The following is a 57,671-nucleotide window of genomic DNA, read 5'->3' as shown; positions in this document are numbered from 1 at the left end:
TGTAGCCGGTTGCGTCGATGTCGGTGCCGAGCGCGTAATTGCCGGCGAGGTCCTCGCGGATGTTCTGCAGGTCGTTCACGTTGTTGACGAGCTTGTACGCGGTGAACTGCGTGAGCTGGCCGCTGCCGGCGGCTGGCGTCCAGCCCGGATTGGCGCTCAACGTGCCGGCGCTATAGGTGCCGTTCATGTCGTACAGCGCATTGACGATGCCGGTGCTGCGCGACCAGTCGAGCGTGCCGTTGTTCGCGATCGAGCCGCCGTTGTCGACGCTCGCCGCATCCGCGCGCAACGTCAGATTGCCGCTGCCCTGATTCGCGATCGACGCGTTCTGCCCAACCGTCAGCGAGCGATACGCGGCGAGCGTCAGCGACGCCCCGCCCTGCCAGTTGATGCTCGACGCGACGTTGAGGTCGCCGGCGTTGTTGTCCAGTCCGGTGGTCCGCACGTTCACCGAGGTGCCCGCGTTCAGCCCCTGCATCAACGCGTTCGCGGTCGCGTCGTCGATGGTCAGGCCCGGCGTCGCGAGGTTCCATTGACGCGCGTCGATGGTCGTGCCGTGCTTCGGAAACCTGAACGTCGCCGCGCTCATGTCGACGGTGCCGCCCGGCGCGGCGATGACGCCGCCCGCTTGCAGATGACCCTGATCGGCGACCAGCCACACGTGCCCGTCGCGGGTGGCGGTGCCGGTCGCGCGCAGCGCTTCGTTTTTGCCGGCCAGCGCGTAGATATTGCCGTCGACCGTTTGCAGGCTGATCTGCGCGGCCTCGATCGTGCCGCGATTGGTCAGCGTGCCGCCGTCGCCCGCCTGCACGAATACCTGCTTGCCCGTTGACGAGTCCTGCAACAGAACCTGTTGGCCGACCGCGAGTTCGGCGGTGCCGTTGGGCGCGCTGATCGTGCCGCGGTTCTCGACCGCCTGGCCGGCGATCAGAAACACATCGCCGCCGCTCGACGCGATCTTGCCGAGATTGACGACGCTCGCCGTCGAATTGCCGCTGAGCGCCAACGGTTGACCGTTCATGAAGGCGGCCGGGTCCGCGTCGAGCGTGGACGCAACGAAGCGGCCGTTGGTGGTGACCACGCCGTTGCGGCCGATCACGATCCCTTGCGGGTTGATCAGATACACGCTGCCGGTCGCGGTGAGCGTGCCGAGAATCGCCGACGGCGAGCCGCCGGTCACGCGATTGAGCGTCGCGCCGTTGCCGTTCGCGAACTCGACGCGGTTTTTGTTGCCGATCGAAAAGCTGTCCCAGTTGACGACCGCGTTGCCGCCCGGTTGACTGATCGTCAGCGTCGAGCCGTTGCCGGCGATCGTCCCGCTGCCTGCCACGAACTGTCCGCCGCTCGGTAATGAACCTGCCGGCCCTGCCGCGTGCGCATACGCAGACGCGAAACAGGCACACACGGCTGCGGCAACCGGCAACGCAACGAGCGCGTTGCGTCGCGTGCCGAACCATTGCGGATGCGATACCAGCCAGACGTTTTTCATCTCGGTCCCTGTTATTGGCTATCGGTATCGGCGGCGGTCAAACGTGCGTGGATACCGGTTGGTGGTCGTCGGTTTTACCGATGGCGGATCATCGATGGCACGCGAAAAACCCTTGCGGTCACGCTGTCATTTTGCAGACCGAATGATGGGACGAATAGCGCCGCATGACGTTGCGACCTCAACGTTTTCGGCCTAAATCTCCACGGAATGGGATCGACTCTGGACAAACCCTTAGATCGATCGCGGCGGCCAAACACGCATTGGCCCGCTTTCGTGCGGGCCGTCCGGGCGCCCTCGGATGCGGATGAAAACGCGGATCAGCCGCTGACACAGGCGTAAAACGCTGAGATTGCGAACCGGCGGCTGCCAAACCGACTGCTATTCTTCAGACGCTGCCGCTCGCGCGTGACGATCGCGCGCTCAGGCGGAAAGGAGCAGCTATGACGCGTCCTTACTCACCCCGGTCCATGGGCCGCGCATTGCAGCGCAACGACTCGATTGCGCGCGTGTGGCTCGCGCTCGGTATCTCGCTCACGGGACTGTCGTTGCCGCACATCGCGAGCGCGGCAGGCGTGCTGCCGCAAGGCGGCGGCTACGTCGCCGGCGCCGGCACGATAACGAGCGGCGGCAACGCACTGGTGGTCACGCAACCCGGCTCGACGCGCGGCGTGATCGAATGGAACAGCTTTTCAATCGGACCGGCCAATATCGTCACGTTCAATAACGGCTCGGGCGCGACGCTGAACCGGGTCACCGGCGGCTCGCCTTCGGCCATTTTCGGACGCCTGCGTGCAACCGGCGATCTGTATCTGATCAATCCGCAAGGCGTGGTGGTCGGACCGTCGGGCGTGGTGAGCACCGGGGGCCGTTTTGTCGCGTCCACGCTCGACGTCTGCAACTGCGCGTTCATGAAGGGCGGCGCGCTGACGCTGTCGGGCGACTCGAACGCCAGCGTGATCAACCTGGGCAAGACCGGTTCGAGCGGCGGCGACGTGTTCCTTATCGCGCGCGGCATGGTCGTCAACGCGGGCTCGGTGAGCGCGCCGAACGGCACGGCCGAACTGGCCGCCGGCGCCACGGTGCTGTTGCAGGACTCGGCCGCCAGCAGACAGGTGTTCGTGCAAACGGGCAGCAAAGGCAGCGTCGTCGCCAGTGGACGGATCGACGCCGCGCAAGCGAGCCTGCAGGCCGCCGATGGGAACGTCTATGCGCTCGCCGGCGCGGGCGCGCGGATTCGCGCGACCGGCACCGCGAGCCGCGCCGGCCATGTGTGGCTGGTCGCCGACGGCGGCGCGGTCACTCAGACCGGCACGATCGTCGCGAGCAACGCGGACGGCAGCGGCGGGACGGTCGATACGCAAGCGGCGCAACTCACGTTCGGCCGCGATGCGGCGGTCCGGGCCGGCCAATGGAACCTGACGACGCCTGCTTTCACGATCGACGCTCCCGCCGCGCGCGCTTTGCAGCGCAGCCTGAACGCGGGCACGTCGGTCGATGTCGCGACAACCGGCGCGAACGGTTCGAGCGGCGATCTGGGTGTCGCTGCGAATCTGCGCTGGCGGGGCCCGGCAACGCTGACGCTCGCCGCGTATCACGACGTGTCGATCGGCAACGGCGCGACGATCGCGAACCGGGGCGCCGGCAATCTGAACCTGCGCGCCGATGCATCCGCGCTCGGCAACGGCGGCAGTGTCGTCAACCACGGCACGCTCGACTGGTCCGCGAGCACGGGCACGGTCAGCGCGTTCTACGACATGAACGGCAGCTATACGGCCGGTACGCAACTGGGCAATCCGGCATGGGCGCCGCTCGCGTACAGCGGGCTCGTTACTCAGTTCACCGCTTACCGGCTGATCAATTCGTTGACCGACCTGCAAAGCGTTGCGCAGGATCCGGGCGGCAACTATGCGCTGGGCAAGGACATCGATGCGAGCGCAACGAGCAGCGCCGCATGGATGCCGCTCGGCAATTCGGTCACGCCGTTTACCGGTCAGTTCGATGGCCAGGGCAAGACCATCGGTCCGCTGACGCTGCAGCCATGGCCGTCCGGCAGCATGTACATCCCGCAACTGATGGGGCTGTTCGGTCAGATCGGCAACACGGGCGTGGTGCGCAATCTGAGCGTCAGCGGCCGTGGTTCGCTCGGCGGCAACACGTATGCGTACATGGGCATGCTGGCCGGCGTGAACAACGGCACGGTGCTGCGGGTCGACGCGGCCGGCACGCTGACCAGCGGGGGCAGCGGTTCCTCGATCGATTACACGGTCGCCGGCGGACTGCTGGGCGTCAATACGGGCAGCGTATTGCGTTCCTCCAGCGGCGTCGCGCTGACGACCGGCAATACGCTGGGCGGTCTGATCGGCGCGAACACTGGACTTGTTTCGCAGTCCTTCGCCACCGGCGCGCTCGTCTCGCTCGGCTATATCAATGAAGGCGCGGGCGGCCTCGTCGGCAACAACGGCGGGACGATCACGCAGTCGTATGCGACCGGCTCGACGCTGCTCAGCGGCTACTGCCGCGGCGCTGCCGGCACGCCATGCGGGGGCGCGGGGCTCGTCGTATACAACACCGGCACGATCACCCAGTCGTTCGCGACGGGGCTGGTCACGCAGCCGCTTTATCAACCGATCGGCATCGCACGCAGCAATACCGGCACGATCTCGGACGACGTGTACTGGAACAAGGAGACGACAAGCGCGACGGTCGGCGTTCTGTACGGCACGCCGCTACCGGCGGCTAACGGATTGACGACCACGCAGATGAGTACGCCGGCGTCGTTCGTGTCGTATGACTTCTCTCCGGCCGGCGTGTGGGCGATGCCGGCGGGCGCGACGCATCCGGTGTTGCGGTGGCAGGTTGCGCAGTGATGGGCGTGGGCGGACGCGTCGTTGCGAGCCCACGAACAGTCGTTCACCGCGCCGCCCTTGCCTCCCCACGGCTCACCTTCATCCGCCAGTTCGCCACCGCCCCGAGCGCGAGCAGCACGCTGGTGCCGAGAAACACCGCGCGCATCCCCACATGGCCGCCGACGAAACCGCCCAACAGCGGCCCGGCCACCTGCCCCGCGTATTGCGACGAAACCGAGTAACCAAGAATCGCGCCCGCCACGCCGGCCGGCACATTGTGACGGATCACGCTCGCGATGCACGGCAGCAGGCCGCCCAGCGCGATACCCATCAGAAAGCGCAGCACGATCAGTTGCCAGCTTGCGGTGACGAACGCTTGCGGGATCAGGAGCACCGCCGACACCGCAAGACAACCGATGATCACGTTCCAGTGCCCGACGCGGTCGGCCAGCTTGCCGAGCCGCGACGACGAGATCACGCTGCCGAGCGCGGCGCCCGACATCACGAATCCGGCGACCATCGTCACGTTTTGCGGTTTAGTCAGTTGTGCGACGTAGACCGTAATGATCGGTTCGATCGACATGTTCGCGAGCATCAGCAACAGACCGGTGGCGAGCATCGCGATCGACGGCGCCTTGTCGTGCACCTGGGCCCACGCGCCCTGCTTCGACGCCTGGCCGCCGCGTTTGCGCACCGGCGCTTCGCGGATCAGAAACAACGTCGCGAGAAACGCGACGAAGATCGCCGCGCCCGCCGCCCAGAAGGTTGCGCGGATGCCGATCAGCGGCGGCAGAAATCCGCCCACCAGCGGGCCGACCAGATTGCCGGCCATGATCCCCGACGACAGCACGCCGAGCGCCCAGCCCGAACGCTCCTTCGGCGTTTGCGTCGCGACGAGGATCATCGAGCCGGACGCATAGCCGCCGAGTAAACCCGCGAGCAGCCGCAGCGCGACCAGTTGCCAGGCCGAGTGCGCCATGCCGATCAGCGACATCGCGACCGCCATGCCGAGGCTCGAACGGATCAGCATCAGCTTGCGCCCGTACTGGTCCGCGAGCCTGCCCCACAGCGGCGCGACCAGTGCGGCGCTGAAAAAGGTCGCGCCGAACGCGGCGCCGGACCACTGCACGATCGCCGCGTGATCCTTCACGCCGAGCTGCTCGACGTAGAGCGGCAGGAACGGCAGCAGCAGCGTCATCGCGACGATCGTCGTGAACGAGCCGAACACGCAGACGCACAGATTGCGCTGCCAGTGCGCGGTGGCTTCGTCGTCGGCCGGCGGCGGGACCCGCGGCGCGGGCGGCGCGTGGGGCGGCAGCGGTTCGACCGCTGCGGTATCGAGCTTGCGATTCATCTTCGAGATCTTCTGTGCGGGGACGAATGTCCGTTCGAGCTATCGGACGCATCGTAGCGGCTCGGGGCCCGCTCAGGCAGTCAAGCGCTCATCCCGGTATCGCTACTACCTGCCCGGATTTTTCGGACTTCCAGGCGTCGCCGGCGAGGTACTGTGCGACGTCTGCGGCGCGGCCGCCGCCGCTGACGCCGCGGCCGATACCCCCGCCGCGCCGCCCGGCAGATCGGCCGGCCTCGTCGAACTCACCGCCTCCGGATAGAGCTGCATCAGCACGCGCAGCACCCCGTTGGTCCAGCCGAAGCCGTCCTGCAGCGGGTACTCGCCGCCACCCGCGGATTTGTCGTTCGCGTCCACGTCGTACTTCTCGACCAGCTTGCCGGTCTTCTGGAAGTACGCGACGTTGGTACGAATCCAGCGCGTGGCGATCTCGCGCGCGAGCTCCGGCTCGCTATAGCGACGCAGCCCGATCACCGCAAGGTATTGCAGCGGCGCCCAGCCGTTCGGTTCGTCCCACTGCTGGCCCATGTTGGTCTGCGTGGTCGCGAGACCGCCGGGACGCAGCAGACGGTCGCGAAGCGTCTGCGCGACTTCGCGCGCCTCGTTGCGATTCGCGACGCCGACATACAGCGGATACACGGTCGCGGCGCTGAGCCGGTGCGTGAGCGCGCGATGCACGAAGTCGTAGTCGCCGAACGCGTGCAGTTGCGGATCCCACAGCAGCCGGCGAATCGCATCGGCGCGCACGCGCGCGCGTTGTTCGAGATTCTCCGCGTGGCTCGCATCGCCGGTCACGCGGTACGCCTTCGCGAGCGTGCGTTCGAGGTCATACATGAGGGAGTTGAGATCGACGGGGAGCAGCGACGTTACGTCGATCGTCGCGAGCGTCTTGCCGTCGGCGAACCAGCGCGAGCTGAAATCCCAGCCGGTTTCGCCGCCCGCGCGCAGATTGCGCCACAGGTCCTGCGGGTCGCGTTGCGAGATCTGCTGCGCGGTCAGCACGTCCTCTCGATACGACTCGTCGCGCGGCGTCGCGCGTTCGTCCCAATAGCGGTTGAGCAGCGTGCCGTCGGTAAGCCGCACCGCATGGAGCGCTGCCTCGCCGGGCTTGACGCTACCGCTGCCCGACATCCAGTACGCGTACTCGCGGCGCAGCTCGGGCAGATAGCGCGCGTAGACCTGATCGCCTTCTTTTTGCGCGACCAGTTGCACCATCTGCGCGAAAAACGGCGGCTGCGAGCGGCTCAGATAGTAGGTGCGATTGCCGTTCGGGATGTGGCCATAGCGGTCGATCAACGTCGAGAAATTGTTCAGCTCGTCGTCGACCAGCGCGTGCTGGCCGCTCGCGTCGAGCCCCAGCATGATGAAGTAGGAGTCCCAATAGTAGATTTCGTCGAAGCGGTCGCCCGGCACGATGTACGGCGCGGGCAGCGGCAACAGCGACGAATACGGGCTCGCGCTCGCATCCGGGTCGCGGCGCAGCACGCTCCACAACGTATCGATGTGCGCGGTGACGTTCTGGTCGGGATCGGACACATAGCGCTTCGCGGCGCGCGGCGGCAGCGTGAAATGCCGGTCGACGAACTGCTTCAGATCGAATTGCGGCTGCGTGCGCGCGCTGTTGTAGTCGGCGACGAGCTGGGCCGGCGGCTCGTTCGGCACCATGTCGGCGAACGTCTTGCTGTCCGGATACAGATGCGCGAGTTCGACGTCGCGGTACAGCTCGCCGTACAACTCCGACGGCGGCGTCGGCACGACCGGCGACGGCTGCGCGTGATCCGCGTTGGCGGCGCGCTGCGCGTTCGCGCTGCTGGCGGCGAGCGCATCGATGGTCAAGGCCGGCAGCGTGGCGGCGGGCGCGCCCGGCTGCGGCGGCGCGGAGTTCGGCGCGTACGTCGGAGCGGTTTGCGCGCTTACGCCGGCGCTCGCGCTGAGCGCAAGTGCGGCGGCCGCGGCCGCGCACACAACCGCGCGGCGAAAGCGCCGCATCGCAGGCATTGAAAACGGCACAGCGTAACGGGATGGCATCGGCGGACCAGGTGAGAACGACGCGGACGTCGACGTTGGCAATAGCATCGGCGGGCCCCAGTGCGGATCGCTCACGCAGCGCACTTGATGTGGGCTTCGAAACGCCTTGAAAACGCATTCGGGAGCAATTACGGGACCCGGTCCCGAGCGGGCGGTCATTCGAACGCGTGTTGCCGCATCGCGAGTGATGCAAGCTTCGCTGGAAGTGGAATAAGCGCAAAGGACTTTCCGGGTAATAATTTCCGCGTTAATCGGCAGTGTCTTCAATTTACAAAGGGGGACATATAACGCTTTGATTTTTATGGCAGAATTCGCGTCGGCCGCATGACTTGTCGAACCGCGAAGCGCGGCGCAAAGTCAGTGCGAAATTCCTACGGATTCAGCAGTTCTCTCGTTTAAAGGTGTGATATGGGAAGTCTCAGCATCGGTCATTGGCTCATCGTTCTCGCGATCGTGGCACTCGTTTTCGGTACCAAAAAGCTGCGTACCGCCGGTTCCGACCTCGGTAGCGCGGTCAAGGCATTCAAGGAAGGCATGGGCGATACGCCGACACCGGCTGCGAATGCCAACGCGGCCACGATCGATGTCCAGGCGAAGGACGTGAGCGCGAAGTAGGGACTCCAGCTGGAGGATCCTACTGGAGGATCCTGAGCGACCCAACCGGGCCGATCTCTCGAAGACCGCGAAGCGGTAGCGAGGATCGGCCCGGTTTCCGTTTACGCGCAGTGGCGCGGGCCCGCGCGTCGACGCTCGCCACCAATACCAAAGTATGATGGGCCGCCGTCGCCCGATGGTGCATGCTCGTGTGCCGGCGACCGCCGAGAGAGAAAGCATGAACAACGAATTGAGCGGCGTCGCCGATCTGCTGCCGGGCCTGGTGTGGACCGCGCTTGCCGACGGGCGCATCGATGACGTCAACCACGCGTGGTGCGAATACAGCGGGCAGAGTCGCGGCGAGGCCGTCGCCTGCGGATGGTCCGCGATCGCTCATCCGGACGATCTGCCCCAACTGCTCGCATGCTGGCGGATGGCCGCTGCGGGGGGTACCACGACTGAAACCGTCGCGCGCCTGCGCCGTCGCGATGGCCGCTATCGCCGCTTCGTGTTGCGCGCGCGTGCGGTGGCCGGCGCGAAGGACAGTGCCGTCAAACTGTACGGACTGGGCACCGACATCGACGAACTGGAATCGAGCGTCGAACCGGCGGACCTGCGCCAGATCGATCTGCGCGCGATCGTCGACAGCATTCCCGCCTTTATCGGGCTCGCCGATGTGAGCGGCGGCGCCGAGTACTTCAACCGCTTTTCGCTCGACTATCTCGGCGTCACCCAGGAAGACCTGAAGGGCTACAAGGCGGCCGAAACCGTCCATCCCGACGACCTGCCGGCGGCGATCGCCTGCTGGGCCCGCGCGGTCGAAACCGGCGAGCCGTATGAATTCGTGCACCGGGTGCGGCGCGCGGACGGCGAGTACCGCTGGTTCCATGTGCGCGGCTTGCCGCTCAGGGACAGCGATGGGCGAATCGTGCGCTGGTTTATCGTCGATGCGGATATCGACGAGGCCAAGCGCGCCGAGAGCCTGTTGAACGGCGAAAAGCAGTTGCTCGAACTGGTCGCGCGCGATCGCACCCGCCCGGAAGTTCTCGATGCATTCTGCCGGCTGGTCGAGAACACGATCGGCGGCTGTTGTTGCGGCGCGATGCTGCTCGATACGAGCGGCCGGCGCATCGAACTGGCCGTCGGGCCTTCGCTGCCGTCGCAGTTCGTGGCCGCGCTTTACGAAGAGGCGGACGAGGCCGGCGGCGATGGCTGGCCGACCGCGGTCCGTCTGCGTGAGCCGATCATCGCCGCCGACCTGCGCGCGCCGACGCAAGGGGCGCCGGCCGACTGGCCCGGGAGTGCGGCGTCGTACGGTTTCGGATCGTGCTGGTCGATGCCGGTCGCCGCCGCGTCGGGCGAATTGCTCGGCGCGTTCACGCTGTATTTCGAGCGCTCCCGCGCGCCGGGCACGCAGGACTTCGCGCTGCTCGGTCAACTCACGCAGATCGCCAGCATCACGGTCGAGCGGATGCGCTCGCAGTTGTGGCTCGAACAGGCGCTCGCGGACGTGCGCGCATCCGAGGACCGGATGCGCGACATCATCGACGCGGTGCCGAGCTTCGTATGGAGCACCGCGCCCGATGGCAGTGTCGACTTCCTGAACCAGCGCTGGAGCGAATACACCGGCATGACGCGAGAAGAAGCGAGCGGCTTCGGCTGGACTTCCGCCGTTCATCCGGACGATGCGGCGGGACTCGCGATCTACTGGCAGGCGCTGATCAAGGCAGGAGAGCCAGGTGAATACGAGGCCCGGCTGCGGCGCCACGACGGCGCGTATCGCTGGTTCCTGATTCGCGCGATGCCGCAGCGTGATGCGGCCGGCCAACTGCTGAAGTGGTACGGCGCCAATACCGACATCGAAGACCGCAAGCGAGCCGAAATGCTGCTGGCCGGCGAAAAGCAGCTGCTGAGCATGATGGCCGGCGGCGCGTTGCTCGCGCCGGTTCTCGACGCGGTTTGCCGGCTGATCGAAACGATCCTCGACGGCGCGCTATGCAGCATCGTGCTGATCGACCCGCGCCGCTCGCAACCGTCGGCCGACGGCGCGCCGGTACTGCACCTGCAGGCGGGCGCCGCGCCGAGCGTGCCCGCGGAACTGGTGGAGCGGATCGTCGGCCGCGAGGCGGACGCGCAGGCCGATCCGGTCGCGTTGGCGGCGCTCGCGAACCTGCCGATCATCGCGCCCGATCTGGCGCACGAGCCGCGCTGGCCCGCGTGGCGTTCGCTGGCCGCTGCGCACGGGATCCGCTCGAACTGGTCGACGCCGATCGCCGGCGGCAATGGGACGGCAAGCGGGACGGCAAGCGGGACAACCAACGGGTCGGCCAACGGCACGGTCGCCGGGGTGCTGTCGATCATGCATCGGCAGCCGACCACGCCCGATCATGCACACGAGAATCTGATCGCCCGCTTTACGCATCTGGCCAATATCGCGATCGAATCCGCGCGTTCGGAAGCCGCGCTGAAACAGAGCGAGGCGTTTCTCGCGAAGGCGCAGCGGCTCAGTCTGACCGGCACGTTCTCATGGCGCGTGGATACCGACGAGATCATCTGGTCCGAGGAGATCTACCGGATCGCGGAACTCGACACGGCGCTCGCGCCCGGCTTCGAACTGATCTTCTCGCGCACTCACCCGGAAGATCTGCCGTCGCTCAACGAAGTGCTTAGACGGCAGCGTACCGATGGCCGCGACTTCGAGCACGAATTCCGCCTCGCCACGTCGCCCGAACGGGTCAAGCATGTGCATCTGGTCGCGCATGCGACCAGAAACGAGCACGATCAGCTGGAGTACATCGGCGCGTTGCAGGACATTACGCAGCGCCGGCTGTCGGAGGAAACGCTCGGCAAGGTGCGCTCCGAACTCACGCACGTCGCGCGGGCGGCCAGTCTCGGCGTGTTGACCGCGTCGATCGCGCACGAAGTGAATCAGCCGCTCGCCGGCATCGTCACCAATGCCAGCACCTGCCTGCGGATGCTGGCCGCCGACCCGCCGAATCTCGACGGCGCGCGCGAGACCGCGCGCCGCACGATTCGCGACGGGCACCGTGCGTCCGATGTGATCCAGCGCTTGCGGGCGATGTTCGCGAAGCGAGGCAATTGCGCGGAACCGGTCGACCTCAACGAGGCGGCGCGCGAAGTGATCGCGATGCTGCTGGGCGAACTGCAACGGCACAACGTGGTGCTGCAGCCGGAGTTCGCCGAAAGTCTGCCCGCGGTCAGCGGCGACCGGGTGCAATTGCAGCAGGTGATCGTCAACCTGCTGCTGAATGCCGCCGATGCGATGCACGGGGTGACCGGACGTCCGCATCTGCTGAACGTGCAGACCGGCATCGACGCCGACGGGCGCGTCTATCTCGCGGTGCGCGACAACGGCGCCGGCTTCGACGGTCAGGATACCGATCGGTTGTTCGAAGCGTTTTATACGACCAAGAGTGCCGGGATGGGCATCGGGCTGTCGGTGAGCCGCTCGATTATCGAAAGCCACGGCGGGCAGTTGTGGGCGGTCGCGAACGACGGCCCCGGCGCGTGCTTCGTGTTCGCGATCCCGCCGTGCGCCGATGCGGACCGCGCAGTTTCGGACAATGCGGCGGCCGATGCAGCGGGCCGTGCGGAGCATCACGCACTCGCTGCCGACGCGAAGGAGAGCCGCTGATGAGCGCGCAGTTGCTCGTCGCGGTGATCGATGACGATGAGTCCGTACGCGAATCGCTCCCCGACCTGCTGACCGAGTGCGGTTTTGCGGTGCAGGCATTTTGCTCCGCCGAAGCGTTCCTCGACTCGGGCGATCTGAACGCGACTCGCTGCCTGATTCTCGACATTGCAATGCCGGGCATGGACGGCCCGGCGCTTCATCGGGAATTGCAGCGGCGCGGCTACCCTATTCCGGTGATTTTCATCACCGCGCACGGCGACGGCACCGAGCGTCCGAAGCTGATCGCGCAAGGGGCGGTCGACTGCCTGCGCAAACCGTTCAGCGAGGCCGATCTGCTGCGCGCACTCAGCGCCGCTTTGCGGATCGGATGAAACGTAGTGCTGCACGCGTCGCCGCCGCTAATACACGCCGATACAAACCGGAAATACGCCGGATACGCAGCGATGCTTTGATAGCGGTTCCAGCTATCGACTCTTTTACAGGGGAAGCACGATGACTCAGGCAACGTGGTTTATCACCGGCTGTACCGGCGGTTTGGGGCGCGCGCTCGCGGAAGCGGTTCTCGCGCGCGGCGACAATCTCGGCGCGACGACGCGCGACGCGAGCCGGCTCGCCGACCTCGTCGAACGATATGGCAAGCAGGTGCGCGTGTTCGAACTCGACGTGACCGATCCGCGCGCGGTGCGCGAAACGGTCGACGCGCTGGTCGCGCAATTCGGCCGTCTCGACGTGCTGGTCAACAACGCCGGCTATGCGAACGTCGCGGCGATCGAAGATCTGTCGGATGCCGAACTGCATGCGCAGATCGCGGTGAATTTCTTCGGCGTGTGCAACGTGACGCGCGCGGTGCTGCCGGCGATGCGCCGGCAGCGCTCCGGGCACATCATCCAGGTTTCGTCGGTCGGCGGACGCGTCGCGGGACCGGGTCTCGGCGCTTATCAGGCGGCCAAGTGGGCGGTCGGCGGTTTCTCCGAGGTGCTGGCGAAGGAAGTGCGCGAGTTCGGCATCAAGGTCACGATCGCCGAGCCGGGCGCGATGCGCACCCATTGGGCCGGTACGTCGATGACGGTGCCGGCGATCAGCGCTGCGTACAAACCGGTGATCGAGCCGGTCGTCGCGCGGCTGCGTGCGAGCGACGGCCAGCAGCCTGGGGACCCCGCGCGCGTCGCGGATGTGCTGATCAGTATTGCCGGCTCGGCGACTGCGCCGCTGCGCTTACTGCTCGGCAGCGATGCGGTGGCGGTCGCCGCCGACGCCGCGCGCTTGCGAGCCGCGGAAGATGCGCAGTGGCGGGCGGTCAGCGAGTCGGTCGCGTTTTAGCGGGATGGGGGAGGCTCGCCGTTCGCGATCAGCAGTTGATCCACCATTTCCAGCTTCAACGGCTTATCCGCATCGAGCTTCTTTTTCTCGACCACGTATTTCCACCCGTTGCCCGCGCCCGGGTTCCGGTAGAACGCGACGACGGCCACATACTTCGTGTCGGCTTTCATCGGTTGCGACAGACTGGCGGCCGCGCCCGGATTCAGCGCGGCCGCCATGCTGTCCTGCAGGTCCTGCGCGAGCACGGTGCGGTCGTGCTTCAGAAGATCGTCGTACGATGCGCCGTCGAACAGCTTGCGATCTTTCAACTGGTACACGCGCACCGCGACCGACGTCGCGCGTCCGGCGTCGTCGGGATTCAGTGCTTCACGCGCGGACAGATCGACGTTGAGCACTTTCACCTGTTTGTAGAACACGGCTTGATAGGCGCTCGATGTCGAGTCGGAGACGGTCTGCCACGCGCCGCAGGCGGACAGCAGCACGACAGACGCGACGGTAGCAATGGCGAGACGAATAAACATCAACGGTTCCTCGATTCAGCGCGTTGCGGGCTCAGATAGGGATTGGCGGGCGGTGCCGGAAACGCTTCGCGCACACCGAGTGCAATGGTGATCATGCGTTCGTTTTCGGCGGGCAAGACGGTCGTCCAGCCGAGTCGTGGTGCGGGTTCGGCGGGGGCTGTGCCGATCGTCGGCAGCGGCGCCAGTCGCGACGACACCTCCATCCGAAGGTGGACATCCGCCTTGACGCCGACATACAGCTGCACGAACGCGATCAACTCGCGATGCAGCCACGCTCCCGGCAGCAGGTCGTGCGCATCGCGGGCGTTGTCGGGACGCAGCGTGACGCGCACGGCCCGGCTGCGATAAGCAAGCCGCCGGCCCAGTACATAACCGCCGCCCAGGCCACGCAGTTTTTCGGTCCCCTGCTCCGCGGCCGCGGGACGCGAAGTGAGCGTGCGCGGTTGTCCGACACTCGTGACCGCCGGAAAAAATTCGTCGACGCGCACGTCGACACCCGGCACAGCGAGTGCGATCACCCCCGCGAGACCCTCGGGCGTACGGGTCTTCATGCCGAGCAGACCGAGCAGCGCAAGCATCCGCGAATCGGGCAAGCCCGCGCGCTCAGGCTTGCCGCCCCAGCCGAAGCCGACCAGACACAGCAGGTTGCGCGAATGCGCGTCGCGGCCTGCGGGACGGAAGCTCTCCGGGTAGCGGTACTTTTTCCAAACGCGGTACAGCACGGTGACGAAACGATGATTGAAGCGGTCGAGAAACGCTTCGACGGCCTCGTGCCCTTCTTCGCGCACCACGATGTCGTCGATCAGATGCGGCGGCATTGCGGCATCGACGCCGTACAGGCCCATGAACGTCGTGCGTACGGTCGGCGGCGCGGGTGGTCTGCCGTCGTCGTCGAACGTACTGTCATATTCCACTCTGGCGACTTCGCCGGCGGGAAATCCGACGCGCGGCCACGCGCCGAAACGCACGGGCTCGTGTTCAGGCGTATCGCGCGTGCCGAAGCCGGGACGATCCGGCGCGCGTACTTCGAGCAGACGACACAGCTGCATGAAGCTCATTCGCGGCGCGCGTTCCAGCAGCGCCGCGACGAGCGGCTCGACATTGGGAAGATCGTGCGGTTTCATAGCGGCGCGCGTTGTGCCTTGCTGCGCGGCCAGACCGTGCGCGTTTGCGACGGCAGACTCACGATCGCAAGCTTCGTGAACAGATTGATTTCCGCATAAGCGGCAAAGAAGCGATGCAGCAGTTCGCCGAACAGCATCAGATCGCCGTCGCCGGCGAACGCGTGCGAATCGAGCGTCACTTCGATCAGCACACCCCGCTCGACCGAGCCGCCCGACACTTCTTCGAGCAGTTCTTGCGAAACCCACACAATGCCGGCCAGACGCCGCGCGTTCAGTTCGTCGCCGGTCCAGTCGTACAGTGCGAGCGCGCCGCGCAGCACTTCCGCATCCATCATCGACAGGAAGTTCGGCGCCAGGTGGGACAGCACGCGCCACTGAAAGCGGTCGCCGGTCGGCGGATAAAGCGGCAACGTCGGCGCGACCAGGTTCCGCACGCCGGCCACGTTCGGCGTGCTCGCGGCGAGTTCGCTGAGGTTCGCTTCGCGCAACCCCTTGCGCGCCAGCATGCCGTTGGTGCCGGTCACGCGCAGCGAAAGGCTTTCTTCCGGCAGCGTGTCCCGGCTTTCCCACGCATGGCCGCCGAGAATCACCCACGTTTCGTGCAGCCCCGCGATGCCCGGACGCACGCGTGCATGGAAATAACGCTCCGGCGCCTCGTGACGCAGCATCCCGCCGCGATGCCGGAAGGTGGCAAACGGCACGTATTCGTAGCGCTCGGCGGTGTCGTGATCGAAGGTCCAGATTGCATCGACCGAATAGGTTTCGACGTGCTCGCCCTGATGACCGGCCGGCACGACGCGATACTCGGTGTCGTGATGGTTGATCTCGACCGGCTCCGCGTCGAGTTCGAACAGGTTGATCACCGGGGAGCAGAAGAGCCGCAGATTGTCCCGGCTGAAGTGCTGGTCCGACGGATAAGCGCCCGTCAGAAGCAGCTCGAGTTCGAAACGGGTCGTGCCCGCTGGAAGTTTCGCGACGTCGAGTCCGCACAGGTCGATGAACAGGAACTTCTCGCGAAACGAAAAGTACTCGAGCAGCAACTGGTAACCCGAGAACGCCGCATCCGCCTTCGGCCATAGCCGCTCTTCAGTCGAAAAACCCGCGGGCTCGATCGTGATACCGGAGAGCGGCAGCGCTTCGCCATCCCGAACTTCAGGAATGCGACACAGCACCGAATCGAGCTGGCGGGTGAGCGCGAAATGCATCGCGAACGCGACCGGCAGTTCGGCATTCAGATGCAGGCGCAGCCGTGACAGATCGATTTCCTCGCGCCGTGCCGAATGGTGCAGCTCGAAGCCCACACGAATCACCGAGCGGCCGTCGTGGCGCACGGTGGGTCCCGCGTGTGTGATCGACAGTGGCTGAAGCTGGACGGCCTGGGTGGTACGGTACAGGCATTGGACGGGTTTCGGCGTCGTGCCTTCGGCGCCCGACGGCGGCCCAACGTTGATCGGCGCGGACCGGACCGGCACACCGGCGGGTACGACTTCGGTTCTTTGCAGCTTTTCGCGCAAAGGGATCAGTTCGACAACCGCCAGCGACGGAATCATGCGCAGATAGTGCGGCCACAACAGGCTCACGAGGCCTTCGGTGAGCTCCGGCAATTCGTCGTCGAGTTTCTGTTGCAGGCGGCCGGTCAGGAACGCGAAGCCTTCGTGAAGGCGCTCGACATACGGATCGCGATCGCCGACGCGGTCGAGGTTCAGCATGCGCGCGCGGTCGGGATGCGCCTTCGCGAATTCCTTGCCCGATTCGCGCAGGTAGCGCATCTCGGCTTCGTAGTAGCGCAGGATGGGATCGTCTTTTTCCATTCGGGTTGTTCTTATTGGAGAGTCAATGCGCGCGCCGGATCGAGCACGGTCAGTTCCGCCTGCAATTGGCCGATACGCTGCGCGAGTGCCGGTTTGTCGGCATCCTTGCGATTGCTCATCGCCTTGAATGCCCGGGTCAACTGTTGCTTGACCTCGAAAACCAGTGCCGGCTCCCAGCGCGTGAGCGGCAGCGAGCATGCGGCTGCGTCGAGTTCGCTCAGCAGTGCGAGCGCGGTATCGGGACGGCCGAGCTGATCGGCGACGCGCGCCATCACGAGTCGTTGCAAATAGCGATGGCGATCGGTCTTCATGCCGGGCAGCGCGTCGAGCCACGCGAAGGCGGCCTCGATACCGTCGCGTCCGGCAAGCTCTCGCGCCTGGGCTTCGATCTCGGGCCAGTCGCCGGCACTGCCGTCCTCGCTGCCGGCCGAAACCGGCAGTGGCGCGACGCTCTCGCCGGCCTCCAGATCGCGCACGACCGCGTGCCGGGCAATCCATTCGAGCGTCGAATCGTCGGCGAACGGCGTGCCGTCGTTGAACGCCAGACGTTCGATGCCAGGCAGCCGGTCGAGAAACAGCGCGAAGTCCGTGCGCAGCAATTCGCGCCACGCGCTGTATGGCGCGCCGACGTGATCGAGCGCGACATGCTGGAAGTACTGCAGGTCGAACCAGAGATGATTGACGCCTTCCATGAACGCGCCCTCGACCCGCTCCAGCAGTTCATGCCACTGCTTCTGCAATACGAGTCGTTTCATCTGCGTGCGCAGTTCCGCACGCGGCGCGATCAGCCGGGTATGCGATGCGGCATCCGATGGCGGTACCTCATGCAACGTATCCCAGCGCACGCTGCGCACGATCCGCACCGACGACAGATAGCCGTTCTCCTGATCGCGCAGCCAGGTGGCCATTGCACGGGCCTGATCGAGCAGATTCTGCGTTGAGCTGATGGAACCGGACCCGCCGGATGAAAGAGTCGCCGTGACTGGCGAAGCGGCGTGGACGGGATCCGCTGCACGGTTACCCGTGATGCCGTCGTTGCGCTCGAACCGCGATACCAGTGGCTGCAGGTTCGGACGCGCGGCTTCGGACCAGCCGCTCGTCAGCGTGACAAGGACATCGAGCGCCGCAAGCGCACGTTCGAGGTCCGCCGGCGCGAACTCGCCGCGGCTTTCGAGCAGTTCCAGCACGCGGGTGGTCGCCAGCATTTCGAGCGCGCCTTTTTTCGCTTCGGCACGCGCCGGCAGTGCGGATTCGCCAAAACGGTCGACGAGCGCGGCGAATAATTCCAGCCCGTCGGCAAAACCGGCCGGCCCATCCTGGCGCAGTCGCGCGAATGCGTAGTGGCCGGGAAGACGCAGATCCTTGCCGGTCTCTTTCAGTAGCTGTTCGCACGAACGGACGATCAGCGCATCGTCGATCCCCGAGAGCTTGCCGGCTTCATCCTTGAGCGTGAAGAACGCGTCCTCGTAACCGGGATCGCGACCGACGCCCGCTTCGCCCGGCAGCGGCAGCAGCCACGACGCCCACGTATCGAGGCGCTCTCGCGCGAGTTCACCCGCGTCGTCGCGTGCCGGAAAAATATTTCTGAACAGATCTCCCAGTTTCATTCGACCTCCGGCACAAAACCGCGCGGTAGGGGTACGGCCGCGTGTTTAGCCGCGGCGAGCGCGGCGGGTGGTAACGGCGGCGGATTGCGCGCGGAAGGTTTGGCGCCGGGCTTTGCGCTCCCGGTCACGAAGATGCGCGTAGGCAGTGCGAAGTGCCGAAGCTGTAGTACATCGAGCGGGCCCGCGCCGGCGTCGCTTCGCAATTGCACGTTCAGCGCAATGCCTTGACTCGTGTCGGGCGCCCAGCTCAGCAAATAGCGCGCGTTGTCCTGCTGCGAGACCGTCGCGCGTTCCAGCAAGCGGATCAGCCCGAAACGGTCCTGCGCATCGAGCGCGGAGCGCAGACCGCCCTGCTCCGTCTGCCATTCGATGCGCGACAGGTTCTCGAGCGACTGTCCCGGCCACTCGAACGGCACCCAGTCCTCTTTCTGATTGAAGTAGTCGAGCTGACGCCCGGACAGCACGACTTTCATATCGGTCACGCCTGGTGTCGCGACGCCTCGGAGATCGAAACGGATATGCGCATCGCCGCCCGGGAACATCACCGTCGAGACACGCGTGAGCCGGTTCAGACTGTCGAGAAAGCCCGGCTCGAGCCGCAGCGCATCCTGTTGCGAGCCACCACGGTCCGTGCCTTGTGCGGCGACCCACCGGTCGCCCTGCCGTTCGATGACGCCGGCCAGCTGCGTCGTCACGAACTGTGCGATCACGCCGTTGTCCGGCCGCATGAAGCGCGCCATTTCGGGCAACGAAGCATCGTTTTCCGAATCGGCGAACGGATAGCGGCCGCCGAAACTGCGGTTCCAGTCGGCCACGATCGACGTGCGCCAGATCTCGTTCAGACTCGCGGCCGCCGGTTGCACGACGGCCTGCCAGGTCTGGTCGAGCGGTGTCTGCAGCAACTGGCCGAAGCCGGCCCACTGCTGGCCGAGGCTCGCGGCGACCCGGCTCGCGTAGTCGCGGCTTTCCGCAATATCTGAGGTCTTGCCTTGTAGTACGGATTGCGCCGCGACGCGCGACATTGCGTCGGTATCGGCGCTATTGACCATCTGCTCGATCTTCAGGCGCATCGCGGTGACGCGTTCGAGATAGCGGGCAACGCTCAGGTCGCCGGTGGCGGCAAGTTGGGCCGCGGCGTTGCCGCCGTTGCCGGCGTTGCCGGTTCTGCCGGGCGCGGCGGAAAGCAGGTCGCTGCCGGTCAGTCGCAGGATTGGGGCAAATGCGATCGACAGCGGAGCGGGTTGCGGTTGTGCCTGTTTTGAAGGGTCTTTCTCGTCGGTGCCGACCAGTTGCTGTGCTTTGCTTATCAGCGTGTCCGACAACGATTGAGTGCTTGCGCCGGTACCAGCCTGATAGACGATCGCATTCATCAGCGCGAGCAGCGGCGAGCGCTGCGGGTCGCCCAGCAGCGTGAGCTGGTCTGCTGTGGCTGACAGCGTCGGCGCGCTCTGCCAGCGCAGGCTGTTGAGAAATTGCTCCCACGCGCGCGCGTAGTCGTCGAAATAGCGTTGGCGTAGTTCGTCCTTCAGCCTCGATGGCGGCTGGTCTTTCGTTTTCGTATCGGACAGCACCCAGTCGCCGGCGATGTTGCCCTGCTCGCTGGCGTCGTCGATGGCCTTCGAGATGCGTTCCTCCCAGGCGGCGCGCGTGAAGACGCCCGGGATGGTTTGCGTCGTGTTGAACAGGCCGCGGCCGGTGGTGTCGCCGAGCAGCGTGGTCAGTGTTAGCGGCGGGTACTTCGGTGTTGCGTCATCGAGAATCTGCTGGTAGACCGCATCGGTCGAGTTCTGGATGCCGCGCACACTGATGATGGTCTGACGCGTGGACGCGACGAGGTTGCCGTCGGGGACGATGGCTAGGGATGAACCGTTGGCTGTTATTCGATGGCCCAGGTGGTTTGCGAAGAAGGCGATGGTGTGCTCTCGCAGGTCTTCCCATGTGCCGGATGGGAGTGGTGAATTGGCTGCGCGTGAGGGGGCCGCGGTTGCGATTAGTTGGGGTGTCAGGAATGCGGCGACGGCGCGTTCCGGTTTGGCCAGCATCAGATAGGCTTTAAGCGTGTCGTAGGCAGCTTGTGTTTGGGTGTCGCCGCCGCTTGCGATTTCTTCGTCGGACATCGTGGACAGATGGCGTAGGCGATCCTCCAGGGTCTGGCGGATTGGCGTGACCAATATCCGACTCGCGGCGCTTTCGTAGGTTGGCCAGATCGCGGTGAGCAGCGCGTTGTCGCGGTTCAGGCCGAAACGGGTCGGCCAGGGCGCGCCGTTACGCTGCCGGGTATCCAGTGTGTCGATCTGCTTGCCGAGACTGTCGAGCGTCTGCATCGACAGGGTGGTGTCCTGGGTGCCGGTGAACTTGGCGAGCGTGTCCCGGGCTGAGCCGATAGTCGTGCGGTTCGTGACGCCTGACACCATCGTGCCGGCAATCCAGAGACCGACCGCTGCCGTCGCCATCCATGCGGCGGTGGTCGAAAGTGAAACGCCGACGCGGCGACCGTGGATTCTGCGGCTGTGCCCGGCGACGGTCTGCCAGATCGTTCGATATTGCGGGCCTGACGCCACCTCGTCGCCGTTCGCGTCAACGGGCACCGGCGGCGCCTGTTCCCGCTCCTTGAACAGCGGTGCGAAGAGAAGCCCGTGGACCGCGTGCTGCCAGACACGGGACCGGGCAGTTTGCAGCACCAGTCCCGACAGCGCACCGCGAAGCCTTGAAATATGCTGCGAGAGCTCGGCGGGATATCGGTCGTGTGCGTCCTTCGTCAGGCGTACGACGCCGGCATCCGCGAGGTTGCCGGTGAGATCACGCAGCGACGTGTCGATTTCGGCGGCGCTGACGCGCGCGTCGGACCACGTGAAGCCGATCGCCTCGTCGGGACTCGACGTTTCGCTGCCAAAATCGGTGACGTTGAGCAGATATGCGGGCGCGGCCCAGCGCAGCGCGCGGGCATGGCGCGCGAGCCGCTGGGTGAGCGCGTCAGTGTCGAATGGCGTGGTGGCCAAACTGCGGTTCCGGCTCACCGCCACAATTGCGTCGACCGGGCGACGGCGGCGCAGGCGGCGGATCCGGTCGAGCCATTCGGTTTCGAGTGTGTCGCGGGTTTGCCTTGCGTACAGCAGGACCGTGTCACCCGTGAGCAGATAGCCCGCGTCAACGAGTCCCGGTGCCAGGCGCTTCACCAGCGGTACGTCGCCGGCGACGAGCACCCACCGCTCGCGATACCGCCAGCGCCAACCGTGGCGGTCACGCAAAACATTACGAAGCGCAGTTGCGCGATCGGCTTGTCCTGGTGGCTGGTCCTGATCCTCGTGGTCAGCAGACGCTGCGCGCCTGCCGCCATCGTATCGGGCAAACCACCGGGCAGCTCTCAATGACGCGACCCGGAGCAGCGCCGCTTCGAAGTACTTGACCAGCAGGATTATCACCAGCAGGGCCGAAAACAGGGCAAGCTCGATGATGATCCGCGTTTCGCGGGACCACCCGTGACGCGGCCCCACGGCCCAAACCGCGATACCCAGCGCCAGGAAGACGATGACGGCCGCGATGCCAATGAAAAGGCCAGCCGGTCGAGTCTTATATTCATTCATGTTGTCGTTCATGTCTGCTTTCTGCACATGAGGGCGATCAGTTCCTCACCTTCGCCACAAAGCACTATTTGCGGGTCACCCGTGGTCCGGGCACTTTCTGCGGCAAGGGCGAGGGCCAGCCAGGAACCTGCTCCTGAACAGTCGCCCACGGACGCCTCGAGCACATTCCATTGCGCCCCGTCCACCAGGGGCGCGGCTTGCCGAACCGCACTCACACTGTCAAGGGGCAAGCCATGCGCCCACACCGTGCGCAGGCGCTCGCGCGATGCCTGCCCCCAACGGGCGGCCAGCTCGAGCGTGCGGGCGGCTGCATCCAGCGTGGCTCTCGCAGGACGATGCAACCGTAGCCCGCTGGAACTGGCCGGCGACGCAAGACGCGGGCGCCCAACGAGCAGGGCGACGCCCGCCTCCGCAACGCCGTCAGAGAGGACTGCACTGATTGCATCGCGAAGCTCGATCGCGACCAGCAGATGAGCCATGTTCACGTCGCGGTTGTCCAGCCACGCGTCCGTCCGGAAGAGGGAGCGCGCGCGTTCGCCCGACACCATGTCCACCTTCAACGCAGGCGCCCGTTCAGCGATCAATTCCCGCAGGCGGGTTTCGACTGCTGCGGATTTCAGCCTGGATTGGTGATGAAGCTCGACCTGGAGCCGGGTTCGCGCAGGAAGCACCCTGAGCTGCGGCAGGAGGCGGTTGATCAGGCGTTCGATCAGCCACGTACAGACGGCATGATGGCGGGCATGTTCGGCGAGTTCGTTGCCCGCCTGAAAAGGCATGTCGGGAATGTCGAGCCATCGCGCATTGACGTCCGTATCCGCGACTGCCGCGCTCGGTCGCAGTTTCGCCAGATCAGCCCCCGCCAGTACACCTTCGAGCGAGTTTTCCGGATCGTCGGCGGCGAAACACCAGGCATGGCCCAGTATTGCCAGGGGCGTGCTCGCCAACGCATGGCACGCCTGCTCTGCCTTGTCGCTGACGCGGTTGGTCGCAATCGCCTGATTGCGACGTCCGTAGCCGTATCCGAGCCACGAGACCAGCAGGAGAGCCCAGCCCAGCAAGGAATAACCAACGATGCAGAACCAGAACCCCAGTGTGCCGGTCGGACTCCCCGTTGGCCAGAGCCCGATCGTCAGCGCCGCTCCCGCAGCCATGACGAGTACCAGCAGGACCGTCCAGAGGATCAACGAGATCTGGGGGGCAGGTGGCACGTCCACCCGCGGCGGCACGCGATTGAAATCGACAGGCATTGCTTACCGGACCTGTGCTCCGCGGGCGGAGGCAATTAGGACAGCCCCACACCGCGTGTGATCGCCGTCGCGCGAGAGCGGCGTAGTGCCATCCTTTATCCTGCCGCTACCTTCCACGATCTCGTTGTCGCCGTGAATCGGGCAGGACACCCTGTCGCCGACGCGCGCGGCCCGGCGGCCCTTTACCTTGATGCGATCCGAGCCCGTCAGGATCTTGCCGCCGTGGCTCGTTGCGTCGCCTTCATATGCGAGATTTTTCATTTGGTCTGGTCCCTCTTGAATATCCGAAAATCATCGTGCCATTCAAAACGCGAGAGGCGAAAATATTTTATTTGCCGTACAGATCAAGCTCATCGACTGAGTCTTCCACCCCATATTCCAGTCCATGCCGCGCAGCGCTATCGAACAGCATATACATACTGCCTTTGCAAACCTTATTGAAGACAATCTTCCCATCTTTTGCGACGTATATTTCCCCGGGCACCAGTGCATTCGAAACCACGTAGGTATAACGGCCGCTCGTGAATTTCATATGGCTTCCCAAACCATCGGGCAATCTTGAAACGTCCACAATGGAAATTCGTCCGCGAGGAGGGGTTAGCTCTCTAGGGAATTTATATTCAATTTTGCTGTGCGTGCCAAAGCGGTACTGCACATATCCGTGATCAGGTGAAATGTTATCGGCTGCGCATACAGATGCAATATTGCTGGAATCTTGTAGTTCGCAGCTAAAATACTCAACCTCGCCCTGATGACAGAGACTCATCGCTCCAAGATAACCTGGAGATTTGGCTGACGCTAAATGACTGCCAACTGTGCTCACCAGGATAATCGCCATTTTTACGAATTGTTTCATGCGAGACCTCCCCATTTATGGATCTCGGCGAAGTTTCCTCTTCTGCCATCAATACTTTCCGTTTTCATCTTATTAGGCTTACCTTTGAATAGTCCGAGATTGATCACTTTGCTGACTGAATCGACGATATCTTGCGCGTCGCCGTGGTCAGCGAGGCCGTAGAGACTATGGGCAACCCAAAAGAAGCATGCCGATCGGACCGCGTACCTGACCTGCCCGACGCTTTCCGGATCGGCTTCGAAATCCGTTGTCGCCCGCTGGGGCGACGCATCGGCATTTGCTTTATGCCACGCGGTGAAGCGCTGATACCCGTCTCGATGCGTGAGCTGAATCATGCCCCGGCCGCGATAGCGGTAACCATCACCGCTTTCTGGCTTGATGGCAGACATACATCCCTGCTCTTTCCGTTCAGGTAGGCCTTCGAGTCCGCTGTTTATTGAACGAGTAACCTTCGTAACCCCGTCGGGTCCCACGGTTGTTGAATTATCTGCAATGAAACCGATCCCTCTACCACTCCAGAACCGCAATCCACTCCGCTCGTCACTTGAGGATTGTTTTCGAGAAGCTCTGGCTGACTGTCGCCATTTTTCGCTTACCGAACATCAATTGACTCATATTCCTCCCTAACAATTCCCTGATAGGCTTTTTCGCGTATCGATGCATCGTTATTGCACACCCGATTCGAAATTTTTTTCCTCCCCTTATACACAACAATACCAGCGAAGAACGTGGGGCCCTCTTCGGTTTTAATCGTCTTATCATATAGATAATACGTGTACCCCTGTCGAGAAAATCGAATGTGGGCCTCTCCGCCGCCAGCATATCGCGCATTGGAGAAATAGAATATATCTTTCGTTATTCCGCTGCTGTGGGAAATTTGCAGATTTATATTTCCATCACTGCCATTGCGATAGGTTAGAGCTCCATTTTCTGTCGACTGACAGAGTGATGAGATTGACTTTTCGAGTTCGCAATTAAAAATTGCCGTCTCTTTTGCAGTGCACAGTCCCTCGGCATGCGCTGCCACTGGCGCTACAAGGCTAATTATTGCAGCCAAAACTGCTCTGCAAACGTTCATAATGACACGGTCGGCTATCTCGGGGAATCCGAAACTCATCGCACCATTCACGTCGCGCGATGCGAAAAGGATTTCAAATTTTATTTCTTTGCCTGTGCCTCAACATCGAGCGCACTACACATGAGCCACATTTTTATTGGCCTGGTGCCGCCCAAATAGTTGACCTGACACCATCCAGCTGTAATTTGTTCAACAGCCGCCTGATCTCCCACGATCAAGTATTTTTTCGTCTCACTTCTAACGTTGGGCTCTTCGAACAGGTAGGATTTGGACTTCACCCGAACAGGAATGTTGCCATTATCAATCATAAACAACGCGAAAGGGGACTCTATTGCCTGTTGAACGTCTTTCTTGGACTGGTAAGGAAATTTGTAAATGACCCTCTTCCCGTCGGATAGCCAACTGTAATCCGCTCCAAACCAATCAGAGGCATGATCATCTCGAAGCAAGGTATTCCCGGACGGGTAAAAGACAGAAACAGAGTAGAACTTGCCAGATGAGTTTGGCTCCACGAGGGAGTCTCGCACGTCCATTGAATGAATTACGAAGATCTCTTCGCGGTGATCGCGCCCGACATTCATTGAAAAGGCGTCAACAATTTCACCAGGCGTTTCATCATATAGCAACCCTCGGCCATTCGCCTTCACTGGCACATTTCCGTTAGATATGTAATACAACGAAATTCCATCAAGACCACTCGGCGCGCCGGTTTTATCGTCCGATATCGCTTCCTGAACGAAGCAAACCGCCCCACCTGTTATATTCAGTGGTGGATAACTTTGCTTACCCCGAATGTCAGCACATGGACTTTTTGCGAATGCTGAACTGCTTAGAAGAACAATCAGCAGGAAAATCAAATTCTTAGTCATCGGTGCATCCAGACGAAAAATCTTGATTGAACATGGCGGAAATTTCTCTCTTGAACTGCTGGCGTTCGGGGAGTCCTTTGAGGCCGGGATTTATCGGATGAGTAATTTTTTTTACGCCCTCATCACCAAGATTCGTCGGATTGTCGGCGATCGCGCCAAGTGCTCTGTCCCTCCAGAACCATAATCCACTTTCGTTCACGATTCTGTGGTTATTTTCAACAAGCTCCGGCTGTCTATCGATAGGATAGCCAATGGCCTGCGCACAGCGCTTATATGTTTCGTAATGAGTTAGATGAAGCAGGCCTCGACCACGAAAGTCTTTTCCAGGTTGCTCTTTCGCACCAAAGCAGTGCTCCCCATAAGCAGCATCATTCGCGATCAGATGCTTCTGAATCCATACAATTTTCGTCGACGGGGTGGGAAAAGTCATATTTTTGCGAGCAAATCCGCTATTGATAGCCGTGGGAGCCATGTTATACAAGCTTTGCCCTGTATAGCTGACATAATTGAGCGACTCTCTAAATTCTTTAAAGCGCTTTGTCTCGTGCTTGGCTTGCGCCAAAAGATGCTTTACTTGGCGGCAGGTGTTAACGCCATATTGTGAAAATAGATCAACTGAAGCGCGGGCCATTGCGACAACAAAATCTGAGCTAGCGTCGGGGGCAATTTTTCTCAAAAAGTCGCTGGTCAATGTGATTATTGCGCCGCACTGCTTGCAAACAAGATTCTTATTGACGAAGTTCGACCCTAATGCAATAGGATGAATGTGAAAAATCTCCGGACCGGGGAAGCCGGGCACTGCAGCCTTCACCTCATCCCACCACGCGAGCGTCTCGATCCGCTTCTGTTCTTCCTCGTGCTGCGGCTTGGCCCCCGTCTGCTTCTCCAGTTCGGTAACCAGCTGCTTCCACTTTGATGGATTTGCCCACTCGCTCTCGTGTCTGACGATCAGACGGGACGCCGCCTGCATCAGCCATGGATAGCCGCCACGCTCAGTTTGCGCCAGCGTGCATAGCTCATCAGCCGCCTGTTTGCCGTCGCCTTTCTTGAAGAGTGCGTCGTACACCGTGACCATCAACGGACTGAGATTCGAGCGCGAAGCAGGTTCGGCAACTTCAGCACCGCCCGCGTAATCAACCCACTTCCGGGTCGTCGCAAATATCGTATGCGCCGGATCATGGTCATCCGACAGGCACTCGAAGTCGATCCACTTCTGCGCGAATTCCCGCGTCACCCGCCCGCTTGCGTGATTGAAGTCGCACACCCATCCATCAATCGGTTGACCTTGTGCATTCACGCCCTCGACATGCCACCAGTTCACCGGGTAACCCGGATTGGGATTCGGATGTGGCTCGGTGACCCGGCGATTCGGGTCCCGCGCCAGTTCGGCGAGCGAGTACACCTGAACAGCGTCCGTCTTTCTCGACTGCGGGTCAGCACCGGGCACGAACCTCTTGTCCTGGGTACGTTGATACAGCACCGTGCCCGGTGCGATCCGCAGGATTGTCGGCTCGGGCGACAGGCCCAGTGCCGCCCAGTCCTCCTTGTGCGGACCGTGCTGGTTGACCCACGCGCGACCCTGCTCGAGGAACGACTGGATGCTGTCGTCGCAGAACACCTCGATGTGCGCCATCCGGGTCCCGGACGTGCATTGGTTCAACGAGTCGTAGCGCCCGAGGTGGCCGATCAGGTCTCCTGCCTTGACCGCAATGCCGCCTCCATCGCCTTGCGCGTCGCTCGCCGTGCATGTCCGGTTCGTCGTGACAATCACCCGGTCGAACATCGAGTCCGGGATAACCTCCTCGACGACCGGGCCGCCATTTTCGTGGCCCAGATAAATCCACTTGCCGACGGCATCGGACGGTTCAACGTAGCCGCCGGATTGCGGCGGGTACAGCGAAGCGCCTTGCAGTCCCGTCACCTGGCCCCAGCCCTTCTCCTTCTTGCCGATGGTGACACTCGCGCCTTGCGGCACAACGCCGATGATTTCGCCCGCCGGGTAGCTTTTGCGAACCCGCAAACCCTGCTGCGAGAGATCGGCGGCCTGCCCATTTCCGCCCGGCGAGGGCTTGTCCTGCGCGTGCTGCGTGACCTTCCATTCGCGTGACCAGTACGACGGCTTGTCACGTTTCGGGAAGTTCGCATAGTCTTCCAAGGACATCAGGTGCATGTAGAGGCTATAGAACGTCAGCTTCGTGCCCTGCGGGAACTCCATCGTGTGCCGCGCCAGCGCGAAGCCCGTGCTATACGGCGCCTGAACCGGCGATTCACTACCGGTCGCAGCTATCTCGCTAAGCGGATAGGTCTTGTTGGCGCGATACGCAATGAGCACCCCATCGGCGATGCAGCGCAGTCCCGCCTCAAGATCCAGCGATTGCCCTGCGCCCGCCTCGGTGACATGGATGCCACCATGCCACATGCCCTTGCGGCTCACGAGATACGCGCCTGATGGCTCTCGTTCGGCCAGCAGCCGATAGATCTCGTTCCCGTCGGTGAATTGTGCAGAGGAACCCGACTGGCCCCGTCCTTTTCGAAGAAACGGAAACGCGAAGGACAGTGGCTTCAGCTTGACCGGGGCCGCTGCAGGCGCTTGCCGCGAAGAAGGTTGGTTTGTCATCGTGGTGATTTATTCGGAGAATCCGAAGCTCGTTGCGTCCTTCACCTCGTTGAGCGGCGTCTTGGACCATGTGGGGAATTTGAAGCTGCCACCGTCCGGGGCATCGACTTTCAGGTCGCCTTTGAGTTCGATCTCTCCCGCCGGACTGCCGAGAATGATCTTGCCGCCCGAGAGCTTGATGTAAGCACCGGACCCGTCGCCGATGGTGACGCCTTTGCGACCCGTGATGATGACTTCGCCATCCGATGAACTGGCTGTCAGGTCCTGCATTGACATAAGTTCCATCGTGTCGGATTGCGCCTGAACCTGGACCTTGCCCTTCGCGGCGAAGATCCGGATTCCAAGCCGCACCGCAAAAAACGAGATCGCCTCGCCGGCAGCGACCGCGATACGCTTCATGACGCCGATGTCGAGCCCGTCACCAGCGGTGATGAACATCTGCTTGCGGGCCGCGAATTGCATCTGTGCGCCGCTCAAGAGGCCGACGCCTTCCGGAGCGGTCGCCAGGATAGCCGGCTTCTGCAGACCCTTGAGCTTTTGCTCGATCAGCGCGCGCTGTTGATCGATGTCAGCCTGCAGCGCCTTCGCAGCGTTCGCCGAGTCGTTGAGCGCGCGCAGGATTTCGTGGGCCTGATCGAGCGTCATATCCGCTTCCTGCATTGCGAGTTGCTGGCCCGTGGCGGCAAGTTGCGCTTCGGCAGTAACGAGCACGCCTTTCGCCCCCCGCACCGCCACACGCTCATCCGTACGCAGCTCCGCCCCCCGCCCGCGCTCCTTCCGCTCGCCATCAACCATATGCCCCAAATTAAGCTCACTGGTCTGAAACGGCGTAGTCAGATGGATATGCTCGCCCCCTTCCTTATCCTCCATCCGCAGTTCGTTTTGCGCAGCGGTGCGAATAAGGTTGCGCGTATTGTTGAGATTGGTGACAAGATCAGGATGCAGACTGTCGTGCATCGCACCGATGATGATCGGACGGTTCGGATCGCCAGCGGTAAATTCGAGCGCCACTTCCGCCGAATCGATCAACGGAAAGTGATGCCCATAATTGTCCCCGCTATACGGTTTCGCGAACCGCACAGGCCGGCTCGTCCCACCCGGACTCCATTCATCCAGATCGAACGGCAGCTTGATCACATACCAACCTTCTTCCGTGAGATACGCGTATCTGTAGTCCCCGGGTGAGGTGATCCGCGCCGGCAGAATTCCGGCAATAGTGGGCCGCCGGATCGTATCCATTGAAGTACGCCAGACCCGATCGGACGGAATCCCCTCGAACGTCACCCGATACGACGCGTTACGCGCGCCATGCGAGCGCACCGACGTAATAAAAATGCCATGCTTCGCGTCGACCCGAAATGGGTCCACCTGCATCACCTCACCCGCTTCCAGCCAGAATGGATTGCCGGTACCGATAAACGTGATCTGCTTCGCCAGATGCGCCTGATGTCGCAGCAGCGCGAGATTGCTACCCTCTTCCGGCGTCTTGTAATGCTCGCCCCAGTGATAATCGACAGCGTCGGTAGTCGTATCGCCCTTCGCCGCGTTCTGTTCGACGAGCAGCGACACATCCGCCTGCCGATGGTTATAGTCGTGCAGCCGGACCGACTCGGCGACACGCTTCGTGCGCCGCCGCAGCGTCCTGATCGAATCGGCACCGACACTCTCCAACCCCGAATCCCGGCGATGCGGTACGACGCGCGGCTTGCGCGCGTACGCATCCAGATCGTCGCCGAAGACGATGACCGCGTAATCCTTCTTCTGCTCCCACCGGAACCAGATACCCTCTTGCGCACAGATGCGTTGAATGAACGCGAATGTCGTTTCGTGGTACTGCGTAATGTACTCGTGGCGCTGGTATTTCCCGCGCAGATTGAAGACGAAATCGACGCCAGCCCGATAACCATAGTGGCGCAACGTGTCGGTGACGATCTCCTCCACCGACTGTTTCTGAAACAGCCGGCTCGTCACACCGCGATCGAGATCGGCGAGCTTCGGCTCGACAAGCACTCGGTAGCGTGTCTCATCGGCGGACGTCTCGCACTCGTCGAACTTCGTGACTATCCCGTGGATCGTATGCACAGGCGGTATCGTGCTGTATTTCCCGGCGTTCTCGCCGTACATCCTGCGCAGATTGGCGATGTTCGGATCGATCGGCGCGATGACAAATCTGGCGGGCCGTCCGATTACCTGGTCCATCGGGATGCCTGCCATCGGGCTTGTGAATTCGATCTCGTACCGGTACAACTGGCTGATCCTGTCGACACCGGTGAACTTCAGGATCGAGAACGGCGCGGGGTGCGGCGCCAGCTTCAATTCATAAGCCTGTAGCGGCATGACCATCAACATCGGCTACCTCACGAACACAGGAACACATCGGCATGGCCGGGGTACCAATCCGTACCCCGGCGGATCCATGCTAGAAACCGCGGATCAACTCAACCCAACTCAGCTTTTGGCCTTCGGCATCTGCGACACCAGCGACAGTCCGATGTCCATGCCCTCGACCTGGAAGTGCGGGATGATGAACAGCTTGATGCGGAAGAACCCCGGGTTGTCCTCGATGTCTTCCACCGTCACCTTCGCATCGCGCAGCGGATGCGACGCCTGCAGGTCATCGCCCGGATCCTTCATTTCGGTGACGAGGCCCTTAATCCAGTTGTTCAGTTCGAGTTCGAGCAGACGCCGGTCCTTGGTCGTGCCGATGTTCTCGCGCTGAATCAGCTTCAGGTAGTGCGCAATGCGCGACAGCAGAAAGATGTAGGGAAGCCGTGCGTTGATGCGGCTGTTGGCGGTCGCTTCCTTCGTCTCGTACAACGCGGGCTTCTGCGTCGAATTGGCCGAGAAGAAGCACGCGAAGTCGTGGTTCTTGTAGAACGACAACGGAATGAAGCCGAGATTGGCGAACTCGAACTCACGCGTTTCCGGAATCAGCACTTCGGTCGGAATCTTCGGCTGAACGCCGGTGCCGAGATCGTAAAGATGAAGCGGCAGGTCCTCGATCTTGCCGCCCGCCTGCGGGCCGCGGATCTGCACGCACCAGCCGTTGTTGACGAAGCTGCGCGTCATGTTCGCGGCAAACGCGAACGACGCATTCACCCACAGGTAGCGGTTGTGGTCCGGGCCCTTCACCGCTTCCTCATAGTTGAACGCGCGCACCGGCACCGTGTCCTTGCCGTACGGCAGACGGCCCAGCACGCGCGGCATCGTCAGACCCACGTAGCGCGCGTCGTCGGTGTCGCGGAAGCTCTTCCACTTGATGTACTCCGCGCGGTCGAAGTAGTTGCCGATATCCTGGATGGCCGCCACTTCTTCCATCGACTGCTTGCCGAAAAACGCCGCGCCGACCGAGCCGATAAACGGCATGTGAGCGGCGGCCGCGACCTTCGAGATGTTGCGCAGCAGGGCGATGTCCATCGGCGAGTTCGCGAATTCGAAGTCGCTGATCATCGCGCTGATCGGCTGGCCGCCCGGCGTGTCGTATTCCTCGATGTACGTGAGACGATACAGGCCGCTCTGGATCAGTTCCGGCGTGTCCTCGAAATCGCGCTGCAGCGCGTCTTTCGACACGTCGAGTACTTCGATGCGCGCATTGCGACGGAAGTCCGTGCGCGACACCAGCATCTTCAGGCCGCGCCAGCGTCCTTCGAGCGCCTGGAATTCGGGCGCGTGCATCACCGCGTCGAGCTGACGGCTGATCTGGCGATCGAGCTGCCCGATATGAAAGTCGAGCAACGATTTGTCGAGGCGGTCGACCGGCTGGCTCGATTTCGCCACGAGGTCGAGAAACGCGCTCATGCCGCGCGCAATGCGTTCGTCGGCCGATGCTTCGGAGAGCATGTCGCTGTCGCGAAACGCTTCGAGCGGACGCGCCTCTACGACCGGCTTCAGGTTGATCTTGTCGCACAGCGATGCATAGACGCTGTCGTGTTCGAGCACGACGGTTTCCGTCGTGCCCTGGCGGGATTCGTTCTGGTTCATGGTTGGTCCTGTCTGCGTGGGTCGCGCAACCTGGTTGCGAAAGGCGGTGAAGGCCGTTTTGGGCCGTCGACGCTCAGGCATGCCCTTCCGGTTGGGTCGCGGCCGTGGCGATCTGTCCCAGTTCGCCGCGCAGCTTTTCGGACAGCCGCTTGTCCTTCAGGATCTTCTCGAACTCGCGACGGAACGTGCCGTTGTCGAGCAGATTCGATTTGAGGTCGCGCAGCAGGTTGCGCATTGCCAGCATCGCTTGCAATTCCGGCATCTGGCGCGCGACCTGTTCCGGTTCGAAATCCTTCATGGAACGGAACGACAGGTTCACGGGCAGCGCGGTGCCGTCGCCGGCCAGCGTGTTTTCAGCCGCGAACCTCAGGTCCGGCGCATAGTCGGCCAGCACGGCGTCGAAGTTGTTCTTGTCGATATTGACCTTCTTGCGTTCGGCCAACGGCGCCTGTTCGCGCCCCGCACTGAAGTCACCCGCGACGAGCAGCTTGAGCGGCAGCTCGACCTTTTTTTGCGCGCCGCCCGTATGCAGATCGAGCGTAATTGAGACGCGACTCTTCGGAATTTCCCGCTGAAAACTGTCCACAGTTGTCCTCATTAGGTGAGGTTCACGATCCCGCAGAACTTGTCCGTTGCAATGGAATCTCGCGCTTAGCGCATGGGCGGTCATTCTCTTTATACGTGAGTACGAATAATGCCGACTGCACCCCATTGTCTGGTCTCCATTCATGCGACCTTATCTGTTACGCGCCGTATTAGATCGCATTATCAGTGTGGCGTCAAAGATTATCTGCGATGTTTTTCGTCACCGAAGATCGACGCAATCTTAATATCATGTCGCGGTATGGACTATATCGAGATGTCTTGTGCTTCTTTACGCAAAAAACCGTCAAATCCAAGCCAGTCAACGCCTCCACGGGATTGATATTTATCAAGTATTTGGGCATTTTGCATGAAAAATTATCCAATATGAATAGATCAAATAATCGTACGGACCGTAATTGTCGATTTTTGTTAAATAACGGATGGCGATTATTTTGTTAATTTTGTTAAGCCGTCTCGATAAACGCGAAATTCGCCGTATACAAGATCGCCAATAGCATGATTAAATCTCGCGACCTAAAACAAATGGCGTAGAGACCAAACATGCGGATCGATAAACCGCTTTGGCAGGAAGGGCTGATTCTCACGCAGCAGCACTTCCAGCAGCAGGACCGATGGACCGCATTCGCGCTGCAGCAATTCGCGACCGCGTCGGTCGCCGAGCCGTGGGGCGTGCTCGGCGTCGCAGTCGATGAAGAAGCGCTCGCGGCCGGACGAATGAAGCTCGAACTGCTGAAGGGGCGTTTCCCCGACGGCACGCCGGTCGATACGACGATGGCCGACGCACTGCCGCCCGCGCGTGATCTGACCCAGCTGAGCGCCGACTGCCAGAGCGTCGTCGTGCTCGCCGCCCTCGCGTTGCCCGATGCCAACGGCAACAACTGCCGCTTAGACGACACCACGCTCGCGCGTCCACGGCGTACCTACCGGGAATTTGCAAAGGTCACGGATCTGAATGGCACGAATGAGACCGAGATCGCCGCGGAGCGCTTTGCGATCCGGTTGCTGTTCGACTTTGAGCCGCATGCCGACGACACCGTATGCGCGATTGCCCGGCTCACCCGTGCGAGCACCGGCCAATTCCAGGTCGATCTCCGGTTCGTGCCGCCGTGCCTGACGCTTGCCGCTCACCCGCTCCATCTCGAGCGGATCAACCGCTTGGCCGACATCCTGCACGCGAAGAGTCTGGCGCTCGGCGCGCGCCGCAGCGAGCGCTTCGATCAGGTCGCAGAATACGGTGTCGCCGATGTCCAGCTGTTCTGGCTGTTGCACTGCATCCATACTGCGTGGCCGCAACTGCGGCTTTATGCGTCGCATCCGGCCCGTCCGCCCGAGCAGATGTACGCCACGCTGGCGCAGCTCGCCAGCGCATTGATGACGTTTTCGACGGGCGCGCAGCTCACCGATATTCCGGCTTACGACCATGCGCGCGCCGACGAGGTCCTTGCGAAGCTCGAGTCGACGATCCGCACGTTGCTGGATGCGATTATTCCGTCGCGAGTCGTGTCGATCGGTCTCGCGCGCAAGGGGCCGGCGACATGGACCGGCCAGTTTCTCGACGGACGCATCGTCGAAGGCGCGGCGGACTGGTATCTGTCGGTCAGCGCGCCGATGCCGGTATTCGAACTCGTCGAACAGTTTCCGCGGCTGTGCAAGATCGGCTCGCCGGACGATGTCGAGCACATCGTTAACTCGGCACTGCTGGGCATTCCGCTCAAAGCGGTGCAACGCGTGCCCGCCGCTATTCCGGTGCGACTGGACAACCAGTACTTCGCACTCGATTCCACCAGTGCCGCACACGCGAGGATGCTCGCCGCGCGGGCCTGTCAGGTCTACCTGCCGGCGTCGGTGCCGGACGCCACGCTCGAACTCTATGCGGTGCTGCGCTCATGACGATCCCGAAGTCCATTCGTTCCGGTCATCGCTCGGCTGCACTGACGGGAACCGCGCCGGCCGCCGATCATTCCATTGGCGAAGGCATCCGCGATCTGCTGCGCGATACCGCGCTGCTCGTCACGTCGCTCGCGGCGGGCGGAACGGTGCAGGACGCGACCGCGTTTCGCGAGCGCTGCCGGCAACTGATCACGAGTTTCTCCGAAGCGCTCGCTCGCAGGGGCTATCCCGACGACGTCCGGCTGGAAGCGACGGTGGCGCAGTGCGGATTGCTCGACGAAACGGCGCTGCGCGAGCTGGAGGAACAAGCCCGTTCTGGATGGGAGTTGAAGCCGCTGCAGGTGGAGCTCTTCAAGTTACACGATGCGGGCGAACGCGTTATTGACTGCATCGAGGCGCGACTGCGCGAAGCACCGCCCAACGTCGATCTGCTCGAATGCTATTCGGTCATTCTCGGCATGGGCTTCATCGGCCGTTACGCGCGCGATGGCGACGCCAAGCGCGTCGAGCTGATCGGCACGCTGAACACCCGGCTGCAAAAACTTCATCCCGCTATCGAACGGCCGTTTATCGCAGACCGCCCGGGGCGTCGCCTGTCCGACTGGCTCTATCGATTGTCGCCGTGGGCGATTGCGGCGCTTGCGTGTGTCGTCGCGGTGGCGGTGTGGGGCGTGTGGAACGTCGCGCTGGACGCGCAACTCGCGGATATCACGTCCGCAAAGGTGGGCCGTCAGTGAAGTCCGATCTGCCCGTCCTGACTCCGGCGCCCACCCGCGCTCCGGCTTCCGGCCGCGCGTCATACCTGGGGCTAGGTTATCCGTTCCGGCTGATGGTCACGCTCGCCGCTATGTTGGCGCTCGCGGTGATCTGGCTCGTCGCGCGACCCGGACCCGGGATGGCCTGGCTGCTCACGGGTGTGATCGCGATCGCGGCGCTGCTGCTGATCTACCTGCGCACGTGGATGCTCTGGCGTGCGCGCGGCCGCAGCGCCGACGTGCTGGCAGCGCTCGGCGCGGCCACCGCGGACATCCCGGTCAGGCTGCGCACCCGCATGCCACTCGTGCTGGTCACCGGCGACGACCTCGCCGCGCTCTTCCACCGGCCCGACGGCGAGCGCTTTGCGCATGTCGGCGACGGCGCGATCTGGGTGCGGGCCGACCGGCCGCAGGACCTGCCGCGCCTTGCGGTCGCGCTCAGGCAGTGGCGCGATGGCCGCGCGCCGGATGGGGTCGTTCTATCGGTGGTGCCGGGCCGCTACCCGGACGCCGATGCGCTGGCGCAGTCTCTGCGGATCGCACGTCAGGCGGTGGCGGACGCCGCGCGCAGGCTCGGCTCGCGGCCGTTGCCGGGATATGTCGCGATCTACCAGCGACTGACGAGCGCGCCGGCCGACCTGGCCACGCCGCAGTGGTACGGCGTTTCGTCGGCGCAGCGCATCACCGATGCGCAGCGTTTCGAGTCGATGATCCGCGCGGCCGAAAGCGACGCCCAAGCGGCGCCGAACGCTCCCGTGGCGCTCGCGCGCGTGGCGGCCCTGGCATCGATCGTCGGTTGGACCCAGCGAACCGTGATTCACGCGCTCACGGACCGGCAGCAGCCGGCCACGCCGTGGGCACTCTTCGGCGCCGGCTGGATCGACTGCGGACCGGTGGCCGGGGCCCGCAATCCTTGGACACGCGAAGTCGAAATGCAGACCCGCGTGCAGCGTGCGCAAGCGGCGGCCACGCCGGCGCCCTGGCCACTGCCCGAGCCGCTGATCGAAGCGCTGCCGCAACGGCACTGGATGTCGCCGCGCCGGACCGCCCTCGCCCATGCGCTTGCGTTGCTCGCGTGTGCCGCCGCGTTTGCGTTCTTCTTTTCCGCGAACAACAACAACGCGCTGCTCGCGCGCATCGGTGCGAATCTCGGCCGCTATTCGACGATCCCGGCCGCTCACGACGCGGCACGGCGCGACGCGCTGCAGGCATTGGTGGCCGACCGCGACGAACTCGACCGCTATGCGCGGCTCGGCGTGCCGCTGCATCTGTCGTTCGGGATGTACCGGGGCATCAGTGCAATGCCGCTGCTGAACGACGCAATCGCTTCGTATCTGCCGCCACCCGCGCCGCCGGCCGTCGTCACGCTCGACAGCATGTCGCTGTTCGACAGCGGCAAGGCCAAACTCAAGGACGGCTCGACGCGCGCGATGGTGCACGCGCTCGAAATGATCAAGGCCCGTCCGGACAAACGGATTCTGGTCGCGGGCTATACCGACAACGTCGGTAGTCCGCGGAGCAACCGCGCGCTTTCGACTGCGCGCGCCGAGGCGGTGCGCGACTGGCTGATCGACGCGTCGGGTATCCCTGCCACGCAGTTCGCGATCCAGGGCTACGGCGATACGCGGCCCATCGCGGACAACGACACCGAAGCCGGCCGCGCGAAGAATCGCCGCGTGGAGATCACGCTGGTGCCGGACGCGCCGCAAGCTTGACGCGATTTGGTTTTCGCCCCGGAGCAGCCGCTTCGGGAATTTCAGGGCTCGGGGCTGGCTCCGGGCGATGGTCGCAGTAACAGGAAGGGAGTGAAAAATGGCAATTCCGGCATACATGTGGCTCAAGGACGACGGCGGCGCGGACATCAAGGGCTCGGTGACGGTGCAGGGCCGCGAAGGCAGTGTCGAGATCACCGCGTTCGATCATGGCGTGCATATCCCGACCGACGGCAACACCGGCAAGCTGACCGGCACGCGGGTGCACAAGTCGATCACACTGACCAAGGAAACCGACGCGTCGACGCCGTACCTGTACAAGGCGGTCACGAGCGGTCAGACGCTGAAGTCGGCGGAAGTGAAGTGGTACAAGATCGACGACGCCGGCAAGGAAAAGGAATACTTCAACACGAAGCTCGATAACGTGAAGATCGTCGCCGTGCGTCCGAAGATGCTCGACATCAAGGACCCGGACTACGAAAAGCACAACCACCTCGAAGAAATTGAGCTGCGCTACGAAACGATCACCTGGTCGTACAAGGACGGCAACATCATCCACAAGGACACCTGGAACGAGCGTTCCTGATAGCGCCGTGGCGTGAAGGCCGGTGCGCCATCCGCGCTGATGGTCCCCGGAACAACCGGCCTTCCTTTGCCGGTCCGCGTGAGCAGCTTTTGCGGACTGGCGTTTTTATTGCCGGGAGCCCCCGCGCGCAGCAGGTGCGCCCCCTCTTCAGATCAGCGAACCGCCCGACCATGACCGTGCTCAACGACCGGAACTCCTGCTTTCGCGACGCCAGCCAGCTGCTGCAGCGGCTCAATCCCTATTGCGCGAAAGCGCTCGAAGCCGCGGCCAATCTGTGCCAGACGCGACTCGCCGATGAGATCACAGTCGAGCACTGGCTGCTCAAGCTGATCGAAAGCGGGGATGGCGATATCCCGGCGATCATGAACCATTACGATCTGGACATCGATGCCGTATGGGATGCGCTGCTCAAGGCGATCGATCACACGCCCCGAACGCTGCGCGGCCGCCCGAGCCTGTCGCCGCAACTGGCGGTCGTGCTGCAGGACGCGTGGTTTCTTGCGTCGACCCGTTGCCGCACCGACAGTCCTCTGGTTCGTTCCGGCAACATTCTGCAAGCAATCGTCGAGGCGCCCCATGTGCTGCGCGCGACCAACGCGTGGCAATTGCTGTCGGTGAGCGGGGTACAGATCGAACGTCTGCTGCCGCGCCTTGGGCCGCGCACGAGCGAGAACGAACTGGAAGAGCCGCAAATGCCGCACGAGCAGAGCGCTGCGTCGCCGGGCGCTGTCGCCGTCGAGCAGCCGGCGCAAGCGCAGGCAGCGCAGGCAGCGCAAGCAGCAGAGGCACTGCACGCACCAAAGCGCAATGCCGACGGTAGCGCGCTGGCCCGCTTCACGATCGACATCACCGCCAAGGCGCGCGACGGCGGGATCGACCCGGTGTTCGGCCGCGATCGCGAGATCCAGCAGATGGTCGACGTGCTCGCGCGGCGGCGCAAGAACAACCCCATCCTCGTCGGCGAACCTGGCGTCGGCAAGACCGCGCTCGTCGAAGGGCTCGCGCTGCGCGTGTCCGAGGGCAGCGTGCCGAATGTGGTCCGCGACGTGCGCATCCTCACGCTCGATCTCGGTCTGCTGCAGGCGGGCGCCGGCGTGAAGGGCGAATTCGAGCAACGCCTCAAGAACGTGATCGACGAAGTGCAGGCCTCGCCCGAGCCGGTCCTGCTGTTCATCGACGAAGCGCATACGCTGATCGGCGCCGGCAATGCGGCCGGCGGCGCCGACGCTGCGAATCTGCTGAAGCCGGCGCTCGCGCGCGGCGAGTTGCGCACGATCGCCGCGACCACCTGGTCCGAATATAAGGAGTACTTCGAGCGCGATGCCGCACTCGAGCGCCGTTTCCAGATGATCAAGGTCGACGAACCCGACGACGATAGCGCGTGCCTGATGCTGCGCGGCCTGAAGGAGCGCTATGCGAAGTATCACGACGTGCACATCCGCGACGAGGCGCTGGTCGCCGCGGTCAAGCTGTCGCGCCGCTACATTCCGGCGCGCCAGTTGCCCGACAAGGCGGTCGATCTGATCGACACGGCTGCCGCGCGCGTGCGTATCGGACTCGAATCGCCGCCGGCGGAACTGCAACGGGCATGCGCGGCGGTGTCGGCACTGGAACTCGAACACACGACGCTCGCGGACGACGACCGGGCAGGCGCCGCCAACGTCGCGGCGCGTCGCGTCGCACTCGATGCCGCTCTTGCCGAGGCCGGAGCCGAGCGGCTGAAACTACAGGAGCGCTATCAGCGCGAACTTGAACTGGTGCAGACGCTGCATCGGCAACGCGAGAGCGATCCGGCGACGCGCGATGCTTTGTCGTTGGCCGATGCACGTCGCGCACTCGCGAGCGCGCAAGGTAAAGCGCCGTTGATTTTCGCCGACGTCGACGCGCAGGCGATCGCGCGCGTGGTCGCGGAATGGACCGGTGTGCCGGTGGGCAGCCTCGTGGAAGATGAGTTGCACGGTCTGCTGACCCTCGAAAACCAGCTCGCCGAACGCGTGGTCGCGCAGGATGACGCGCTCGCCGCGCTCGCGCAAAGCCTGCGCACCGCGAAGGCGGGCCTGAAGAACGAACATGCACCGCTTGGCGTGTTCCTGCTGGCCGGTCCTTCCGGCGTCGGCAAGACCGAAACCGCGCTCGCGCTCGCCGAGCTGCTGTTCGGCGGTCAGGCCGCGCTCACGACGATCAATATGTCGGAGTACCAGGAGTCGCACACGGTATCGCAACTGAAGGGCTCGCCGCCGGGCTACGTCGGTTACGGCCGCGGCGGCATCCTGACCGAAGCGGTACGGCAGCGTCCGTACAGCGTCGTGCTGCTCGACGAAGTGGAAAAGGCCCACCGCGACGTGCTCGAAATCTTCTACCAGGTCTTCGACCGCGGCACGATGCGCGACGGCGAAGGACGCGAGATCGACTTCCGCAACTGCGTGATCCTGATGACATCCAATCTCGGCAGCGCCCGGATCGACGAAGCAACCCGTGAGACGCCGGACCTCGCTCAGGCGGCGCTTCTCGATGCGATCCATCCGCAGCTCGTCGCGCATTTCCAGCCTGCGCTGCTCGCCCGCTTCCAGACGCTGGTGTACCGGCCGCTCGATGCGGCGGCGCTGGCGTCGATCGTGCGACTGAAGCTCGCGAAAGTTGCGGCGCGTCTGCGCCAGCAGCATGACGTCGAGCTGGTCTGTGACGATGCGCTGATCGGCGCGCTGGCGCAACGGTGCGTTGCGCGCGAGTCCGGCGCGCGCAACGTCGATGCGTTCCTGAACCAGCGCATTCTCCCGGCGGTCTCGCGCGAATTGTTGGCGCGCATGGCGAGCGGCAACGCGCCAGTGAAGATCGTGCTGTCGGGTTCGGCCGAAGGGCAACTGAAGATCGATTTTTTCGACACCGACACGGTGGCAGGCGCGCATGCCACGTCCGCTGCGTCGTTCGCCTGAGGAAACGAGCCGATGCCCGCCGGACCGTCCCTCTACGACATGCTGCTTGGTCACATCGACGGCGAAGCGCTCGGAGACCATGACGACAACACGCTGGAAATCCTGAGCGTCCAAGCTAACATCAGGCGCATTCTCAACACGCGCGCCGGTGCGCTCAAGCATGTGCCCGACTACGGTCTGCCCGATCTCACCCAGATCTACCGGAACCTGCCGGCGTCGCTCAACGATCTGCGCAATCAGATGGAACGCACGCTGCTGAAGTTCGAGCCGCGCCTTCGCTCGGTCGGGATCGAGATCGATGACAGGCCGGACCCCGGGCTGCTCGTGAGTTTCACGATGGTCTGCACGCTGAAGAAGGCGGGACTGGTCCGCTTTGGAACCTATTTCGAGCCGGCCGGGCGGATGCGGGTCGAGCGGCTGATCAATCCGGGGCGCGCCCGGTAACGGACCGCCCCGCGAAAATTCTCCGCCCTCACCTCACCGCGTCAAACCGCGTCAAACCGCAACCGCTTCGCCCAACACGGTCTGCACTTCATCGAGCAACCCCGGCAGCGCGTTGTAGCTCGCCTGGGTCAACCGGAGTACACCGCCGAGCGTGCAGACCCCGATCACCTGATCGTCGGCGAAACCCGAGCTGACGATCGGCCCCCACAGCGCGTTCAGCGTAAAGCCGTCATAGCTCGACGCGATCGGCTCGCGGCCGAGGTTCGACAGCAGCACGTCGAACGCAAGCACGTGCGACAGAAAACCGGCAGCGTGTTCGATCGACGGATTCGTCGTGATGAAGCCATCGAGCGCTTTGATTTCCTGCGCGACCGATGCCAGCGTTTGCGCCGGTGCGAGTTGCGCCTTCACGTCGCGCGCCGCGTCCCAGAACGGCGCGCCACGCGGGCGCTCGTCGACGGTAATAGTCTGGGTGATGTACACGCCGTTAGCTCGGCCCATCCCGCCGACCGTTGCGCGTACGTCGATCGGCGATACGGTGCGAACTGGCCGCTCACGCCACGTTCGCGAGATACGCCGCCCCGCTTCATGCACCGCCGCCGCGACCGCGCCGTGCACGGTGGTGCGCTCGATCCGCGCGCGTTCCGCGATGGCTTGCGTCAGTTGCGCGCTGAGCGCCAGCGCGGCAACTTCGGCCCGCGCGCCGACGGCGGGCCGGAACGCCTTGGCCTCAGGAGCCGGCGCGGGTGGGCCGGAGACGGCGGCCGAGTCCATCTGCGTTCTCAACAGACTTTCGAGCGGCGGGGCGACGGGCAGCGGCGCCAGCGAGCCGCCGGCAAGCGCGCGCAGCAGATCTTCGAGCAGATACGCGCCGCCCATGCCGTCGAGCACCGCGTGATGCGCGGCGAGCACGATGGTCGACCCGCTCGCGTGCTGCAACAAGGTCACGCGCAGCAGCGGCGCGTTCGACCAGTCGAACGGCCCGCTCAATTCGACCGCGGCTTCCACTTGCCACGCTTGCTGCACATTCTCGACCACGCGCAGCGGAATGCGCGCGGCGGGATCGCGCTGGAACGCCGGCGCGGCCACCCCATCGGCAACGATCCGCGCGCACAGCAATGGATGCCGCTGCTGAAGCGCGAGCAATGCCGCATTCCACGCGCTGCGTGTCAACACGCGGTCGATTTCCGCGACCAGCGTGAAGTGAATCGACCGGTTGCGGTCGATCAGCCAGAACAGATGTTCGGTACTTCCAAGCGGCCGAATTAAATCCGGCGTCTGTCTCGGGGCGATATTGGGGTTGATTTGCGGGTTTTGCATCTGGTTTTCCGTTTTAAAAAAGAAGCAGAAGAGATCGACGCGCGCGGCGTCGTACGCTAAAGCCGGCGGCACGCGTCGTGCCCTCAAGCCAGCTTGCGCATCGGCCTGAAGCCCGCGCGTACTTCCTGCGCAAACAACAACGGTTCTTCCCACGCGGCGAAATGGCCGCCCTTATCGACCGAATTGAAGTACACGAGGTTGTGGTAACTGCGTTCCGCCCAACTGCGCGGCGCCTGATAAATCTCCCCCGGAAAAACGGTAATGGCGGTCGGCAGCGCGATATCCACCGCATTGAAGTTATTCGAATGATCTTCCCAGTAAATCTGCGCGGACGACGTCGCGCTATTGGTCAGCCAATAAAGGGAGATATCGTCGAGAATTTCGTCGCGGCTCAGCGAGCGTTCGCGAATGCCGCCGCTATAGGTCCATTGCGAAATCTTGTCGTACATCCACGCCGCCTGGCCGACCGGCGAATCGGCCAGCGCATAGCCGACCGTCTGCGGGCGCGTGACCATCATCGCCGAATACCCGCAGTTGTCGCGGTAGAACACATTGAGCTTTTCGTACGCGCGCTTTTCGTCCGCCGACAGACCGCCGGGTGCAGGCTCGCCGAGCGCGAGCGACTTCGCGATGTCGGGCGGCACCGTCGCCGGCATGTTCACGTGAATCCCGATCAGCCCTTTCACGTGCTGCATCGCCATCCGGTGCGACACGACCGAACCGCAATCGCCGCCCTGCGATACGAAGCGCGCATAGCCGAGGCGCGCCATCAGTTCGCCCCACGCACGCGCGATATGATCCGAGCCCCATCCCGGCGTGGTCGGCTTGCCCGAGAAGCCGAAGCCCGGCAGCGACGGCACGACCACGTGGAACGCGTCGTCGGCGCTGCCGCCGAACGCGGTGGGATCGGTCAGCGGACGGATCGCCTTGGTCAACTCGAAGATCGAGCCGGGCCAGCCGTGCGTCATGATCATCGGCAGCGCGTTGTCGTGGCGCGAGCGCACGTGAATGAAGTGGATATCGAGCCCATCGATTTCGGTGACGTACATCGGAAATTCATTCAATTTCGCTTCGCCCTTGCGCCAGTCGTAATCGCTGCCCCAGTACTGGATCAATTGCTGCATTCGCGCGAGCGGCACGCCCTGCGATTCGTCGCCGACGGTTTCCTTCGCGGGCCAACGGGTATTGGCGAGCCGCTGCCGTAAATCGATCAATAAAGCGTCCGGGATATTCGCCTTGAATGGGCGGATTTCCGCGCTTTGTGTAGCCGCATAGATGGCTTGCGGAAACAATGCAAATGCGCCGGCCGCGGCGGAAGCGGCAAGCAGATTGCGCCGCATTGGAGAAAAATCGTTTGCAGACATATTGGCATCCTGTTGATGAGCAAGGGGCGAATCGGCCCGGGCGACACGCCAGCGCGGCGCTGCCGCGCCGGCAATCGTTTGTGGCACTGTCGCCGCTCATTTAATACAGGCGGTGTATCCGCAGTTTGTCGGCAATGTAATGTTTCGTATGCCGGGTATCAACATCGACTGGCCGAAGCCTATTCTCTATTGGTAGGGAGTCGCGTTATACGAAGGTATAGGGCGTCTTATCCTTAATCATCTGCCGACTCAATCCACAATCGAATGGCCCAATCGCCCGCTTCCGATTAATCTGCCAACAGCGTATCGACAGCCCTTCTGTCGCGCTTCTGACGATCATGGAAAAAATCGATCACATACTGGTCATCGACGACGACCGCGGCATTCTCGACCTGGTCACCAGCTATCTCGAGCGCAACGGCATGCAGGTGTCGACCGCGTGCAACGGAAGGGAGATGCATCGCTATCTGGGCCGGCATACGCCCGACCTGATCGTGCTCGACCTCGCGCTGGCCGGCGAAGACGGCCTCGCACTGTATCGTGCGCTGCGCGAAACGCATCGCGCGGTGCCGGTCGTGATGCTGACCGCGCGCAGCGATGTCACCGACCGCATCATCGGGCTGGAGATGGGCGCGGACGACTGCATCGCCAAGCCGTTCCAGACTCGCGAACTGCTCGCGCGGATTCGCGCGGTGCTGCGCCGGACCCGGATGTTGCCGCCGGATTTGCAGCCGGTCGACGACACGCCGGTGCTCCGCTTCGGCGAATGGCGTCTCGACACCACCGCGCGCCATCTGCTCGAATCCGACGACACGGTCGTCGCGCTCAGCGGCGCCGAATATCGTTTGCTGCGGGTGTTTCTGAATCACGCGCACCGCGTGTTGACGCGCGACCAGTTGCTCAACCTCACGCAGCGCCGCCACGCCGATCCGTTCGACCGCTCGATCGATCTGCTGGTGAGCCGGCTGCGCCAGAAGCTGAACGACACCGCGCGTGCGGCGCGCTACATCAAGACGTTGCGCAACGAGGGCTACATTCTGGCCGCGTCGGTCAGCGCGGTGCCGCGGCAGGCGCAGGAACGCGTCGAGCAGCCGTACGTGAGACGATCGCGCGCGGCGTTGTCGCTGGCCGGATGTTGAACCATCTCCACTTTCCCAACGACGCGATGGCTCGCCACGATATGATCGCGGCCATCGCGACACCGGCCAACGGCGTGTTCCGCACGCATTTCGGCAAGCAGCAGAACACCAATCCACGATCGCTGGCCTAACCGTCCACCAAAGACATGCAATTTTCCGACTTCTCCTCACCCGCGTTCTTCGCCAATCCCTATCCGCTCTACGAAAAGATTCGTGCCGTCGGACCGATCCTGCCGGTCGGGCCGAATGCGTTCGTGACCGGACGCTTCGCGATCATCGACGCATTGCTGCGCGACCCGCGCATGGGCAAGACCTATCTGCAAAGCGTGGCCGCGCGCTACGGCGCGGACGCGACCGGGCAACCGGTGTTCCAGTCGTTGAACCGCACGTTGCTGATGATGAATCCGCCCGCGCATACGCGGCTGCGTGCGCTGCTGATGAAAACCTTCAACGCGCGTGGCATCGAAAAGCTGACTTCGATCGTCGAGGCGACCACGCACGAGTTGCTCGAACAGATCGGCACGCGCGCCGAGTTCGATCTGGTCGGCGATTTCGCATTGCCGTTGCCAGTGCGGATCATCTGCCGGCTGCTCGACGTGCCGGTGGCCGATGCGACCGCATTGGGCGAGGCGGCCAGCCGGCTGGTGGCCGCCTTCGACCTCGCGCCGCTCGACGCAGCCGGCTTACAGGCGGCCGACGAAGCGGCGCTCACGCTCGAGCGCTACTTCCATGGCGTGATCGAACAGCGCCGCGCGCAACCGGGCGACGATCTGGTCTCCGCGATGCTGAGCGTCGAGGACGAGGGCGCGCGGCTCAGCGACGACGAAGTCGTATCGAACGCGGTGCTGCTGTTTATCGCCGGCCACGAAACGACGTCGAACATGATCGGCAACATGACGATCGCGCTGTTTCGCCATCCCGAGCAGATGGCGGCGTTGCAGCGCGACCCCGCGCTGATGCCGCGCGCGATCGCCGAATGCATGCGCTACGACGGCGCGGTGCAGATGCTGGTGCGCACCGCGTTCGAAGACATTTCACTGGGCGATGTGACGCTCGCGCGCGGCTCGGTCGTATTCATGTTGACCGGGTCGGCGAATCGCGACCCGGCCGCGTTCACCGACCCGGAAACGCTGGACTTCGCGCGCCACGCAAGCACGCCTTCGGTCGCGTTCGGCGCGGGGATTCACTATTGCCTCGGCGCACGGCTCGCCGCGCTCGAACTCGAGGTCGCGATGCGCGCGCTGCTCACGCGCTTCCCGGCGATGAGTCCGGTGGATCTGGAGGGATTGAGCTGGCATCGGCGCAACAACCTGCGCGGCGTGACGTCATTGCGCGTGCGGACCAACGCGGGTTGAGCAAGGTGGCTGAACAACCCGCGCGGACTTGTCAGCCCAACTGCGCGACGATCGCTTTGGCCCGCTCGACGACCGGCCGGTCGACCAGTTTGCCGTCCACCGCGATCGCGCCCGCACTACCCGCAGCGATCGCGTCGAGCACGCGGCGCGCCCATGCGGATTCGGCGTCGGTCGGCAGAAAACCGCGCTTGACCCGGACGACACCGGGTCGCCCGGATTCATCACCGGTTCACGACTGTGCGGCACTGTGCGGGTCGCTTTTGCGACCGGCAGACCGGGCCGCGCGATCCCATCCGCCGCGCGCCGCCCGTTCAGTGCCCCTCAGTGCCCGCTCAGTACCCCTCAGTGCCCCGCATAAATCGACTGCTGCCGCAGCGCGGTAAGCACCGGCGCACCCGCCTGCGAACTGCCCGTCAGCGCGACGCCGCCGACCGCCGCCGCGCCGGCTGCCGTGTTCGTGCCCGCTCCCTGCGCGACGATCGCCTCCGCGTGCTGAATGTCGTTCGGATAGTCGTAAGCGGTGGCCGACGGACGATACCCGGCCTGCTCCAGTCGCACGAAGTCGGCGACCACCTGCGCATGCGTAACGGGTGCGTCGGCGCTCTGAGCGAATGCGGCGACCGGCGCGGCCAATGCGCATGCAACGAGCAAAGTCGAAACGAGTGCTTTCATGTTGTTCACCTATCAGTCAATGGCCGCCGCATCCGGAAGTGATGCCGCCTGAGCCGCCCTTAGCTTCGATCGCGAAGGTTGACTGCAGTCTGGCCTCCGGGCGCTGACCCGAAGCTGACCCGCGGGTTACGACTTTGTTATCTGCGCCGGCCCATCGCACGCGGAGCGCGGCAGCCGCGCGCACAGATGACAAATTCGTAATGTCGAGGTCAGCCGCGGGTAAGCGCGCGCTGCCGATACTGGCGCCATTGCCGCTTCAATCCGGACACGCCCATGTGGATCGTCAAACTGGCCCTCAGACGGCCGTACACGTTCATCGTGCTCGCCGTGCTGCTCTTCATCCTCGGGCCGCTTGCGATCCTGCGCACGCCCACCGACATCTTTCCGAACATCGACATCCCCGTGGTCAGCATCGTCTGGACCTACAACGGCTTTTCCGCCGAGGACATGGCGCACCGCATCACGTCGAGTTACGAGCGCGCACTGACCTCCGACGTCGACGACATCGAGCACATCGAATCGCAATCGCTGAACGGCGTGGCGGTCGTGAAGGTGTTCTTCCATCCGGGCGCGGACATCAACCGCGCGATCGCCGAGGCAGCGTCGAACTCCGCGTCGATTCTGCGCATCCTGCCGCCGGGCACGTTACCGCCGAACATCATCACGTACAACGCGTCGACGGTGCCGGTGCTGCAGTTGGGACTGTCCAGCGCGACGCTTCCCGAGCAGTCGCTTTACGATCTCGGCAACAGCTTCATCCGGACCCAGCTCGCCACCGTGCAGGGAGCGGCGGTGCCGCTGCCCTACGGCGGCAAGATCCGCCAGATCATGGTGCAGCTCGACCCGAAGGCGCTGCAGGCGAAGGGCCTCACACCCGCCGACGTGGTGAACGCCGTCAATGCGCAGAACCTGATCCTGCCCGGCGGCAGCGCCAAAATCGGCGCGCGCGAATACAACGTCGAGATGAACGGCAGCACCCGCACGGTCGCCGCGCTCAACGATCTGCCGGTCAAGACGGTGAACGGCAGCGTGGTGTACCTGCGCGATGTCGCGCACGTGATCGACGGCTATGCGCCGCAGACCAATATCGTGCGCGCCGACGGCAAACGCGCGGCCCTGCTGACAGTGGAGAAAACCGGCAGCGCGTCGACGCTCACGATCATCGACCAGGTCAAGGCGAAGCTGCCGAAAATCGCCGCGGGCCTGCCGGGCGCGCTCAGGATCACGCCGCTGTCCGATCAATCCGTGTTCGTCAAGTCGGCGATCACGGGCGTCGTGCGCGAGGCGCTGATCGCCGCCTGCCTGACGGCCGCGATGATCCTGCTGTTTCTCGGCAGCTGGCGCGCCACGCTGATCATCGCGGTGACGATCCCGCTCGCCGTGCTCACGTCGTTGATCGCGCTGGCGGCGCTCGGCCAGACGATCAATATCATGACGCTCGGCGGCCTCGCGCTGGCAGTCGGGATACTCGTCGACGACGCGACGGTCGCGATCGAAAACATCACCCATCATCTGGAGCGCGGCGCCGCGCTGCACGACGCGATCCTGAACGGCTCCGGAGAAATCGCGCTGCCGACGTTCGTGTCAACGCTCGCGATCTGCGTCGTGTTCCTGCCGATGTTCCTGCTCTCGGGCGTCGCGCGTTACCTGTTCGTGCCGCTCGCCGAAGCGGTGGTCTTCGCGATGGGCGCGTCGTACCTGTTCTCGCGCACGCTGATCCCCACACTCGCGATGTACCTGCTTCGCACGCGCGAATCCGGCGCGCGGCCCGCCGGCGGCATCGGCGGCATCGGCGCCGCGCTCACCCGCTTTCAGGCGCACTTCGAACGGCGCTTCGAGACGCTGCGCGACAGATATCAGCGGCTGCTTCGGGCGGCTCTCGCGCAGCGCGGGCGCTTCGTCGTGCTGTGGCTCGCGCTGTGTGCCGGTTCGCTCGTGCTGGTGCCGTTCACGGGCCGCGACTTCTTCCCCGCGGTCGATACCGGCGAAATCCGCCTGCATCTGCGCGCCCCGACCGGCACGCGGATCGAGGAAACCGCCCGTCTCACCGACGAGGTCGAGGCAAAAATACGCGCTGTGATTCCAGCTGCCGAACAGCGCGCGCTGCTCGACAACATCGGCGTGCCGGTGAGCGGCATCAATCTCACCTACGACTCCGCGCAGCCGATCGGCTCGGCGGACGCCGACATCCTGGTCACGCTCGCAGCGAAGCACGCGCCGACCGCGCAATACGTAGCCCGGCTACGCAACGTGCTCAATGCGTCGTTTCCGGGCGTGACGTTCGCCTTCCTGCCCGCCGATATCGTCAGCCAGATCCTGAACTTCGGCCAGCCCGCGCCGATCGACGTGCAGGTCGTCGGCAATCGACTCGCGCAAAACCGGCTGGTCGCGAACCGTCTGCTCGAGCAGCTGCGCGGCGTGCGCGGCCTCGTCGATGCGCGCATCCAGCAGCCCGGCGACGAACCGACGCTTAACCTCGACGTCGATCGCACGAGGGCGTTGCAGGCGGGCCTGACCCAGCACGACGTCGCGCAAAACCTGCTGATCGCGCTGTCGGGCAGTTCGCAGACCACGCCGAATTTCTGGCTCGATCCGGCCAACGGCGTCAGCTATCCGCTCGTCACCGAAGTGCCGCAATACGACCTCCACTCGCTGCAAACGCTGGCCAATCTGCCGTTGACGACGCAAGCGGTCACGGGCTCCGCGCCCAGCCAGCTCGGCACGCTCGGTACGGTCTCGCGCGGCTCGCAGCAGGCGGTGGTGTCGCACTACAACGTGCAGCCCGTACTCGACATCTACGCATCGACGCAAGGACGCGACCTGGGCGGCGTCGCCGCGGATGTGAGCCGGCTCGTCGACGCGGCGCGCGCGCAACTGCCGCCTGGTTCGTCGATCGTGATCCGCGGCCAGGTGCAGTCGATGAACACGTCGTTCGATGGGCTCGCCGCGGGGCTGGCCTTCGCGATCGCGCTGGTTTACCTGCTGATGGTCGTCAATTTCCAGTCGTGGCTCGATCCGCTGATCATCGTCAGCGCTCTGCCTGGCTCGCTGGCCGGCGTCGCGTGGATGCTGTTCGTCACGCAGACCACGCTCAGTGTGCCGGCGCTCACCGGCACGATCCTGTGCATGGGCATTGCGACGGCTAACAGCATTCTCGTCGTGACCTCCGCGCGGGAGTCGCTCGACGCCGGCAGCGCGCCGCTCGCCGCCGCGCTCGACGCGGGCGTCAAACGCTTCCGGCCGGTGCTGATGACCGCGCTCGCGATGCTGATCGGCATGCTGCCGATGGCGCTCGGTCTCGGCGACGGCGGCGAACAGAATGCGCCGCTCGGACGCGCGGTGATCGGTGGCCTCGCGATCGGCACCGTCGCCACGCTCGTGTTCGTGCCGGTCGTCTCCGGCCTCGTGCACGGCTGGCTCGCGAAGCGCCGCGCCGCGCGCGCGGCCGACGATCGCGCGCGGGTTGGCCAACCCACCTCCGTTGAATAAGGATTCCCGATGAACCGCTCCCGCACCGCACTCGCCGGCGGCCTCGCATGCGCCGCGGCCGCTCTGCTCGCCGTTGGCATCGTGCCGCGGCTCGAAGCCCGCACCGCGCAGACGCAGCAACTCGCCGCGCAACGCGAGATCGTCGTCGCCACGGTCGCGCCAACGCGCGCGCCCGCGACACAGGACCTGCTGCTGCCCGGTTCGGTCTCGGCGTGGGCCGATGCGCCGATCTATGCGCGCACCAGCGGCTATGTGCAGCACTGGTCCGCCGATATCGGCGCGCACGTCAAGGCCGGCCAGAGCCTCGCGCGTATCGACGCGCCGGAACTCGACGCGCAACTTCAGCAGGCGCGCGCCGACGCGGCCACCGCCGAGGCGAACTATCGCTTTGCCAGCAGCACCGCGCAGCGCTGGCAGACGATGCTGCAAAGCCAGTCGGTATCCGAGCAGGACGCGCAGGCGAAGAGCAGCGACGCGGCCGCCAGGCTCGCCGCGCTCGACGCGGCGCGGGCCAACGTCGCACGGCTGCAGGAACTCGTGTCGTACCAGAATCTGACGGCCCCGTTCGACGGCGTGGTTACCGCGCGCAACGTGCAGGTCGGCGCGCTCGTGACCGCGGGCGGTGCGCCCGGCCTTGCGGCGCCGACCGGTGAGCTGTTTCATGTCGCGCAGACCGATCGACTGCGCGTATACGTCGACGTACCGCAGGACGACGCCGGTCTGGTCACGCCCGACACCAGCGCATGGTTGACGACGCCGCAATATCCGGGGCGCCGCTTCGAGGCGAGCGTCGCGCGTAATGCCAACGCGCTCGACCCGGCGAGCCGCACGCTACGCGTGGAACTGGACCTCGACAATCGCGACGGCGCGCTGTTGCCCGGCGCGTACGCGCAAGTGCATCTCGCGCTCACCGCGCGCTCGCCCGCGCTCGAACTACCGGTGAGCGCGCTGCTGTTTCGCCCGGACGGCGTCACCATCGCGCTGGTGGATGCGCAGCACGAGGTGCGCTTGCGCACGGTGACGATCGGCCGCGACTTCGGCACCTACGTGGAAATCGCCAGCGGGCTCGCGGCGGGCGATCAGGTGATCGACAACCCGGGCGACGCACTCGCCGCCGGCCAGCGCGTACGCGTGGCGGCGGCCGGCGCGAGCCCAGCGAAAGCATCGTGAGGTTCATCGTGTGCGCCATTTCCGCCGTACTCCGAACCATCGTCGCCGCCAGCGCGGTAACCGCGTTGGCGGCCTGCTCGACGTTGCCGCCATACAGCGCGCCGTCGCTCGACGTACCCGCGCACTACGCGAGCCCGGACGCGAGCCCCGGCTGGAGCGTCGCCGCGCCGGCCGACGCGAACGCGCGCGGCCCCTGGTGGACCGTGTTCGGCGACCCTCAGCTCGATCAACTCGAAGCCCGCGTGGACATATCGAACCAGACCGTCCGCGAGGCAGTGGCCAATCTCGCCGCGGCTCGCGCGCTGATCGGCTATCAGAGCGCAGGGTATGCGCCGAGCGTGTCGGCCGGCGTGGCGGCGCAGCGCTACCGCACCTCGCAGAATCTGCAGGACCGCTCGGTCGCGGGCAAAACGATTCCCGACTTTGCGACCGGCGTGACCGCCAGCTGGGAACCCGACCTGTTTGGACGCGTGCGCAACGCGACCGCCGAAGCGCGCGCGAATGCGCAGGCGAGCGCGGCGGACCTCGAATCGGTGCGTCTGTCGGTCACGAGCCAGCTTGCTACGGACTACTTCGCGTTACGCTCGGTCGATCGCCAGAAGCAACTGCTCGACGATACCGTGGACGCGTATCGCGCCGCGCTGCGCATCGTGCAGCAGCAATTCGACGATGGCGCGGTCGACGCCTCCGCGGTCGCCCAGGCCCGCACCCAGCTCGAAAGCACGAGCACCCAGGCCAGCGACCTCGACGTGCAGCGCGCGCAACTGCAGCATGCGATCGCCACGCTGATCGGCGTGCCCGCTTCGACCTTCACGCTGGCCGCGCGCGCCGAGCCCGCGATGGTGCCCACTGTTCCCGCGGGCGTGCCGTCGGCGCTGCTCGAACGGCGCCCCGACATCGCCGCCGCCGAGCGCCGCGTGGCGGCGGCCAACGCGCGGATCGGCGAAGCGCGCGCCGCGTTCTATCCGGATCTCACGCTGTCGGCAAGCGCTGGCCTCGAAAGCACGTTCTTCGCGCCCTGGCTGAGCGCGCCGAGCCTGTTCTGGTCGCTCGGTTCGCAACTGGCGGGCACGCTGTTCGACGGCGGCCGCCACGCCGCGTCGCTGAAAGGCGCGAACGCGCAATACGACGCGGCCGTCGCCGCTTACCGGCAAACCGTGCTGGTCGCGTTCCAGCAGGTCGAAGACGAGCTGAGCGCGCTCGCGACGCTGGCCGGCGAAGCGCAGACCCAGCAGCGCGCGAGCGCCGCCGCGCAGTTGTCGCTGACGCTCACGACCAATCGCTATCGGGCGGGCGCGGTGAGCTATCTGGACGTGGTGACCGCCCAAACCATCGCGCTCGATAACCGGCGCACCGACGAACAGATCGCGGCGCGCCGACTCGCCGCGAGCGTGAGCCTGCTGCAGGCGCTCGGCGGCGGCTGGGCGCGCGCGTCGCTCGAGGCTCCGGTTGCTGCGGCTACGGCTGCTCCGGCTGCGCCGGTTACGGCCGCGCGAACCTCAGGATGAAGCGGGTCCCCGTTGCGTCGCTCTCGGCGCGCGCGGAGCCGCCGTGCAGCGCCATGATGGTGCGCACGATCGCGAGTCCGAGGCCGGCCGAAGCGCCCGCGCGCGCTTCGTTGTGGCGCGATGCATCGGCGCGATAAAAGCGGTCGAAAATGCGTTCGAGCAACGCCGGATCGATCGGCGGGCCCGGGTTGAAAACACTCAGCTCGAGCGCCGCCGGGGTTTGCTCGACACTCAACACGATCGCGCCGCCGCGCGGTGTATAGCGCAGCGCATTGGCGAGCAGATTGCTGAGCGCGCGCCGGACCAGTTCCTTGTCCGCGCGCAGCCGCCCTTCGCCCTGCACGCGAATCGTCACGCCCGCGTCGTCTGCCAGACCTTCGAAATAGTCGGCGATCTGACCGAGAGCCGCGTGGGCATCGAACTCCTCGAGCGTGGTGAGAAACTGCGGATGCTCGGCGCGCGCGAGAAAAATCACGCTCTCGATCATGCGCGAAAGCCGGTCGCATTCCTCCAGATTCGATTCGAGCAGCGCCTCGTATTCGGCGGGACTGCGCGGGCGCACGAGCGCGACTTCGGTCGCGCCGCGCAGGTTGCCGAGCGGGGTGCGCATATCGTGAGCGAGGTCGGCGGTGTACTGCGACATCCGCTCGAAGCCGCCGTGCAGGCGTTCGAGCATCGCGTTGAGCGCCGTCGCCAGCTCGACCAGTTCGCTCGGCGCGCGCTTCATTTCGATCGGCGTGCCGAGCCGGTCGACCGTGATCGTCGCGGCGCTGGCCGCGATCTCGCGCAGCGGGCGCAGCGCCGCGCGCACCAGCAGCCAACTCATCAGGAACGCCAGCAGCATGCCGGCGAAGCCGAAACCGTAGAGCCGCTCGCGGTAGCGGTCGAGCAGCAGCCAGCGGTCGGTCATGTCGCGCGCGATCACGATGGTGACCGGCGTGCCGTCGGTGAGCGCGGCTTCGGTCGCGAGTCCGCGCACCGGCACGCCGCGCGCGCTGCGCCACCCGACGACGTCGGCCTCGGCGATCCGCTGCGCCGGCCCGAGACGGCGCGCGAGCGGCGTTTGCGGAAAGGCCGGATCGGCGATGCCGGCCGTGTTGTGCTCGATCAGTTGCGCGCCGTTCGCGCCGAGTACCGCCATCGACAGCGCGCTATGGCCGAGCACCTGACTGGTCAGCCGGTCGGCGTGCTCACGCACGTCCTGCTCGTCGTGCAACTCCTCGGCGAGGCGCCGCGTATGCCGGGCGATCAGCACGATGTCGAGATCGTCCTGCTGTTTGACCTCGCGATCGAGCGTGAAATAAAGCGTGCTGCCGACCAACGCGAACACGGCGAGCGTGGTGCCGGCGAAACTGAGCGCAAGCCCGGTGGTCAGCGAGCGCAGCGCGATGCGCGCCATCAGAGGGAATCCTTGATTTCGGCGACATAGCCGACGCCGCGCACCGTATGGATCAGCTTGACGTCGAAGCCGTCGTCGACTTTCGCGCGCAGCCGGCGGATCGCGACTTCGACGACGTTGGTGTCGCTGTCGAAGTTCATGTCCCATACGTAGGACGCGATTTGCGTGCGCGTCAGCACTTCGCCCTGCCGGCGCACCAGTAGTTGCAGCAGCGAGAATTCCTTCGGCGTGAGGTCGATGCGCGTCGCGCCGCGCTTCACGCGGCGCCTCGTGACATCCACTTCGAGCTCGCCGAGCGACAGCAGATCGCTCTCGCGCGGCGGCCCACGGCGGGCCAGCGTGCGGACCCGCGCCAGCAGTTCGACGAACGCGAAGGGCTTGACCAGGTAGTCGTCGCCGCCCAGTTCGAGGCCTTTGACGCGGTCGCTGATGTCATCGCGCGCGGTCAGGAACAGCACCGGGGTGGCGTGCGTCGCGCGCAGCGCCTTGAGCACCGCCCAGCCGTCCATTGCGGGCAGCATCACGTCCAGCACGATCACGTCGTACGCGACTTCTTTGGCGAGCAGCAAACCTTCGGCGCCGTCCGCGGCGACGTCTACCGTGTAGCCGGATTCTTCAAAACCCTTCTTCAGGTACGCGCCGGTTTTCGGCTCGTCTTCGATCACGAGAATGCGCATTGTCGTTCTGTTGGCAGTCAGTCCGGCTCAATTGTATGCGCTCGCCTGCCCGCGGCAGGCCGCGCTGTGCGCCCGGAACGCGCTCTTCGTCGATCATGTAGATAAATCATGAATTAATACTAATTATTCGGTTGAAACATGGATTGAGGTCGGTAGTATGCGGGTTATCCCGAATTTTTGGCCTCCACACCATGGCTTCGTCGTCTTTCGCCGCGCCCCGCCCGCTCAAGCTCGCAGTCGTCACCGTTCTCGTCGGCATCGGCGCCGGATTAGCCGGCATGACGCTCGCATTGCTGCTCCACGCGATCCAGCACCTCGCGTTCGGCTACGGCGCCGGCGACAGTTTCCTCCAGGGCGTCAGCGACGCTTCCGCTTCGCGTCGCGTGCTCGCCCTATGCTTGTGGCCGGCGCGGGTTGGGCGACGCTGTATCGATTCGGCCAACCGCTGATCAGTGTTCGCAAGGCGGTCGCGTCCGCCGATCCGCGCATGCCGGTGCTCAGCACCATCGCCCACGCTCTTTTGCAGATCGTCACGGTCGCGCTGGGCTCGCCGCTCGGTCGCGAAGTCGCGCCGCGCGAAGCCGGCGCGCTGCTGGCGGGCCGAATCGCGCATTGCGCAGGTCTGTCCCGCGACGAGTGCCGGCTGCTCGTCGCCTGTGGCGCCGGCGCGGGTCTCGCCGCCGTCTACAACGTGCCGCTCGGCGGAGCGGTATTCGTGCTCGAAGTGCTGCTCGGCTCGTTCGCGCCGCGCGCGATGGTCGCCGCGCTGGTCACGTCGACGCTCGCCGCGGTGGTCGCGTGGGCCGGGCTCGGCAACCAGCAGCAATACGTGGTGCCCGCGTTCAGCGGCAGCTCCGCGTTGTTGGGATGGGCGGCGCTGTGCGGCCCGCTGTTCGGCCTCGCCGCCTGGCTGTTCGTCCGGCTAACCTCCGCCGCGCGGGCCCGCGCGCCGCGAGGCGTCGAGTTGCTCGGCCTGTCGGTCGTCAATTTCGCGGCGATCGGCCTGCTGGTGGTCTGGTTTCCACAATTGGCCGGGAACGGCAAGGGGGCGGCCGCGCTGTCGTTCGGCGGGCATCTGGGCACCGGACTCGCCGTTACGCTGCTGGTTCTGAAAGTCGCGATCGAAGCGGCGACGTTGCGCGCCGGTGCCGAAGGCGGCCTCCTGACGCCGGGACTGACGAACGGGGCGCTGCTCGCGATCGTGCTGGCGAGCGCGTGGAACGGCGTGTTGCCCGGCGTTGCGCCCGCTGCCTGTGCACTGATCGGGGCCGGTGCGTTCCTCGCCGCATCGATGCAGATGCCGCTTACCGCTGTCGTGCTGATCGTGGAGTTCACCCATGCGAGTCACGATCTGCTGTTTCCGCTGTTGCTCGCGGTGGCGGGATCGGTGGCGACGTTCCGGGCGATCCCGGCGCTGTTGGCGCTGCGCGTGAAGGCACCGTCGTCCGAAGCCGCGGCGGTCGCCGACGCCACCGTCACCGCTTCCGTCACCGAGCGAGTGAACTCCTGACGCGGGTCGGGTCGTGCATGCCGTCGCGCATGCCGCAATCCCGGCACCCCGGCAGCAGCGGTGTCGATTTTCCTCAGGACTTCTGCCGATCGCCGCGCATCTGCTAATTTAAAGTGGCGTCGCGCTCTCGCCCGCAAGACCTGCGCGCGCCCCGTTGCGAGTCCCGTTGACCTTAACGAAAGGAGATGTTGATGAGCGCGATGATGAAAGCTGCCGTATTCATCGAACCCGGCCGCATCGAACTGACGGATAAACCATTGCCCGACGTGGGCGCGAACGATGCGCTGGTGCGCATCACGACCACCACGATCTGCGGCACCGACGTGCACATTCTGAAAGGCGAATACCCGGTCGCCAAAGGCCTGACGGTCGGCCACGAGCCGGTCGGCGTGATCGAAAAGCTCGGCAGCGCGGTGAGCGGCTACGAGGAAGGCCAGCGCGTGATCGCCGGCGCGATCTGCCCGAATTTCAATTCGTACGCGGCGCAGGACGGCGTCGCTTCGCAGGACGGCAGCTATCTGATCGCCAAAGGCCAATGCGGTTGCCACGGCTACAAGGCGACCG

The 57,671-nt window shown here is 64.4% G+C and carries 40 protein-coding genes and 1 pseudogene (2 of these 41 running past the window's edge); 18 read left to right on the top strand and 23 right to left on the bottom strand.

Annotated elements, in window-relative coordinates:
* Positions 1–1,489, bottom strand: partial view of a two-partner secretion domain-containing protein gene (locus tag LJ656_RS07715; protein ID WP_230508674.1) — the 5' portion only. The gene continues 773 nt to the left of window position 1, outside the view; only the first 1,489 of its 2,262 coding nucleotides appear in the window; its start codon is at positions 1,487–1,489; its stop codon lies beyond the left edge, outside the window.
* A gap of 440 nt (positions 1,490–1,929) precedes the next feature.
* Between LJ656_RS07715 and LJ656_RS07710 the strand changes: the two genes are divergently transcribed.
* Positions 1,930–4,356 carry a two-partner secretion domain-containing protein gene (locus LJ656_RS07710; protein ID WP_425605907.1) on the top strand — a complete coding sequence of 809 codons (2,427 nt, stop codon included), beginning with the start codon at positions 1,930–1,932 and terminating at the stop codon, positions 4,354–4,356.
* Between the two features lie 43 nt (positions 4,357–4,399).
* Here the strand turns inward: LJ656_RS07710 and LJ656_RS07705 are convergent, their stop codons facing one another.
* Together LJ656_RS07705 and treF are read right to left on the bottom strand one after the other, a co-directional pair.
* A complete protein-coding gene (locus LJ656_RS07705; RefSeq protein ID WP_230508673.1) occupies positions 4,400–5,689 on the bottom strand; it encodes an MFS transporter in 1,290 nt (429 codons plus the stop codon).
* Between the two features lie 105 nt (positions 5,690–5,794).
* Positions 5,795–7,675 carry an alpha,alpha-trehalase TreF gene (treF, locus tag LJ656_RS07700; protein ID WP_425605912.1) on the bottom strand — a complete coding sequence of 627 codons (1,881 nt, stop codon included), beginning with the start codon at positions 7,673–7,675 and terminating at the stop codon, positions 5,795–5,797.
* Positions 7,676–8,122: 447 nt separating this feature from the next.
* Between treF and tatA the strand changes: the two genes are divergently transcribed.
* The 4 genes from tatA (at position 8,123) to LJ656_RS07680 (ending at position 13,283) form a co-directional block, all read left to right on the top strand.
* Positions 8,123–8,329 (top strand): Sec-independent protein translocase subunit TatA, encoded by a 207-nt coding sequence (gene tatA / locus LJ656_RS07695; protein WP_230508671.1) that lies wholly within the window; start codon positions 8,123–8,125, stop codon positions 8,327–8,329.
* 217 nt (positions 8,330–8,546) lie between these two features.
* Positions 8,547–11,963, top strand: a complete 3,417-nt coding sequence (locus tag LJ656_RS07690; RefSeq protein ID WP_230508670.1) for a PAS domain-containing protein — start codon at positions 8,547–8,549, stop codon at positions 11,961–11,963.
* Positions 11,963–12,334, top strand: coding sequence for a response regulator transcription factor (locus tag LJ656_RS07685; RefSeq protein ID WP_230508669.1), 372 nt, complete (start codon positions 11,963–11,965; stop codon positions 12,332–12,334). Before LJ656_RS07690 ends, LJ656_RS07685 begins: the two co-directional genes overlap by 1 nt.
* 121 nt (positions 12,335–12,455) lie before the next feature.
* Positions 12,456–13,283: an SDR family NAD(P)-dependent oxidoreductase gene (locus LJ656_RS07680; protein ID WP_230508668.1), complete on the top strand. Its 828-nt coding sequence runs from the start codon at positions 12,456–12,458 to the stop codon at positions 13,281–13,283.
* Here LJ656_RS07680 and tssJ read toward each other — a convergent pair.
* The 15 genes from tssJ to tssB form a co-directional block, all read right to left on the bottom strand.
* Positions 13,280–13,804, bottom strand: coding sequence for a type VI secretion system lipoprotein TssJ (gene tssJ, locus LJ656_RS07675; RefSeq protein ID WP_230508667.1), 525 nt, complete (start codon positions 13,802–13,804; stop codon positions 13,280–13,282). The two genes, LJ656_RS07680 and tssJ, sit on opposite strands and share 4 nt — an antisense overlap.
* A complete protein-coding gene (gene tssG, locus LJ656_RS07670) occupies positions 13,804–14,928 on the bottom strand; it encodes a type VI secretion system baseplate subunit TssG (protein WP_230508666.1) in 1,125 nt (374 codons plus the stop codon). Before tssG ends, tssJ begins: the two co-directional genes overlap by 1 nt.
* Positions 14,925–16,739, bottom strand: coding sequence for a type VI secretion system baseplate subunit TssF (gene tssF / locus LJ656_RS07665; protein ID WP_230508665.1), 1,815 nt, complete (start codon positions 16,737–16,739; stop codon positions 14,925–14,927). The genes tssG and tssF overlap by 4 nt, the downstream gene beginning before the upstream one ends.
* Before the next feature lie 11 nt (positions 16,740–16,750).
* A complete protein-coding gene (tssA, locus tag LJ656_RS07660; protein WP_230508664.1) occupies positions 16,751–18,346 on the bottom strand; it encodes a type VI secretion system protein TssA in 1,596 nt (531 codons plus the stop codon).
* Positions 18,343–21,942, bottom strand: a complete 3,600-nt coding sequence (locus tag LJ656_RS07655) for an ImcF-related family protein (RefSeq protein WP_230508663.1) — start codon at positions 21,940–21,942, stop codon at positions 18,343–18,345. The genes tssA and LJ656_RS07655 overlap by 4 nt, the downstream gene beginning before the upstream one ends.
* Positions 21,939–23,177 carry a hypothetical protein gene (locus tag LJ656_RS07650; protein ID WP_230508662.1) on the bottom strand — a complete coding sequence of 413 codons (1,239 nt, stop codon included), beginning with the start codon at positions 23,175–23,177 and terminating at the stop codon, positions 21,939–21,941. The genes LJ656_RS07655 and LJ656_RS07650 overlap by 4 nt, the downstream gene beginning before the upstream one ends.
* 3 nt (positions 23,178–23,180) lie before the next feature.
* Positions 23,181–23,438, bottom strand: coding sequence for a PAAR domain-containing protein (locus tag LJ656_RS07645; protein ID WP_230508661.1), 258 nt, complete (start codon positions 23,436–23,438; stop codon positions 23,181–23,183).
* A gap of 67 nt (positions 23,439–23,505) precedes the next feature.
* Positions 23,506–24,033: a hypothetical protein gene (locus tag LJ656_RS07640; RefSeq protein WP_230508660.1), complete on the bottom strand. Its 528-nt coding sequence runs from the start codon at positions 24,031–24,033 to the stop codon at positions 23,506–23,508.
* Positions 24,030–24,422, bottom strand: coding sequence for a hypothetical protein (locus LJ656_RS07635; protein ID WP_230508659.1), 393 nt, complete (start codon positions 24,420–24,422; stop codon positions 24,030–24,032). Before LJ656_RS07635 ends, LJ656_RS07640 begins: the two co-directional genes overlap by 4 nt.
* A gap of 203 nt (positions 24,423–24,625) precedes the next feature.
* Complete coding sequence (locus tag LJ656_RS07630; RefSeq protein WP_230508658.1) at positions 24,626–25,150, bottom strand: hypothetical protein; 525 nt, start codon at positions 25,148–25,150, stop codon at positions 24,626–24,628.
* Positions 25,151–25,191: 41 nt separating this feature from the next.
* On the bottom strand, positions 25,192–25,980 hold the full coding sequence (locus LJ656_RS07625) for a hypothetical protein (protein ID WP_230508657.1): 789 nt from the start codon (positions 25,978–25,980) through the stop codon (positions 25,192–25,194).
* Positions 25,973–28,597: a glycoside hydrolase family 19 protein gene (locus tag LJ656_RS07620; protein ID WP_230508656.1), complete on the bottom strand. Its 2,625-nt coding sequence runs from the start codon at positions 28,595–28,597 to the stop codon at positions 25,973–25,975. Before LJ656_RS07620 ends, LJ656_RS07625 begins: the two co-directional genes overlap by 8 nt.
* Before the next feature lie 9 nt (positions 28,598–28,606).
* The gene (locus tag LJ656_RS07615) at positions 28,607–30,946 is read right to left on the bottom strand and encodes a type VI secretion system Vgr family protein (RefSeq protein ID WP_230508655.1); all 2,340 of its coding nucleotides are present in this window, start codon (positions 30,944–30,946) and stop codon (positions 28,607–28,609) included.
* Between the two features lie 99 nt (positions 30,947–31,045).
* Positions 31,046–32,578 carry a type VI secretion system contractile sheath large subunit gene (tssC, locus tag LJ656_RS07610; protein ID WP_230508654.1) on the bottom strand — a complete coding sequence of 511 codons (1,533 nt, stop codon included), beginning with the start codon at positions 32,576–32,578 and terminating at the stop codon, positions 31,046–31,048.
* Between the two features lie 73 nt (positions 32,579–32,651).
* Positions 32,652–33,164: a type VI secretion system contractile sheath small subunit gene (gene tssB, locus LJ656_RS07605; RefSeq protein WP_230508867.1), complete on the bottom strand. Its 513-nt coding sequence runs from the start codon at positions 33,162–33,164 to the stop codon at positions 32,652–32,654.
* 560 nt (positions 33,165–33,724) lie between these two features.
* Between tssB and tssK the strand changes: the two genes are divergently transcribed.
* From tssK to tssE, 6 genes are all read left to right on the top strand, one after another.
* On the top strand, positions 33,725–35,074 hold the full coding sequence (gene tssK, locus LJ656_RS07600; RefSeq protein WP_230508653.1) for a type VI secretion system baseplate subunit TssK: 1,350 nt from the start codon (positions 33,725–33,727) through the stop codon (positions 35,072–35,074).
* On the top strand, positions 35,071–35,811 hold the full coding sequence (locus tag LJ656_RS07595; protein ID WP_230508652.1) for a DotU family type IV/VI secretion system protein: 741 nt from the start codon (positions 35,071–35,073) through the stop codon (positions 35,809–35,811). Before tssK ends, LJ656_RS07595 begins: the two co-directional genes overlap by 4 nt.
* Entirely contained in the window at positions 35,808–37,544 is a 1,737-nt protein-coding gene (locus tag LJ656_RS07590; protein ID WP_230508651.1) for an OmpA family protein, read from the top strand. The genes LJ656_RS07595 and LJ656_RS07590 overlap by 4 nt, the downstream gene beginning before the upstream one ends.
* Positions 37,545–37,641: 97 nt before the next feature.
* A complete protein-coding gene (locus LJ656_RS07585; protein ID WP_230508650.1) occupies positions 37,642–38,127 on the top strand; it encodes an Hcp family type VI secretion system effector in 486 nt (161 codons plus the stop codon).
* 170 nt (positions 38,128–38,297) lie between these two features.
* Positions 38,298–41,060, top strand: coding sequence for a type VI secretion system ATPase TssH (gene tssH, locus LJ656_RS07580; RefSeq protein WP_230508649.1), 2,763 nt, complete (start codon positions 38,298–38,300; stop codon positions 41,058–41,060).
* 12 nt (positions 41,061–41,072) lie between these two features.
* The gene (tssE, locus tag LJ656_RS07575) at positions 41,073–41,504 is read left to right on the top strand and encodes a type VI secretion system baseplate subunit TssE (protein ID WP_230508648.1); all 432 of its coding nucleotides are present in this window, start codon (positions 41,073–41,075) and stop codon (positions 41,502–41,504) included.
* A gap of 51 nt (positions 41,505–41,555) precedes the next feature.
* Here the strand turns inward: tssE and LJ656_RS07570 are convergent, their stop codons facing one another.
* Positions 41,556–42,824 (bottom strand): phthiocerol/phthiodiolone dimycocerosyl transferase family protein, encoded by a 1,269-nt coding sequence (locus LJ656_RS07570; RefSeq protein WP_230508647.1) that lies wholly within the window; start codon positions 42,822–42,824, stop codon positions 41,556–41,558.
* An 83-nt stretch (positions 42,825–42,907) separates the two neighbouring features.
* Positions 42,908–44,188 (bottom strand): epoxide hydrolase family protein, encoded by a 1,281-nt coding sequence (locus LJ656_RS07565; protein WP_230508646.1) that lies wholly within the window; start codon positions 44,186–44,188, stop codon positions 42,908–42,910.
* Positions 44,189–44,526: 338 nt separating this feature from the next.
* Between LJ656_RS07565 and LJ656_RS07560 the strand changes: the two genes are divergently transcribed.
* Positions 44,527–45,327, top strand: a complete 801-nt coding sequence (locus tag LJ656_RS07560) for a response regulator (protein ID WP_230508645.1) — start codon at positions 44,527–44,529, stop codon at positions 45,325–45,327.
* Between the two features lie 146 nt (positions 45,328–45,473).
* On the top strand, positions 45,474–46,682 hold the full coding sequence (locus LJ656_RS07555) for a cytochrome P450 (RefSeq protein WP_230508644.1): 1,209 nt from the start codon (positions 45,474–45,476) through the stop codon (positions 46,680–46,682).
* A gap of 342 nt (positions 46,683–47,024) precedes the next feature.
* Here the strand turns inward: LJ656_RS07555 and LJ656_RS07545 are convergent, their stop codons facing one another.
* Positions 47,025–47,354 (bottom strand): DUF4148 domain-containing protein, encoded by a 330-nt coding sequence (locus LJ656_RS07545; protein WP_230508643.1) that lies wholly within the window; start codon positions 47,352–47,354, stop codon positions 47,025–47,027.
* A gap of 273 nt (positions 47,355–47,627) precedes the next feature.
* On the opposite strand from LJ656_RS07545, the gene LJ656_RS07540 reads away from it, so the two are divergent.
* From LJ656_RS07540 to LJ656_RS07530, 3 genes are read left to right on the top strand one after another with little or no spacing between them, the layout of a single operon-like run.
* The gene (locus tag LJ656_RS07540; RefSeq protein ID WP_230508642.1) at positions 47,628–50,843 is read left to right on the top strand and encodes an efflux RND transporter permease subunit; all 3,216 of its coding nucleotides are present in this window, start codon (positions 47,628–47,630) and stop codon (positions 50,841–50,843) included.
* 9 nt (positions 50,844–50,852) lie between these two features.
* A complete protein-coding gene (locus LJ656_RS07535) occupies positions 50,853–52,013 on the top strand; it encodes an efflux RND transporter periplasmic adaptor subunit (protein ID WP_230508641.1) in 1,161 nt (386 codons plus the stop codon).
* A gap of 5 nt (positions 52,014–52,018) precedes the next feature.
* A complete protein-coding gene (locus LJ656_RS07530) occupies positions 52,019–53,521 on the top strand; it encodes an efflux transporter outer membrane subunit (RefSeq protein ID WP_425605911.1) in 1,503 nt (500 codons plus the stop codon).
* Here LJ656_RS07530 and LJ656_RS07525 read toward each other — a convergent pair.
* Positions 53,496–54,911 carry a heavy metal sensor histidine kinase gene (locus LJ656_RS07525; RefSeq protein ID WP_230508866.1) on the bottom strand — a complete coding sequence of 472 codons (1,416 nt, stop codon included), beginning with the start codon at positions 54,909–54,911 and terminating at the stop codon, positions 53,496–53,498. The two genes, LJ656_RS07530 and LJ656_RS07525, sit on opposite strands and share 26 nt — an antisense overlap.
* An 8-nt stretch (positions 54,912–54,919) precedes the next feature.
* Positions 54,920–55,597, bottom strand: coding sequence for a heavy metal response regulator transcription factor (locus tag LJ656_RS07520; protein WP_230508639.1), 678 nt, complete (start codon positions 55,595–55,597; stop codon positions 54,920–54,922).
* 191 nt (positions 55,598–55,788) lie between these two features.
* On the opposite strand from LJ656_RS07520, the pseudogene LJ656_RS07515 reads away from it, so the two are divergent.
* Both LJ656_RS07515 and LJ656_RS07510 read left to right on the top strand, forming a co-directional pair.
* Positions 55,789–57,107, top strand: a pseudogene (locus tag LJ656_RS07515) (chloride channel protein).
* Positions 57,108–57,298: 191 nt separating this feature from the next.
* On the top strand, positions 57,299–57,671 hold the 5' portion of the coding sequence (locus LJ656_RS07510) for an NAD(P)-dependent alcohol dehydrogenase (protein ID WP_230508638.1). The gene runs 728 nt beyond the window's last position; 373 of the gene's 1,101 nt are visible here — the first part of the coding sequence; its start codon is at positions 57,299–57,301; the stop codon falls past the right edge of the window.

The organism is Paraburkholderia sejongensis (genome assembly GCF_020880815.1).
GTDB classification, from domain to species: domain Bacteria; phylum Pseudomonadota; class Gammaproteobacteria; order Burkholderiales; family Burkholderiaceae; genus Paraburkholderia; species Paraburkholderia sejongensis.
The sequence above is the reverse complement of the archived record's forward strand: the minus strand, read 5'-3'. Positions and strand labels throughout refer to the sequence as shown.

What these genes read in the sequence shown, in the direction of transcription:
- LJ656_RS07710 (WP_425605907.1), top strand. Translation starts at nt 1,930, where the DNA reads ATGACGCGTCCTTACTCACCCCGGTCCATGGGCCGCGCATTGCAGCGC.
- LJ656_RS07705 (WP_230508673.1), bottom strand. Translation starts at nt 5,689, where the DNA reads ATGAATCGCAAGCTCGATACCGCAGCGGTCGAACCGCTGCCGCCCCAC.
- treF (WP_425605912.1), bottom strand. Translation starts at nt 7,675, where the DNA reads ATGCGGCGCTTTCGCCGCGCGGTTGTGTGCGCGGCCGCGGCCGCCGCA.
- tatA (WP_230508671.1), top strand. Translation starts at nt 8,123, where the DNA reads ATGGGAAGTCTCAGCATCGGTCATTGGCTCATCGTTCTCGCGATCGTG.
- LJ656_RS07690 (WP_230508670.1), top strand. Translation starts at nt 8,547, where the DNA reads ATGAACAACGAATTGAGCGGCGTCGCCGATCTGCTGCCGGGCCTGGTG.
- LJ656_RS07685 (WP_230508669.1), top strand. Translation starts at nt 11,963, where the DNA reads ATGAGCGCGCAGTTGCTCGTCGCGGTGATCGATGACGATGAGTCCGTA.
- LJ656_RS07680 (WP_230508668.1), top strand. Translation starts at nt 12,456, where the DNA reads ATGACTCAGGCAACGTGGTTTATCACCGGCTGTACCGGCGGTTTGGGG.
- tssJ (WP_230508667.1), bottom strand. Translation starts at nt 13,804, where the DNA reads ATGTTTATTCGTCTCGCCATTGCTACCGTCGCGTCTGTCGTGCTGCTG.
- tssG (WP_230508666.1), bottom strand. Translation starts at nt 14,928, where the DNA reads ATGAAACCGCACGATCTTCCCAATGTCGAGCCGCTCGTCGCGGCGCTG.
- tssF (WP_230508665.1), bottom strand. Translation starts at nt 16,739, where the DNA reads ATGGAAAAAGACGATCCCATCCTGCGCTACTACGAAGCCGAGATGCGC.
- tssA (WP_230508664.1), bottom strand. Translation starts at nt 18,346, where the DNA reads ATGAAACTGGGAGATCTGTTCAGAAATATTTTTCCGGCACGCGACGAC.
- LJ656_RS07655 (WP_230508663.1), bottom strand. Translation starts at nt 21,942, where the DNA reads ATGAACGACAACATGAATGAATATAAGACTCGACCGGCTGGCCTTTTC.
- LJ656_RS07650 (WP_230508662.1), bottom strand. Translation starts at nt 23,177, where the DNA reads ATGCCTGTCGATTTCAATCGCGTGCCGCCGCGGGTGGACGTGCCACCT.
- LJ656_RS07645 (WP_230508661.1), bottom strand. Translation starts at nt 23,438, where the DNA reads ATGAAAAATCTCGCATATGAAGGCGACGCAACGAGCCACGGCGGCAAG.
- LJ656_RS07640 (WP_230508660.1), bottom strand. Translation starts at nt 24,033, where the DNA reads ATGAAACAATTCGTAAAAATGGCGATTATCCTGGTGAGCACAGTTGGC.
- LJ656_RS07635 (WP_230508659.1), bottom strand. Translation starts at nt 24,422, where the DNA reads ATGTCTGCCATCAAGCCAGAAAGCGGTGATGGTTACCGCTATCGCGGC.
- LJ656_RS07630 (WP_230508658.1), bottom strand. Translation starts at nt 25,150, where the DNA reads ATGAGTTTCGGATTCCCCGAGATAGCCGACCGTGTCATTATGAACGTT.
- LJ656_RS07625 (WP_230508657.1), bottom strand. Translation starts at nt 25,980, where the DNA reads ATGACTAAGAATTTGATTTTCCTGCTGATTGTTCTTCTAAGCAGTTCA.
- LJ656_RS07620 (WP_230508656.1), bottom strand. Translation starts at nt 28,597, where the DNA reads ATGACAAACCAACCTTCTTCGCGGCAAGCGCCTGCAGCGGCCCCGGTC.
- LJ656_RS07615 (WP_230508655.1), bottom strand. Translation starts at nt 30,946, where the DNA reads ATGTTGATGGTCATGCCGCTACAGGCTTATGAATTGAAGCTGGCGCCG.
- tssC (WP_230508654.1), bottom strand. Translation starts at nt 32,578, where the DNA reads ATGAACCAGAACGAATCCCGCCAGGGCACGACGGAAACCGTCGTGCTC.
- tssK (WP_230508653.1), top strand. Translation starts at nt 33,725, where the DNA reads ATGCGGATCGATAAACCGCTTTGGCAGGAAGGGCTGATTCTCACGCAG.
- LJ656_RS07595 (WP_230508652.1), top strand. Translation starts at nt 35,071, where the DNA reads ATGACGATCCCGAAGTCCATTCGTTCCGGTCATCGCTCGGCTGCACTG.
- LJ656_RS07585 (WP_230508650.1), top strand. Translation starts at nt 37,642, where the DNA reads ATGGCAATTCCGGCATACATGTGGCTCAAGGACGACGGCGGCGCGGAC.
- tssH (WP_230508649.1), top strand. Translation starts at nt 38,298, where the DNA reads ATGACCGTGCTCAACGACCGGAACTCCTGCTTTCGCGACGCCAGCCAG.
- tssE (WP_230508648.1), top strand. Translation starts at nt 41,073, where the DNA reads ATGCCCGCCGGACCGTCCCTCTACGACATGCTGCTTGGTCACATCGAC.
- LJ656_RS07570 (WP_230508647.1), bottom strand. Translation starts at nt 42,824, where the DNA reads ATGCAAAACCCGCAAATCAACCCCAATATCGCCCCGAGACAGACGCCG.
- LJ656_RS07565 (WP_230508646.1), bottom strand. Translation starts at nt 44,188, where the DNA reads ATGTCTGCAAACGATTTTTCTCCAATGCGGCGCAATCTGCTTGCCGCT.
- LJ656_RS07560 (WP_230508645.1), top strand. Translation starts at nt 44,527, where the DNA reads ATGGAAAAAATCGATCACATACTGGTCATCGACGACGACCGCGGCATT.
- LJ656_RS07555 (WP_230508644.1), top strand. Translation starts at nt 45,474, where the DNA reads ATGCAATTTTCCGACTTCTCCTCACCCGCGTTCTTCGCCAATCCCTAT.
- LJ656_RS07545 (WP_230508643.1), bottom strand. Translation starts at nt 47,354, where the DNA reads ATGAAAGCACTCGTTTCGACTTTGCTCGTTGCATGCGCATTGGCCGCG.
- LJ656_RS07540 (WP_230508642.1), top strand. Translation starts at nt 47,628, where the DNA reads ATGTGGATCGTCAAACTGGCCCTCAGACGGCCGTACACGTTCATCGTG.
- LJ656_RS07535 (WP_230508641.1), top strand. Translation starts at nt 50,853, where the DNA reads ATGAACCGCTCCCGCACCGCACTCGCCGGCGGCCTCGCATGCGCCGCG.
- LJ656_RS07520 (WP_230508639.1), bottom strand. Translation starts at nt 55,597, where the DNA reads ATGCGCATTCTCGTGATCGAAGACGAGCCGAAAACCGGCGCGTACCTG.